Genomic DNA, 54,558 nt, shown 5'->3' on the forward strand with positions numbered 1-54,558 from the left:
CGCCATCCATCTGGCTGGCGGCAATATCATCGACGCGCGCATCCATACGACGCGCGATGGCGTGGCTATCGATAATTTCCTGGTGCAGGATCCGCTGGGCGGCGCCTTCCACAGTCCCGAGCAGTTGGCGCGGATCAAGGCAGCGATCGAGGATTCCCTGTCCAACCGCCACCGCATGATCACCAAGCTGGAAGCGCGCCCGCTGCCCCGCACCCGCGCCGAAGCCTTCCGCATCGAGCCCAATGTGCTGATCGACAACAAGGCGTCGAACCGCTTCACCGTGATCGAGGTCAATGCCCGCGATCGGCCGGCGCTGCTGTTCAGCCTGGCCAATGCCCTGTTCCAGTCGAAGGTCACGGTCCACAGCGCCCATGTCGCCACCTATGGCGAGCGCGCGGTCGACACCTTCTACGTCACCGACCTCTTGGGCGGGAAGATCGAGAGCAAGGCCCGGTTGCAGACTCTGGAGCGGCGGCTGCTGGAGGCGGCCGGCGGCGAAGTGGGCGAGGCACTGGAGCGCGCCTGATCGCTACTCAGGCAATGGTCATGACGTCGCCGGGTGACAGCAAAGGCAACAGGCGCAGCATGTCGTCGCGGTCGACCGCGACGCAGCCGGCGGTCGGGCGTCCTTCGGACAGATGGAAGAAGATGGCGCTGCCCATGCCCGGCACTGGCGGCGCGTCATTATGGCCCAGGATGACGATCACGTCATAAGCGTCGTCGCTGCGCTGCAGGCTTTCGGTCGAGAAGGGCCGGGGCAGGCGCACGGGACGGTTATAGGCGGGATCGGCCGGATCGTCCGACCAGCCATCCCCCGCATGGGTCCAGCGCCAGGGCAGGGCGATGCCGGTGGCGGAGACCTTGCCGGGACGCAGCAGCACTGCGCGGATCGGCCAACTGCCCAAAGGGGTGCAGCCATCGCCTTCGCGCTTGTCGGCGGCCGCGCAGGCGCCGCTGCGGCCGATGGTGCAGGCCATGTCGAGATCGCCGAAGCGCAGTCGCCCGGCGGCGACATCGACATGGATGACACTCATAGCTGGTGGCCGGTCCGGTCGCGCTTGGTGGCGAGATAGCGTTCATTATGCGGGTTGGCCGGCAGGATGATCGGCAGTCGTTCGACCACCTCGATCCCGGCCGCCTGCAAGCCGGCGACCTTCTGCGGATTGTTGGTGAGCAAGCGCACGCCGCCAATGCCGAGCAGGTCGAGCATCCGCGCCGCGACCGAGAAGTCGCGCGCATCGATCGCGAAGCCCAGCCGCACATTGGCGTCGACCGTGTCGAAGCCCTGATCCTGCAGCGCATAGGCGCGCAGCTTGTTGACGAGGCCGATGCCCCGGCCTTCCTGGCGCAGGTAGAGCAGCACACCCCATTGGGCGTCGGCGATCTGGTGCAGCGCCTGATGCAATTGCGGGCCGCAATCGCATTTCAGGCTGCCGAACACGTCGCCGGTCAGGCATTCGCTGTGGATGCGGATGACCGGGGGCGATGCGTCACGCTTGCCGACCACCAGCGCGACATGCTCGCGCGGCTCGTCGGGGCTGCGGAAGGCGATGATCTCCGCGCTCTCGCTCGCCGATACCGGCAGGCGGGCACGGGTGGCGATGGCGAGGTGAATGGCATCGTCATAATCGCCGACATCATCGGCGCTGACTTCCGCCTCGACCGCGCCGTCGCCTTCGGTCAGGAAATAGGCGGGCAGGATACCGGCCAGCCGGGCCAGGCGCAGCGCGGTCTTGGCCGCCTGTGGCGCCGGCAGCGCGCGCGCACGGAACGGCCCCTTGAGCGGCGAGGCGAGGTCCAGCACCGGATCGGAAATCGAGGTTGCGACATCCGCGTCGATCCACGGTGCCCGTTCGATCAGTACCGGCAGGTCCGGATCGGCCGCCGCCAGCTGGTTGGCGAGCTTCAGCGTCTCGGCGCGGGCGGCGGAAATCAGGATATCGGCCTGCCCCTGCGGATCGAAATCGGCCAGCGTCACCGCATCCGCGCCCTCGATCGCCATCAGCCGGATCGCGCCATCGGGCGCGGTCAGGCGGATCGCCCAGCCGCGACGCAGCGCATCGATGGCGCGGGCAGCATCCCGCCCGTTCATCAGAAGGCGAACTCGGTGATGATCGGGATATGGTCGGACGGCTTTTCCCAGCTGCGCGCGGGTTCGACGACACGGTGGGCGACCGCCTTGTCGGCGACATCCTTGGTCATCCACATATGGTCAAGGCGACGGCCGCGATCCGACGCCGCCCAATCCTTCGCGCGATAGCTCCACCAGGTGTAGAGACGCGCCGGCGCGGGATGGAAATGACGGCCGATATCGACCCAGTCGTTCGACGCCTGCAACCGGCCCAGCAGTTCGCATTCGACCGGCGTATGGCTGACCACATCGAGCAGCTGCTTGTGGCTCCAGACGTCGCATTCCAGCGGCGCGATGTTGAAGTCGCCGGTTAGGATGGTCGGCTTGTTGTCGAGCGCGCCGGACCACTCGATCATCCGCTCGATAAAGTCGAGCTTTTGGCCGAATTTCGGATTGACCGTGCGGTCGGCGACATCGCCGCCGGCGGGGACATAGACATTCTCGATCCGCACACCATTGTCGAGGCGGATGCCGACATGGCGCGCTTCGCCATTGGCCTGCCAGTCGAACCGGTCATCCTCGTGGATCGGCACCTTGCTCATGATCGCAACGCCATGATGCATGCGCTGGCCGTTCAGCACCTGATGGACATATCCCAGGCGCCTGAACATGTCGGTGGGGAAAATCTCGTTCACCACCTTGGTTTCCTGCAGGCAGAGAATGTCGGGCGCTTCTTCGGTCAGGAAGCGTTCGACGATGTCGATCCGGGCGCGGACGCTGTTGATGTTCCAGGATGCAATCGAAAGGGTATCGGCCATGAAAAGCACCTAGGGTGCCGCGCGCCCGCGCGCAAGCGCCGGACAAAGTAAGACCCCCGCTCCGGGGGCGTGGAACGGGGGTCTCGATCGCGCCCTTGAAGCGCTTTGCGACGGGAGCGGTGTGCCGGGTAACAGGGGGGAAATCCCGGTCTGCGTCTCTCGCCGTGATCTCTATCTAGGCGATCCGATATGAGCGGCAGATGAACGATGGCAGAAAGTTTTCAGCCCATCGTTCCTGCGGCCCGCCCTAGCCGTTCGGACGGCCGCGCGGACGCGGATCGGTCCAGCGGAAGGCGGAATCGGCGACCGGTACACCATATTGCTGGTTCGACAGACGCACCGCCGTCCGGTTGTTCTGTGCGTCGAGCGCGACCCAGCCATAAAGCTCCAGCCCGGCCGGTGACGCGGGCTTGCGCTTGAAGATCATGGTGATGGTGCCGAACTCGGGCCGCTTGGGATCCTTTGCCTGCACGCTCAGCACCGTCGGGTCGCCGGTGGGCACGACGGTGCCGAATTTCGACAGATCCTTGGTCGGGTCGATCAGCGCGGCCAGCGGCGAATTGCCGATCGGCCAGCGCTGCACCTGGCGCACTTCATAGTCGATCAGGGTCAGCGCCTTGCCGTCACCCACGATCAGCAGCGGCACGCCCTTTTCATATTGGAAGCGGATCTTGCCCGGCTGTTTCAGGGTCAGCTTGCCGGTCAGCACCTGACCATTGCGGTCGGTCTGGCTGAAATCGGCGGTCAGGGTGGTGACGGCGCGGATATAGGCATTGACCTGATTGAGGTCGGACGGTGCCGCCTGCTGGGCAAGGGCATAGCCCGCCGGCACCGCAACCAGCGCGGTGGCGAGGGACAGGGCGACAGGCGCGAGGATGCGCTTCATGCAATCATCTCCGGGTTGTTCGGAAAAGGGGGCATAGGGGGTGGGGCTTGAACCCGCTGTGAACCTTGCTGTTCCATCGCAGGGAAAGGATCGATCGGAAAGACCAGACGGGGGAGAGCGGCCGTGAAATGGCTGGCTCGATCCCCCGTGCTCCCGCCTCGCCATGCCGGTCTTACCGGCGGCACCGCTCCAATTATGTTTATCGGCGCGGCAGCAGCGACGCCTGCCTAGACCGATTCGCGGACAAAAAAAAGGCTGATCCGAAGATCAGCCTGAAAAGTTTTTAGGAGAGGATGCCTGAAAGGCCTGTTCCTAATGTCCCAAAGCCCCTGTCACGACAAATGCGAAGGCAGCAAGCATGGTTGCACGGAACGCAATCGCTCAAGGAAAACAGGCATTTCGTAGCGTCAGAGCGGATTGCCATTCTCGTCACGCAGCACTTCGCGGCGGCCGACATGGTTGGGCGGGCCGACCAGCCCTTCTTCCTCCATCCGTTCGATCAGGCGTGCGGCGCTGTTGTAGCCGACTCGCAGCTGGCGCTGCAGCCAGCTGGTCGAGGCCTTCTGATTCTCGAACACCAGCTGGCAGGCCTTGCGGAACAGCTGCGCGTCCGGGCTGTCATCGCCCAGGTCCACGCCGTCGAGCGCGAAGCTGCCTTCTTCCGGCTCTTCCGTGACCGCCTGGATATAATCGGGCGCCCCCTGCGCGCGCCAATGGTCGGCAACCACGCGCACCTCATCGTCCGAAACGAAGGGACCATGAACGCGCATCAGGCCCTTGCCGCCATGCATATAGAGCATGTCGCCCTTGCCCAGCAGCTGTTCGGCGCCCTGTTCGCCCAGGATGGTGCGGCTGTCGATCTTGCTGGTCACGAAGAAGCTGATGCGGGTCGGCAGGTTCGCCTTGATGACGCCGGTGATGACGTCGACCGAGGGACGCTGGGTCGCGAGGATCAGGTGGATGCCGGCGGCGCGCGCCTTCTGCGCCAGACGCTGGATCAGGAATTCGACTTCCTTGCCCGCCGTCATCATGAGGTCGGCCAGTTCGTCGACCACCACCACGATCTGCGGCAGCGGCTGGAAATCGAGCTGCTCTTCCTCATAGATCGGCTTGCCGCTCTCGGGGTCATAGCCGGTCTGGACACGGCGGCCGAGCGGCTTGCCCTTGGCCTTCGCGGCGCGAACCTTCTCGTTGTAATTGGCGAGGTTGCGGACCGAGATCGACGCCATCATGCGATAGCGATCCTCCATCTGCTCCACCGCCCATTTGAGCGCGCGGATCGCCTTGCTCGGCTCGGTCACGACCGGGGCGAGCAGATGCGGGATGTCGTCATAGGTCGACAGTTCCAGCATCTTGGGATCGATCATGATCAGGCGCAGCTGGTCCGGCGTCATGCGGTAGAGCAGCGACAGGATCATGGCGTTGAGGCCGACCGACTTACCCGAACCGGTGGTACCCGCGATCAGCAGATGCGGCATCGGCGCCAGATCGGCGATGATCGGCTCACCCGAGATATTCTTGCCCAGGATGATCGGCAGGGTCGCTTCCGCACCGAACTGCTCGCTGGTGATGAGTTCGCGGAAGGACACGCCCTCGCGATTGGTGTTGGGCAGCTCGATGCCGATGACGGTGCGGCCGGGAATGGTGGCGACGCGCGCCGACAGCGCCGACATGTTGCGGGCGATATCGTCGGCCAGCGCGATCACGCGGCTCGCCTTGATGCCCGGTGCCGGCTCCAGCTCATACATGGTGACGACGGGACCGGGGCGAACCTCGACGATATTGCCCTTCACATGGAAGTCGTCGAGAACGCTCTCCAGCAGGCGGGCGTTGCGTTCCAGCGCCGCCTTGTCGATCTTCTGGCCCTGATTGGCGGGGATGGGGTTGAGCAGGTCGGCCGACGGCAGCGAGCTGTGGCCGAACAGATCATCCTGCGACACCGGCGCGGTCGAGCGCTGCACCGGGGCGGGCTTGGGCGCCTGGATGGTGATCGGCGGCTTGGGCTCGTTCGACACCTGCTTGCGCGGCGCGATCACCCGTTCGACCGGGCCGTCATCATCCTCGTCCAGATCGGCCGCTCCCCCCTGTCCCGCGAAGGCGAGCGAGGGGCGCGGCAGGCTGAGCCGGGGCAGGGTCGGGCGGCGGATGGTGAAGATCGGCTTTTCCAGCGCCAGGCTGCGATACCAGACGAAGAGGCCTGCCAGCATGGCCACGACCACCAATATGCCGATGATCCAGCCCTGCGCGGCCGGCGCCTGGGCGGTCAGGCTCATCAACCCCTTGGCGGTGACAAGGCCGATCATGCCGCCCCAGCCGGAGGGCAGGCCGACCAGCGGATCGGGCTGGAACAGGGCCAGCGCGATGCCGATCAGGATGATGCCGACCAGGCATTTGCCGAACTGCGCTTTCCACCCGATCATCTCATGATCGCCCCACAGGCGACGGGCGGTAATCCCCATCAGCGGCAGCAGCAGCGCGATCGGCACGCCGAACAGCAGCAGCAGCATGTCGGCCACCATGGCGCCGGGCGCGCGCATGATATTGGCGACATGATCGCCCGCCACCGTGTTCATCGACGGGTCGCTGGGCTGATAGCTCAGCAGCGCCAGCGCCAGGAACAGGGTCGCCAGAAACAGCGAGATCGCCCCGATCAGCGCGCCGCTGCGCACGATGCTGCGCTTGAGCATTTCGCGCCATTCCGGCGCGCGCTTGGCTCCGCGGCTGACAGCCATGGTCAAATGTCCCCCAAATGTTCCGTTCCGGCACAATGCGCCGAGCCAGGAGTCCTCGTCAAGCCTGCGGCCCCTCGGCTCGTCCCGCCCCATCCGCAACATTGCGTATGTCGCGGGCCTGGGGCGCTGGCGCAAAATAGGCGGCGAAAGGAGATGTCGCCATGTTCGCCTCTTTCTATCCCGCCTTTGTCGTGATTGCCCTGAGCAGCTTTGCGATCGTGCTGCTGGGCGTCAGCCTGCAGGATGCGATGCGAGGGCGCTGAGCGCATCGCCATCGACGCGCTGCACGGTCCATTCGTCCATCGGCCGGGCGCCAAGCGCCCGGTAGAAGGCGATCGCCGGCGCGTTCCAGTCCAGCACCGACCATTCGAGCCGGGCGCAATCGCGCGCGATCGCCAATTGGGCGAGACGGGCGAGCAGCGCCTTGCCGGCGCCGAGCCCCCGCGCTTCGGGCAGGACGAACAGATCCTCCAGATAGAGGCCCGGACGCCCCTCGAAAGTCGAGAAATTGTGGAAGAAGAGGGCAAAGCCGATCGGCGCGCCATCATGCTCGGCGATCAGCACCTCCGCCATCGGCCGGGGACCGAACAGATAGCGGGCCAGCGTCTCGCGGTCGGCCTTCACTTCATGGGCCAACTTCTCATAGTCGGCAAGCGCCAGGATGAAATTCGCGATGGTATCGATATCCGTTGATTGCGCGTCCCTGATGATGACCTTGCTCATGCCGCTCCCGCTTCCACATGGGCGATATCCGCCCGTTTCGTGCGCGCGGCGATAAGGCAGCCGGCGACGATCAACAAGGCACCGGCAAGGGTTGTGAGCGTCAGTTGCTCGCCAAAGGCGAGCCAGCCGAAGATCGCGGCCCAGACGAAGGCGGTATATTCGACCGGGATCAGCCGCTGGGCTTCCGCACGCGCATAGGCCCAGGCGAGCGCCGCGAGAGAAGTGAAGGCCAGCATGGCGGCCAGCAGCACCAGCGGCACCGCCGCTCCGGTCGGCACGATCGCCCAGGCCGGCGCGCCGATGGCAAACACGCCCAGCATGACCAGATGCTGGAAGAAGGCGACCTCTATCGGCGAGGCAAGCTGGGCCTGCTGGCGCTGGAGGATCAGGTTCCAGGCGAACAGCATCGCCGAGAGCAGCACCGCGCCCGCCCCCATCAGCGCGTCGCCATCATAGTCGCCGCGCATCCGCCCCGACAGGATCACGCCGACCCCGACCAGGCCGAGCAGCGAGGCGCCGATCGCCTGCCGACCGATCCGTTCCTTGAGCAGTAAGGCCGCAAGATAGAGCGCGATCAGCGGAGCGATGAAGGAGAGGGCAATGGCTTCGGCCAGTGGCAGGCGCATGATCGCCCAGAAGAAGAAGCTGGCCATCAGCGCCACGACAACGCCACGCAGCAGATGCAGGCGCAGCACGGAGCGGTTTGGCCAGCGCTGACGGGTGGCGAGCATCAGGACCAGCCCGAGCAGGCTGCCGGTGATCGCGCGCCAGAGCAGCGCGTTATAAAGGCCGATCGAGAGGCTGAGCCCCTTCATCGCCGCGTCCATCACCGAAAAGAGCGCGACGCCAAGGCAGCAGATGAGGAAGGGCAGCAGCACGGACGGGCTGCGGGGAGAGGAAAGCGGACGATCCATCGACGGGTGACGGGATCAGTCGCGACCGGGGCCGACGATCCTGCCGATATGCAATTCGTCGATATGAAGCCGGGTGATCCGTGCCTTGCCGATGCGCAGGCGACCGATGGCCAGGGCGCCAACCGCTATTGCCCCCAATGCAACTGCGCCCAGGGCCAATGTCCCAATAGCGGACGCGCCGACCGCCTGCGCACCCGTGGCGCTTGCACCATGGGCGATGGCGGACCGGTCGGCGCTGTCCGTCATTCGGCCGCCTGGACCTGTCCCGCGTCGCTCGCCGCTGCCTCGATCTCAGCCGCCTTGGCCTCGACCAGCCTGACGATATGGTCGACCATATCGGCATCCTGGATCGTGTGATCGGTGACGCCCGACAGATAGACCATATGCTTGCCATTGCCGCCGCCGGTCAGGCCGATATCGGTTTCGCGCGCTTCGCCCGGACCGTTGACGACGCAGCCCAGCACCGACAGCGAGAGCGGCGTGTTGATATGCTGCAGCCGTTCCTCCAGCGCCTGGACGGTGCGGATCACGTCGAATCCCTGCCGCGCGCAGCTGGGGCAGGAGATGACCTTGACGCCGCGGGTGCGGATGCCGAGCGTCTTGAGCATCTCATAGCCGACCCGCACTTCCTCTTCCGGTTCGGCCGAGAGCGAGACGCGGATCGTGTCACCGATGCCGGCCCAGAGCAGGTTACCGATGCCGATCGCGCTCTTGACCGTGCCGCCGATCAGGCCGCCGGCTTCGGTGATGCCCAGATGCAGCGGGCAATCGACCGCATCGGCCAGTTGCATATAGGCCGCGACCGCCAGGAACACGTCGCTCGCCTTCACGGCGACCTTATATTCGTGGAAATCCTGGTCCTGCAGCAGCTTGATATGGTCGAGCGCGCTTTCGACCAGCGCTTCCGGGCAAGGCTCGCCATATTTTTCGAGCAGGTCGCGTTCCAGGCTGCCGGCGTTGACGCCGATGCGGATCGAGCAATTATTGGCCTTGGCGGCGTCCACCACTTCCTTCACCCGCGCGGCCGAACCGATATTGCCGGGATTGATGCGCAGGCAGGCAGCACCGGCATCGGCGGCTTCCAGCGCGCGCTTATAGTGGAAATGGATGTCGGCGACGATCGGCACGCGCGCGGCGCGGACGATCTGTTTGAGCGCCGCGGTCGATTCCTCGTCCGGGCAGGAGACGCGGATGATGTCGACGCCGGCATCCTCGCAGCGACGAATCTGGTCGATCGTCGCCTTGACGTCATGGGTCAGCGTGTTGGTCATGGTCTGCACCGTGACCGGCGCGCCGCCGCCCACGGGGACGTTGCCGACCATGATCTGCCGCGACTGCCGTCGGGCGATGTCGCGCCAGGGGCGCAGGCCGGGATTATGTTCGGACATGAAAAGGGGCTCCAGATCTCTGGAGCCCCCTATAAGCATTAACGCAGCTTTTTAGAAGCGCGCGGTCAGCGATGCGGCAACCTGGTCCGCATTGCCGCTGGTCTGTGCCAGGGTCGTGGCGGTGACGGTGGCCGGCGACGGGAAATAGCTGTCCGGGCGGATGATGTTCGCCTTTTCCACCCAGGTATGGGCGTAGGCAACGTTCAGCGCGAAGGCCGGCGAGATATTCCAGGTCGCGCCGCCCGTCAGCCACACGCGGTCGCCATCGGGCACGCGGGTGGTCAGATGCTGCGGATTGGTCGGCGAACGGTCGAACATGGTGCCGGCGCGCAGCGTGAAGGCGGGGCTGAAATCATATTCGCCGCCCAGGCTGACGCTGTAGCTGTCCTTGTAATCCAGTTCCTTGTTGGTGGTGCCGGTGGCCGAGGTGACCTCGATCCCCTTGAAGCTGGACCAGCCATACCATTTGCCGGTGATCATCGCGCGCAGGTTCGGCGTCAGCTTGTGCATGAAGGACACGGTGACGATATCGGGCAGGTCCAGCGGTGCGGAGGCATCAAACTCGCCATTGGCGGCGCTGAGCGGCGTCACCAGACCGGAAATGGTCTGGGTGCCCTTGAGCTTGTGGTTGATGCCCGACCGATAGTGGACGCCGACATTGGTGGTGCCGTTGGTGTAGAACAGGCCGGCGTTCCAGCCGACGGTCCAGTCGTCGCCCTTCAGCTTGGTGAAGCCGTCGGTGGTGACCAGCGGCGACACCTGCGGCAGCGCGTTGGTCAGGTTCGCCTTCACATATTGCACGTCGACGCCACCGCCGATCGAGAAATTGTCGTTCAGCTTGAACGCGGCAGACGGCTGGATGTTGTAGGTCTTCAGGTCGGTGTAGATCGAGTCATAGCGACCGAAGAAACCGTCATCATATTCCAGCTTCAGGCCGAAGGGCGCGTTGACGCCCAGACCCAGCCACAGCCGGTCGGTGACCTGCGCCGAGGCGTAGAAATTGGGGACCGGGATGACGCTTTCGAACGGCTGGCCACCGTCATTGCCAGTCACCGGCACGCGGGCGGTCGAACCGGGGACCGAGCGATAGCTGCCACGGTTGGTCTGGTGGGCGGAAGCCATCAGGGCGTTGACACCGGCCGAAACCTGGACGCCCGACAACTGGGTCATGGCGGCAGGGTTGAAATAGATCGTCGAGGGATCGTCACCTGCAGCGGCGCCGCCAGCCATGGCGCGGCCGGTTTCCACCGGCGACTGTTCCTGAAGATAGAAGCCACCGGCCAGCGCCGGCATCGGTGCGACAATCGCCCCGGTCAGCAGGATGGTGGGAAGAATGCGACGGCGAAGGGACATGGCGTTTCCTCTGCTAAAAACTCATTTGGCCATTTGGTGCGGGCGCTTAAACGCCTCATGCGACTTATGGAACCATGCGCATAACAGCTATCCCGACGATTTCTACAGGCGCCAATGACGGATTTCCGCGATTTTTCGCTCAATTGCCCGGATTTCGGCCGGCTGGACGCTACGGCAAGTGCCGCCCTGTTGCGTCAACGTCACAGGTCAAAAAAAAAGCCGCCCCAAGGGACGGCTATGAAGTTTTAGGAGAGGATGCCTGAAAGGCGAGTTCCTTTTGCGGCCAGGCGGCGTTCGTCGCAAATGCGAAACATGATGGCGCGATTGCGTTTCATGCAACCGGTGTCATAAATCCATGTTTCCCTAAGGGAAATTCCGCATGAAATAATGATAGCGATATCAATTTTGCGCGCTGCGATAGGCTATTTCGCCGCTTGCAATCGCTGATCGACGCCCGAATCACGCAAATGGGATTCGATTTCTGCCAACAGGCGCGCCAATCCCGCGGCATCCGACGCCTCCGCCCGCGCGGTCAGCGCATTCTGGGTGTTGGACGCGCGCAGCAGCCACCAGCCATCGATGGTGCGAACGCGTGCGCCATCGATCGATTCCACGATTGCGCCGGATGCAACCAGCCGGTCGCGCAGGTCTTCGATGATCGCGAACTTGCGGTCTTCCGGCACGGCAATGCGGATTTCCGGCGTGTTGACCATTTCGGCCATGTCACCGCGCAGGTCGGTGACGGTGCGGCGCAACCGGGCAGCCGCGCGGATCAGGCGAACGGCGGCATAGAGTCCATCATCAAAACCGTAGAAATCGTCGGCGAACATGATGTGGCCGGTCATCTCGCCACCCAACGGACTGCCAATCTGCTTCATTTTGGACTTGATATGGCTGTGCCCGGTCTTCCACAGCACCGGCTCACCGCCCAGCCGCGCAATCTCGTCGAACAGGGCCTGGCTGGCCTTCACATCCGCGACGATCGGGGCGCCGGGACGATCCTTCAGCACGACCTGCGCGAACAGGCCGAGCAGTTGGTCGCCCCAGATGATCCGGCCCAGGCCATCGACCACGCCGATCCGGTCGCCATCGCCATCGAAAGCCACGCCGAAATCGAGCTTCCTGGAGAGGACAAGGGAACGAAGATCGGCCAGATTCGCTTCTTCGGTAGGATCAGGATGATGGTTGGGAAAATTGCCGTCTACATCGGTGAAGAGCAGATGATGCTCACCCGGCAGGAGTTGCACCAGCTTCTCCACGACCGGCCCTGCGGCGCCGTTTCCCGCGTCCCAGCCAATCCGCCAGGCGGCGCCGTCAAAATCGCGCACCAGCCGTTCGATATAGGCCGGCATGATATCGACATCGCGCACCCGGCCTTCGCCCGCCAGCCAGTCGCCGGCCGCCGCCATCGCGCCGAGCTGCTGGATCGCCTCGCCATGAAAGGGCGCATGATCCAGGACCAGCTTGAAACCATTCTGATCTGCGGGATTATGGCTGCCGGTCACCTGGATGGCGCCCGCCACGTCCAGTTCGGCCTCGGCATAATAGAGCATCGGCGTGGGACCGAGACCGACACGCAGCACATCGACGCCGCTGTCGGTGAGGCCGCGCACCAGCGCGCCCTCCAGCATGGGCGAACTCAGCCGCCCGTCATAGCCGACCGCGACCGCTAATCCACCGGCGCGCCGCACCCAGGTCGCGAAACTGCGCCCCAGCGCATAGCCCTCCGCTTCCCCGAGCATCGGGCCGACAACGCCGCGCATGTCATATTCGCGCAGCAGGGTCGGGTGGAAGCGATGGGCCATATAGTCCTTTCTGGGGCAATCAGCCGGCGGACGGACGATCCCGCTCGGCAAGGTCAGCGAGCAACAGGTCGCGCGCGGCATTGATCTGGGCAGCCAGCGCTTCGGTTCCACCCTTGTCGGGATGGACCGAGGCGATCAGGCGGCGATGTGCGGCGCGGATATCGGTCGCGCGGGCATCCGCCGACAGACCGAGCAGGGCGCGGGCGCCCTCCACGTCGGCCCTGTCAGTCTGCACCGGCGGCGCAGCCTTGCGCCTGGCGCGGTTAGCGCCCTTCTTCGCCTTGCCCTGCGACGCGAAGAAGAGAGCCGCGCCCAGCAGGATCGGCGCGCCGAGCGCCGGCTTGCCCTTGGCCGCCAGCACCGCGCCGACCAGCGCCGCTCCCAATGCCATGCCATCCTTGGTCGACATGCGCTGCAATCTCCCGGTCCAGATGAGCCAGCCCGCCAGGCCGATCAGCACCAGCGCGATCAGCCCCATCAGGCGGCGCCGAGCATGTCCACGGACGCGGCATGATCGCCGGTCGGCAGGGCTAATCCGGCTACCATCTCGCGCAATTCCTGGCGCGCGGCGATATGGCTGATGCCCAGGTCGCCCAGATGCCCCTTGTCGAGCAGGGTCAGGCCCGAGGGGAAGAGTTCGCGGAAGATGACGCGCTCCGACAATCCGGGAATGACGCGGAAGCCGACCCGGCGCGACAATTCCATCAGCGCATCGCCGACGCGCTTCTTGTTGCGGGCGTCATGATGCTGGACGCGGTTGCGCAGCACCACCCAGTCGATCGACACGCCATCGGCCTTGGCGCGCGACTTGCGCGCTTCGAAGATGAGTTCGGAATAGAAGGACAGGCGGCGCACCCGGAAGGTTTCGGCATCGACCTGGCCGATCAGGTCGAAATCGACGAAACTGTCGTTCATCGGCGTGACCAGCGTGTTGGCGCGGGCCGCCATGTGCCGGGCGAAATCATCGTCGCGGCCGGGCGTGTCGACGATCAGGAAATCCTTGCCCTCGGCAACCGCCGCCGCCTGTTCGTCTAGCGCGGCGACATTGTCGCCCTGAAACACCGCAAAGTCCGGCGCCGACAGATCGATGCCGCGGCGGCGCGCGGTTTCGGCGCGGTTTTCCATATAGCGGGTGACGGTGCGCTGGCGCGGGTCGAGATCGATCAGGCCGACGCTATGGCCGAGCGCGGTCAGCGCGATCGCCGTGTGGACGGCGGTCGTCGACTTGCCGGTTCCGCCCTTTTCATTGGCGAAGACGATGAGGTGCGTTTGCGCGTTCGCCATCGGACCTTGATAACCCCGTGTTTGTCGCTCTAGATTCTTGACGGTCCCGTGGCGCGAAGCCTAGCAGGACGCCCCTGTGTCCCTGCCCTTATCGGAGCCCCTCGTCCCGTGCAAATTCTCCGTGACCTTCCCGCCCTGCGTGCCGCCGTTGCCGCGCTGAAGTCCGACGGAAAGAAACTGGCGCTGGTCCCCACCATGGGCGCGCTGCATGACGGCCATATGGCGCTGGTCGAGGAAGCCCGCCGCCATGGCCGCCATGTCGTGGTGTCGATCTTCGTCAATCCACGCCAGTTCGGCCCGAACGAGGATCTGGATGCCTATCCCCGGCGCGAGGCGAAGGACGCGCAGCTGCTGCAGGCCGCCGGCGTCGACATATTGTGGGCGCCGAGCGTCGAAGTCATGTATCCGGCCGGCTATGCCACCAATATCCGGGTGTCGGGGGTCAGCGAAGGGCTGGATGGCGCGGCGCGGCCGGGCCATTTCGATGGCGTCGCCACCGTCGTAACCAAGCTGTTCAACCAGGTCGCACCCGATGTCGCGATCTTTGGCGAGAAGGATTATCAGCAGCTCGCCGTGATCCGCCGGATGGTTGCCGACACCAATCTGGACATCGAGATCATCGGCATGCCGACCCAGCGGGCCGAGGATGGTTTGGCGCTGTCGTCGCGCAACGCTTATCTCAGCGAGCAGGAGCGCAAGGACGCGCTGGCGCTGCCGCGCGCTCTGGGTGAGGCGAAGCGGCAGATCGAGAAGGGCGAGCCGGTCGAGGCGGCACTGGCGAAGGCAATCGCCACGCTGGCGACCCATGGTTTCGACCCGATCGACTATGTGACCCTGTGCGACGCAGACAGCCTGGAGCCGATCGCAACGTTCGACCGTCCGGCACGGCTGCTGGGCGCTGCGAAGCTGGGCAAGACCCGGCTGATCGACAATATCGCGGTCGATCTGGTCTAAAGGCCCGGCCTGACCTCAGCTCAGACGCTTGAGCAGGACACAGCCGAGGACGAACAGGCCGACCACCGCCCAGCCCTCCCAGGTGCGGGGACCATAGCCCCAGCCGATACGCTTGGGGCCGAACCAGATGCGCGGGTCATTCATGGGCGCCTTCCGCTTAACTTCGCACATTTCCCGCACATTTTGACATTATGTTGCGCGGGGGCGATCCTATTCGCCTGTCACCCGATCGGCGACACTCCCGCTATAGCATGGTCATGGCGGCGTAGGACAGCAGCCCGAGGGACCGGGGCGAAGGCCCCGATCCCCCTGTCGATCAAAGTGCGCCAGCGGCCGGAGCAGCGGTGCCGGCTTCGACCGGAGCCGGGGTCGCGGCGATCGGCGCGGGCGTCACCGCCGCGCTGTCGACCGAGAAGGCCAGATCCTCGTCCAGGAAGGCGGGGATGATCGAGCCCGACGGGATGTTGGCGCTGGTGCCGGTGGTAAAGAAGCCGGCGACCGGGATCAGCGCGATCGCACCGACGACGCCGGCGGTGCCGGTCACGCCCTTGTCATTGAAGGTGCCGGTCAAGCGCACCTGCCGGCCCCCCAGCCGGACATAGAGCACGCGGCCCTCAATGAAGCCGGACTTGCCCCACATGCCCTTGTTCCGGACGCTGGTGATTTCCGCGATGCCGGGCGTGCCGGCGGGGATCACCACATTATTACCGACCATCACGGCTTCGGCGGTCTCGATATTGACGCGATCGCCGACCTTCACCGCCTTCTTCTTGGTGGTGAGTTCCACCAGCGTGCGAACGGGCACCTTGGCACCGGCGCGCAGGACATTGCCATCGACGGCAGGCGCGATGGTGACGGCAGGCTGCTGCGCAGCCGCCATCGGCGCGGCCAACGCGGCCGCGCAGAAAAACAGACGAATCATGATACCCCCACAGAAAGTCCGCAGGATGCGGACCGGCGGAGGCAAAGCATAGTCCGAAGACTTGCGCCATAGGCCAAGTAAAGCGCCCGATCTTTTCGGACGCTTTACGCTACGACCGTCAGAAGGGGCGGACGATCACCATGATGACGATCACCGCCGCGGCAATGCCGGGCACTTCGTTCAGCATGCGCAACTGCTTGTCGGCCAGGCTGCGCTGACCGCGCGCAAGCTTCTTTGCATAGCTGGCGATCCAGCCATGATAGCCCGACAGCGCCAGGACGAAGAGCAGCTTCAGGTGGAACCAGCCGAAATGCCAGGCGCCGATTTCCACCATCAGCATCAGGCCGAAGACCCAGGTGAGGATCAGCGACGGGTTGAGGATGATCTTGAGCAGGCGCGTCTCACGCTCGATCCAGCGCTGGTCCTCCGCCGAGCCCGGCACGGTTTCCTGATGATAGACGAAGAAGCGCGGCATCATGAACAGCCCCGCCATCAGGAAGATGACGAAGATGACATGGGCGGCCTTCACCCACAGATAGGCAGCGCCGAGATAGGGCATCAGCGTGTCTCCGTTCCGCGCACATAGGCGATCAGCGCCTCGACATGGGCGATCGGCGTGTCGGGCAATATGCCATGGCCCAGGTTGAAGATATGGGGCCGGCCGGCAAAGGCGGCGCGCAAGTTATCCACAGCCTGTTCCACCGCCTGACCGCCGGCAATCAGCGCCAGCGGATCGAGATTGCCCTGCACCGGAAGCCCGGCGGGCAGCGCCTGGTTCGCCCAATGCGGGTCGACCGTTTCATCCACACCCACCGCATCGACCCCGGTGCCGATCGCATAGGCCGGCAGTTTCGCGCCGGCACCCTTGGGAAAGCCGATCACCGGAATGTCGGGATGGAGCGCCTTCAATTTGCGGACGATCGCGGCATTGGGCTCTATCACCCAGCGTTCGAACTGGAGCGGGGCGAGGCTGCCGGCCCAGCTGTCGAACAATTGCACCGCTTCCACGCCGGCCTCGATCTGGCCGGAGAGATAGATGACGGTGGCATCGACGATCGCGTCGATCAGCGCGGCGAAGCGATCGGGCTGTTGATAAGCTATGCGACGCGCAGCGCCCTGGTCCTTGCTGCCCTGTCCCGCGACCATATAGGTGGCGATCGTCCAGGGACTGCCTGCAAAGCCCAGGAAGGTCACCGACGGGTCGAGAGCAGCCTTCACCTGCCGCACCGTTTCATACACAGCCTCATAGCGGCTGAAATCGGGTTTCAGCGCCGACAGGTCGGTCTCCGCCAGGATCGGGGCGAGACGCGGGCCTTCACCGGCTTCGAACCAGAGATCCTGTCCCATCGCATAGGGGACGATCAGGATGTCGGAAAAGAGGATGGCGCCGTCGAAGCCGAAGCGGCGCAGCGGCTGGAGCGTGACCTCTGCCGCGGCGGCGCTGTCATAGACCAGTTCGAGGAAACCGCCCTTGTCGGCCCGGAGTGCGCGATATTCCGGCAGATAGCGGCCAGCCTGGCGCATGAGCCACATTGGCGGGACGGGCGGCACCGCGCCGCGCAATACGGAAAGGAGCGGCTTGGCGCTGACTGCGCCGGCGTGAGCGTCGGGACCCGTCATGAACTCTCTACTTTATAAAGATATTTAAAAAGGAATGTTGAGGTTGTTGGGCTGTTGGTTCGGGGGTTTATGCGCTGTCCCCGCTTTTGCCAACAGCTTGACTCCTGGAGTCACGCGATTCCGCGGCGAGTCATCTGAATCATCCCCATTACCCACAGGCTGTGGATAAGATTCCGGCCCTGTTGAGAGGCTGTGGATAAGATTCCGCTTTCTGGGGACGAAATGGGGCTGCAAAGTTATCCACAACTCTATCCCTTGCTTTATCCACAGGGGACTCACAGAGATATGCCTGTGTCACGTATCCATCTTCACCTGCTTTCGGACTCCACCGGCGAGACGCTGGAGAATATCGCCAAGGCGGCGATCGGCCTGTTCGAAAATGTCGAGGCGATCCGCCATTTCTGGCCGATGGTCCGATCCGAAGTGCATCTCGACCGGATCATGGAGGAGATATCCGCCCATCCCGGCCTGGTGCTGTTCACGCTCACCAACCATGTGCTGCGGCGGCGGCTGGAAACGCGCTGCCGCGCGCTCGGCCTGCCCCATGTCGCTGCGCTCGATAGCGTGGCCGATGCCCTGTCCAACATATTGGGGCAGGAAACCCGGACCCGGCCGGGCCGCAAGCATATCCTCGACGAAGCCTATTTCGCCCGGATTGAGGCGATCCAGTTCACCATCGCCCATGATGATGGCGTGGGGCATGAGAATTGGGAGGAGGCCGATATCGTCCTGGCGGGCGTGTCGCGCGCGTCGAAGACGCCGACCTCCATCTACCTCGCCAATCGCGGCTACAAGACCGCCAATATCCCGCTGGTGCCGGAATCGCCGCCGCCGCGCAGCCTTTATGGCCTGAAGCATCCGATGGTGGTGGGCCTCACCATCAGTCCCGAGCGGCTGATCCAGATACGGCGCAACCGGTTGCTGTCGCTCAACCAGGCGCCCGAGACCGCCTATGTGGATAGCGACAAGGTGCAGGAGGAACTGGCCTTTGCGCGGCGCATGTTCGCCGACAATGGCTGGCCGGTGATCGACATGACCCGCCGGTCGATCGAGGAAGCGGCCGCCGCCATCATCAACCTGTTCAACGACCGCGAACTGGCGGAAGGAAATGAAGCATGATCGTCCTAGCCTCGCAGAGTGCCAGCCGGCGCGCCATGCTGAGCGCGGCCGGCGTGCCGTTCGAGGCGCTGTCGCCCGGTGTGGATGAAGAGGCCGCCAAGGAAGCATTGCGCGCCGACGGCCATGACGGCCGCGCGCTGGCCGATGCGCTGGCGGAGCTGAAGGCGCTCAAGGTGTCGCGCCGCGTGCCGGGGGCGCTGGTGCTGGGCTGCGATCAGACCCTGACTCTCGACGACGGGACGATGATCGACAAGGCGATCGACAAGGAGGATGCCGCGCGCATCCTGGGCCTGCTGTCGGGCCGGGTGCATCATCTCCACAGCGCAGCGGTGATCGTGCTCAACAATGAACCGATCTGGCGCCATGTCGAGCGGGTGCGGATGACGGTGCGGATCCTGTCCGACGGATTCATCGACTCCTATCTGGAGGGCGACTGGGACGAATGCCAATGGTGCGTCGGCTGCTACCGGATCGAGGGGCCGGGCGCGCAATTGTTCGCCAGGGTGGAAGGCAGCCAGTTCGGCATCCAGGGCCTGCCGCTGCTGCCGCTGCTTGACTTCCTGCGCATAAGGGGCGTTCTGGCGTCATGACCGACAAGCTCCCTTATGCCGAGGTGATCGGCGATCCGATCGACCACAGCAAGTCGCCCCTTATCCACAATTTCTGGCTGCAGGCGCTGGATATCGAGGCGGAGTATAAGAAGACTCATGTGACGCCCGAGGGGCTGTCCGCCTATTTCCTGCAGCGCCGGGCCGATCCCGACTGGCTGGGCTGCAATGTCACCATTCCCCACAAGATCGCGGTGATGGACTATACCGACGATCCGGGTGGAGTGCGCGACCGGATCGGCGCGATGAACACCATCGCCAGCGAGACCGCCGGGCCGCTGATCGGCACCAACACCGATGCCGGCGGGTTTCTGCAGCCGCTGCTGCGCGACAAGTGGAAGGGGCGCCATGCGGTGCTGATCGGCGCGGGCGGCGCGGCGCGGGCGATCCTGTTCGCGCTCACCAGCCTGGGCGTGCCGGACATCACGATCATGGCGCGAGACCCGGCCAAGGGACAGGCGCTGCTCGACCGGGCCGGGGTGAAGGGCAAGGTGATCGGCATGACCGATGCGCTGCCGGCCGCCGACCTGTTGGTCAACAGCACGTCGCTGGGCATGGTCGGCCAGCCGGCGCTGGATCTGGACCTGTCGCCGCTGCCGGCCAGCGCGACCGTCTATGACATCGTCTATGCGCCGCTGGAGACGGGCTTGCTGAAGGCGGCGCGTGACCGGGGCCTCAAGACGCTGGACGGGCTGGAAATGCTGATCGGCCAGGCGGCGCTGGCGTTCGACATCTTCTTCGATGCGGAGGCACCGCGCGAACTGGACGCGGAACTGCGCGCGCTGCTGCTGGCGGCGGACTGAACGGCGACGGGGTGAAGATTTACGGCCTCACCGGCTCGATCGGCATGGGCAAGTCGGCGGTCGCGGCGATGTTTCGCCGCGAGGGCGTGCCGGTGTTCGATGCCGATGCCGAGGTGCATCGGCTGCAGGGGCCGGGCGGCCGGCTGATCCCGGCGATCGAGGCGCGCTTTCCCGGCACCACCGGGCCGCAGGGCGTCGACCGGGCGAAGCTGGGCGCGGCGGTGTTCGGTCATCCCGCCGAATTGAAGGCGCTGGAGGCGATCGTCCATCCCGCCGTGGGCGAGTCGCGTCGGCGATTCCTCAAACGCCATCGGTCGCGCCAATTCGTGATCCTGGACGTGCCCTTGCTGTTCGAGACGGGCGGCCACCGGCGCATGGCGGGCATCATCGTCGTCAGTGCGCCCGCCTGGAAACAGCGGCGGCGGGTGCTGGCCCGGCCGGGCATGACGGTAGCAAAATTTCGTAGAATCCTGCACTTGCAGCTGCCCGATGCTGAAAAGCGGCTAAGGGCGGACTATATCATCAACACGGGTACGACATTTGCCGCAACCCGGGCACAGGTCAGGCGTCTGGTCGCTTGCCTTGGCGCCCGGACAGGCAGATAAGTAGAGTCATAGAGAGTCGGTTCAAAAGGGCGATGCGCGAGATCATTTTCGACACCGAAACGACGGGATTTGATCCGGCATCCGGCGATCGGCTGGTCGAAATCGGGTGCATAGAGCTTATCAATCGCGTGCCGACCGGCCGCACCTTCCACGCCTATTATAATCCACAGCGCGACATGCCCTCCGCCGCCGAGGCGGTGCATGGCCTGTCGAGCCAGTTCCTGTCGGACAAGCCTTTGTTCCGCGAGGGCGTGGCCGAACTGATGGATTTCCTGGAGGACAGCCCGCTGGTCGCGCATAATGCGCGCTTCGACTTCGGATTCCTCAATCACGAATTGAAGCTGTGCGCGCGCGACGCCGTGTCGATGGACCGGATGATCGACACGGTCGCAATCGCCCGCACCCTGCATCCCGGCGCCAAGCACAGCCTGGACGCGCTCTGCACCCGGTACGGCATCGACCGCAGCCACCGCGTCAAGCATGGCGCGCTGCTCGACGCCGAACTGCTGGCGCAGCTCTATGTCGAATTGACCGGCGGTCGTCAGATCGGCCTGGGTCTTGCACAGGAGGAAGAGAAAGAGATCGTCAGGGTGGAACTGACGGAAACCGCCGTTGTTCGCCCTGTTCGTCCCGCGCGCGTCTTCACGGCGAGCGCGGAGGAGCTGGAGAGGCATGCTGCTTTCGTCGCGAAGCTGGATAAGCCGCTCTGGCTCGAGGAGGCGCCGCCGGCCTGAACCTGCCGGCGTTTGCCACGTGCCAACCGGGCCGCTGATCCGGCGTCCCGGCAAGAATAAGGAGAAGGCATATGGATATCCGTGTTTCCGGGCATCAGGTCGAGACGGGCGAGGCGCTCAAGCAGCACGTCAGCGACCGGCTGGAAGCGATAGCCGAGAAATATTTCTCCCGCACGATTTCCGCCCAGGTGACCTTCCGACCGGCCCCGCATGGCGCCTTCCATTGTGATATCGTCTGCCATGTGATGACCGGCCTGATCCTGAAGGGCGCCGGCGAGGCGCAGGAGGCGCATCCCGCCTTCGACCAGGCATCGGACCGGATCGAGAAGCAACTGCGCCGCTATATGCGCCGCCTGAAGGACCGCAGCATCCAGGCCGCCGCTGCCGAGGCGCAGCGCGCCAATGGCTATAGCGTCGATGATATCGACGGCGCGGGCTATACCATCTTCGCCGGTGCCGCCGACGAGGAGGCCGAAGTGGCCGACGCGCCCCTGATCGTCGCCGAAACACGGGTCGACATTCCCGAGGCCAGCGTGTCCGATGCGGTGATGATGCTGGACCTGCGCAACACCAATGCGCTGCTGTTCCTCAATGCCGGCACGTCGGCCTATAATATGGTCTATCGCCGTCAGGACGGCACGATCGGCTGGGTCGAGCCGCGCGGCTGACCCCCTGCCAAGCCGGGCCGCCTGTTGACCTCCGGGTGCAGGCGGCCTATGGGGCCGGGCTTTAGTTTCTCCGAGCAACGCGCATTTTTTTCGACAGGCTGGGCGCGCCTCGGCTGCCCCCGGAAGTAAAATGGTGCATTTCAACGATATTGTCTCGCCGGACGCGCTGGCCACCGAGGTGACGGTGAACGGCAAGAAGATGCTGTTCCAGAAGATCGCGGCTCTGGCGGCGCAATCCTATGGAGTGGATGCCGAAGCGGCCGCCGATGCGTTGCTGGAGCGCGAGCGTCTGGGCTCTACCGGCTTCGGTGGCGGCGTTGCCATTCCCCATGCCAAGCTGCCGGGCCTCGATCGCATGTGCGGCGTGGTCGTGCTGCTCGATCCGCCGGCGCCGTTCGACGCGGTTGATGATGCGCCGGTCGATGTCGTGTTCGCGCTGCTGTCGCCGCAGGACAGCGGTGCCGAGCATTTGAAGACGCTGGCGCGTGTATCCCGCTATCTGCGCGACGAGGCGCAGGTGACGCGCCTGCGCGGTGCCAAGTCGGCCGAGGCGCTGCATGCGCTGCTGGCCGGTGGTGAGGCGCGTGACGCCGCCTGAGGCCGCCGCGCTCGCCAGTGGCGAGGCGGCGCATTTTCGCGCGCTGGAGCATCTCTACAACAGCGCGCCGATCAACGACCTGTTCCTGTCGACCCTGCGCGTGCCGGAACCCGGCCGGTCGGTGATCGATTTCGAGGTCGACGAGCGGCATTTCCATGCCGCCGGCGCGGTGCATGGCACCGTCTATTTCAAGATGCTGGACGATGCGGCCTTTTATGCCGCCAACAGTCTGGTCAGCGATCGTTTCCTGCTGACCACCGCCTTCAACCTGCTGTTCACCCGGCCGATCGGTCCCGGAAAGCTGCGCGCCGAGGGGCGCTGGATCAGCGGCAAGCGCCGCGTCTATGTCGCCGAGGCGAGCATCCTCGATTCGGACGGGGAAGAGGTGGGCCGGGGCACCGGCACCTTCATGCGATCGCAGATTCCGCTGTCATCGCTGCCGGGATATCATGGCTGAGGACAGCCCGGCCGCGCGGCTGACCAGCGCGATGCTGGTCGGCGCGCTGGTGAAGCGGGTGAATGCCGCCGGCGGCTTTGCCATGATATTGGCCAAGGGCGATCAGATGAGCGGTGTCATCCTGGTCCAGGTGATGGACAAGGGGCGGGAATCCGCAATTTTCGAACGGGTATCGAACTTTCGCGGCGGCCATGCATTGATGCGCTGTGGACCCCCTGCGGAAGAGGGGCCGGAGGCGTTCGCCGCCTATGCCGAACGCCGGCGCAGATCGGACCCCGACCTGTGGCTAGTGGAGCTTGATATCGCGGATGCGGAACGGTTCGCCGCTGAAACGATCTGCTGATCGTTGACTCCTTGCACGCGCGCGGGCAATGGCGGCCGACGCTGAACGCGCAGGTTGCCTGCATTCGTCCATGGGGGGCGGGCCGGTAAACACGCAGACGGGGGGCGGCCGAACGTCACAGAATATCGGTTACAATCGACGTTTCTGGCCAATAACCGCACGATTTTGAGCAATAATGAGTTTTCGTCTGAAGGCCGCGATCATCGCGGCATTTACGCTGTCGGCCGCTGCGGCTGTTACGGCGTCGGACATGTCGAGTGCCAGCGAGGCCTCCCTGTCCACGGTTTCTCTTCCGGAAACCGCCGCGCTGACTAGCGCACCCACGGTCGGCACCAAGCCCGCCGTCGTTTTTGCTGCGCCGCAAGAAGTCGCGCAGTCGCTGGATTCCGGCTCCAAGGCTGGCAGCAATTTTTCGACCGATATCGAGCCCAAGGCCGAGACCCTGGCAGCCCTGGTTGATGCGCAAGGCGCTCCCGAGGATGTCGAAGGCGACATGAAGTGCCTGGCCGGTGCAGTCTATTTCGAATCCAAGGGTGAAACGCTGGAGGGCCAGCTGGCCGTTGCCCGCGTCATCATCAACCGCGCCAAGTCGGGCCGCTTCGCCAGCAGCCTGTGCGGCGTCATCTATCAGCCGAGCCAGTTCAGCTTCGTGCGTGGTCACGGCATGCCGCCGATCAACATCGCCAGCGATTCCTGGCGCGAGGCCGTCGCGATCGCGCAGATCGCCCTGGACGACAGCTGGGACAGCCAGGCCGAAGGCGCACTGTTCTTCCATGCCCGCCGCGTGTCGCCGGGCTGGGGCAAGACCAAGCTGGCGTCGATCGACAATCACGTCTTCTATCGCTGATCCGCGCTCACCGCGCGACAGTGACGCCCTTTTGAAGGCCGGTTCGGACCCCATGTCCGAATCGGTCTTTTCTTTTGTTCCCTTCCTGTTCTAGTTTGGTGCCATGACCATCCAAGACGCCGCCCAAGACGCCGATCGCTGTTCACCGCTGACCGACGGGACCGCGCTGGCAGTTGCGCGCGGCACGCTGCGCCTGTTCCACCGCCATGACATGAACGGCATATTGGAAGTGCCGCTGCCCAATGGCCGGCGGGCCGACATCATGGCGATCGACACTGCCGGGCGCCTGACCATCGTCGAGATCAAGTGCAGCCGGGCGGATCTGCTGGGCGACATGAAATGGCCGGATTATTTCGACTATTGCGACCGCTATTTCTGGGCGGTGCCATCGGGCTTCGACACCAGCCTGTTCGACAGCGAGGCGCTGTGGCCGGCCCGCACCGGCCTGATCGTCGCGGACCAATATGATGCCGAACTGGTGCGCGCCGCGCCGTTCGAGCCGCTGGCCGCCGCCCGGCGCAAGGCAGAGACGCTGCGCTTCGCCCGCCGCGCGGCCCGCCGCCTGTCGGCGCTGGCGGACCCGGATTATGCGGCGGAACTGGGCTGGTAATATCAGAAAAGGATGGTAGATGCGCTCGCATCTGGAATTTCGATCGGCAGTTTATGCAGACGATGGGGCGGCCATTGCCCAGGTTCTGGCCGAACACCTGCCTCATTATGGCTTTCAAGCCCAGCCGATCATTCAGGAGGATTGGGGCTGGTGCGTTCCGATCGCGCATGAGGCCTTCTCACTGTGGATCGGATGCGGCCACTATCTGGAATATCCTGACGGTGTGCTTTGTTTCATCGAACCTTCACGGCCCTTTGTGAGACGTTGGTTTCGTCGCATAAGCACCATTGAGCCGGTGGAAAGGCTGGCTGATGCCCTAGAGGCGATTGTCGAAGCCAGTGGCGAAGCGAAGCATATCCGCTGGTGGACTGATGAGGAAGTGGCCGCGGGCTAAGCACGGCCACCCAATGTTTCAGAAAACCGGACCCTGGACCGGGCCCTTGGGCGCTGCGGCGTTGGCCTTGGCGGAATCGAGCGCTTCGACCAGGCCGGGGGTGCGGCTGTCGCGCTCGGCATAGTCGCGGGCAGACATGCCGGCGATGGTGTCGCGCTTGTCCGCATTGGCGCCCTGCGCCACCAGCAGGCGGACCAGGCCGATGTCGCGCAGTTGCACCGCGCGGATCAATGCGGTCTCGCCGCTGCCATTGGTCTTGTCGACCTGGGCACCGCGGGCGAGCAGCAGGCGCACGCCTTCCTCGTACCGGTTCTGCACGGCGAGCAGCAGCGGCGTGGTGCCATTATTGTCGGCAAGGTTCGGATTGGCGCCCTTCGACAGCATGAAGTTGAGCCATGTCGTGTCGCGGCGGCCGATGACGATGTGCAGCGCGGTTTCGCCGGTGGTGACGTCACGGCTGTTGATGACGGTCGAACCGGGCTTCTGCAGCAGTTCGGTCGCCTTGTCGCCGTCAGCGTCCTTCACCGCCTTGAGGAAGTTGTAATTGTTGGAAAACTGGGCCTGGGCCGCAACCGGGGCCATCAGTGCCAGGGTGATGGCGGCAGGCCGCGCCAGAAACAGCCAGGTGGAAAGTCCGCTCTTCATCCCAATCTTCATCGTCGCGCGCCCCGTTCGATTTGCAAATCGGCCCATAGCAAGGCATGGCAGGCGACACCATGAACAAAGCGCTGATCTCGCTCGCCCTGCCGCTTCTGGCCTTGCTGACGGCATGCAATATGGGGGCTGGTGGCAACGCATCAAGCGGCGAGAGCGAACAGGGCAATCTGGTCGGTGCGCGCATCGGCGCGCCCTTCACCCTGACCGACCAGGACGGCAAGACCGTGCATTGGGACGATTATAAGGGCCAGTATCGGATCGTCTATTTCGGCTACACCTATTGCCCGGATGTCTGCCCGGTCGATCTGCAGCGGATCATGCAGGCGTTCAGCGCCTTCGAGAAGGCAGCACCCGCCCGCGCCGCGAAGGTGCAGCCGATCTTCATCAGCGTCGATCCCAAGCGGGACACGCCGGCGGTACTGAAAACCTATGTCGCGGCCTTCCACCCGCGCCTCGTCGGCCTGACCGGCACGCCGGAGCAGATCGCGAAGGTGGCCAAGGACTTCGTCGTCCTCTACAATGCGGAAAAGCCGGAAGGGGCGAGCGACTATCTGGTCAGCCATAGCCGCACGCCCTATCTGTTCGGGCCGGACGGCAAGCCGATCGCACTGGTGCCGGTGGATGATCCGGGCACGCCGGACGTGGACGAGGGCGCACCCGATATCGTGCGCGCCTTTCTCGAAAAATGGGTCAAGTGACATTTGGACTTCTGGGACAAGCCCCTCGACAAGCTGAACCGCGCCGAATGGGAAGCGCTGTGCGACGGTTGCGGCAAATGCTGCCTGCACAAGGCGGAAGATGAGGACACGGGCCGCATCTATCCGACCAATGTCGCCTGTCGCCTGCTCGACCGGCATAGCGGCCAATGCACCAACTATCCCGACCGGCGGCGGTTCGTGCCCGATTGTGTGCGACTGACCCCGGCCAAGGTGAAGCAGATCAACTGGCTGCCGCGCACCTGCGCCTATCGGCTGCGCGAGGCCGGCCTGCCGCTACCCGACTGGCATTATCTGGTCTGCGGCGATCGCGAGGCGGTGCATCGGGCCAAGGAATCTGTGCGCGGCTGGACCGTGGCGGAGGCCGATGCCGGCGATTGGGAACATCATCTTGTCGACCGAGAGCTCTGAGGCAGAAATACTGATCGATGGCGTCGCCATGCCGGTGCGGGTGCGCCGGTCGGCGCGGGCGCGCGCCTACAAGCTGACGATCGACGGGCTGCGCGGTGAATTGCGGCTGTCGCTGCCGGCGCGGGCGAACCTCAAGCGCGCGCTGGGTTGGGCGCAGGGGCATGAGGATTGGGTCCGGGCGCAGATGGCGGTGACGCCGGCGGTGACGCTGCTGGGTGACGGCGCGACCTTCCCGCTGGAGGGGCGCGAGGTGCGCATCTGCTGGCTTGCAGGGGCGACCCGCACGATCCGGCTGGAGGACGACCGGCTGATCCTGGGCGGGGCGGCGGAATCGGTCGGTGCGCGGGTGCTGCGCTGGCTGAGGACACGGGCCAAGGCGGTCCTGGAGGCGGAGACGCTGGCGATGGCGCAGGATCATGGCCTGATCGTCGCCTCGGTCGGCACCGGCGACACGCGCAGCCGTTGGGGCAGTTGCACATCGACCGGGGCGATCCGCTATAGCTGGCGGCTGATCCTGGCGCCGGCCTGGGTGCGGCGATCGACCGTGGCGCATGAACTGGCGCATCTGCTGCACATGGACCATAGCCCGGCCTTCCACGCGGCCCATGCCCGCATCTATGGCGAGGATCCGCGCCCGGCGCGTGCCTGGCTGAAGGCGCATGGGGCGGGCCTGCACCGCTATCAGGCCTGAACCGATGGCGCGCCGGAAACGCTATCTGACCGCCACCATGCCGGACGGCTATGTGAAGAAGATCGGGCCGACCGCCGACCCCTTCACCCATTATTGGCGGATCGTCGCCATACTGGAAAATGGCAAGACCGAAGTGTTCTGGGGCCACACCCGTTCGCTGGCCGAGGCGAAGAAGAAGCGCGCCGCCGCGCCCGATGGCGCGCGGATGCGAGGATGGACATCCTATCAGTTCGAGATGGTCGAACTGGTGGAAAGCGCGGATTAGCCCCGATGCGGCCAGGCGCCGTCGGCGTCGCCGCCGGGGCAGTCATGGTCGGTATCACGCGGATAGGGCAGGCCGCAGGCGCTGCAGGTGGCATAATGGCCCTGTTTCAGGCCATGGCCGACCGCGACCCGCTCGTCGAAGACATAGCAGTCGCCCTGCCAGCGGCTCTGCGCTTGCGGCATTTCCTCCAGATAGCGCAGGATGCCGCCCTTGAGGTGATAGACCTCGTCAAAGCCGCGCGCCTTGACCAGCGCGGTCGATTTTTCGCAGCGAATGCCGCCGGTGCAGAACATCGCGATCTTGGGGCTGCGGCCTTCATCGCGCAGCTTGGCGGCGAAATCGTCGAACCAGGCGGGAAATTCGCGGAAGGAGCGGGTGGCCGGGTCGATCGCATTCTCGAACGTGCCGACTGCCACCTCATAGGCGTTGCGGGTGTCGATGATGACGGTGTCGGGATCGGCGATCAGCGCGTTCCAGTCCGCGGGATCGAGATGCACGCCGGCTTGATGGGCGGGGTCCAGGTCGCCCGCGCCCAGGGTCACGATCTCCGCCTTCACCTTGACCTTCATCTTGCCGAAGGGCGCGCTGTCGGCGGTCGCATATTTGACGTCGACGTCGGCGCAGCCGGGCAGGGCGCGGATATGGGCGACCAGCCGCTCGATCGCGTCGGCCGTGCCCGCGACCGTGCCATTAATGCCCTCGCGCGCCAGGATCAGCGTGCCGCAGGTGCCAAGATCGGCGCACAGCGCGCGCAGGTCGGCAGCAGTTGCCTGCGGGTCGGCGAAGGTGGCGAAACGGTAGAGGGCTGCGACGGTGAACATGGGAGCCCTATAGGCGCTGGCGCGCATACTTGAAAGCCGGGCGAAGAGGGCGCATAGCCGGGTGATGGTTCCCCTTTCGTTCGCAGGTCATGATTTCCTGGCTTTGCCGGAGGCGGCTTTGTTCTGGCCGGCGCAGGGCGCGCTGCTGGTGGCCGACCTGCATTTCGAGAAGGCGAGCTGGTATGCGCGCTTCGGCCAGTTCCTGCCGCCGCACGACAGCGCGGCGACGCTGGACATGATCGAGGCGCTGGTGGCGCGCACCGGCGCGCGGGCGATCTGGTCGCTGGGTGACAGTTTCCACGATGCCGATGGCGCGGCGCGGCTGGACCCGCGGGCGCGGGCGCGATTGCAGGCGCTGACCGAACGGCTCGACTGGCTGTGGATAACTGGCAATCATGACGTCGGCGTGGCGCAGATGCCGGGCGGACGCCGCGCGGTCGAGGCGGAGGTGGACGGCGTCTGGCTGCGACATGAAGCCGACCCGGCCGACCCCCGGCCGGAGATATCGGGCCATTTCCACCCCAAGCTGCGCCTGTCGCTGCGCGGCCGGCATGTATCGCGCCGCTGCTTCGTCGGATCGCCGACCAAGCTGATCCTGCCGGCGCTCGGCGCGCTGACCGGTGGGCTGGATGCGGGCCATGGCGAGATACAAAAGGCCGTCGGACCGGGTGCAATGGCGTTGATACCCGTTTCCAACCGATTGCTGCGCTTTCCGCTGACGTAAGCAAACGCTACGGAAACCGGGCGTTAAATTGTTGCTGCTAGGCAACAGGGTCATGCTGCCATCATCACGCAACTGCGGAAAAAGCCCGGAATCACGCGATATATTGCGTTATTCCGACTGTGGCAGCATAATCGCGCATAGTCCCGACCCGGCAAAAAGCCAGGCGGGCCAGGAGAGGATGCACATCATGATGCACAAGAGCCTTTGGCTGCTGTCCGCCGGTGCCGTCGCGCTGGTGGGCGCCATGCCGCTTGCCCATGCCCAGGATGCCGCGCCGCAGGCGGCAGTGGACACCGAAAGCGTCGACATCATCGTTACCGCGACCCGCCGCGCCAGCCCGTTGTCCGACGTGCCGATCGCGGTATCGGCGGTCGGCCAGCAGGCGATGCAGAATAGCGGCGCCAATGATATTCGCGCGCTCAATCAGCTGGCGCCGTCCCTGCTGGTATCCTCGACCGGGACCGAGGCCAATGGTTCGGCCCGCATTCGCGGCATCGGCACGGTCGGCGACAATCCTGGCCTGGAAAGCTCGGTCGCGGTGTTCATCGACGGCGTCTATCGTTCGCGCACCGGCGCGGGCCTCAATGATCTGGGCGAGATCGAGCGGGTCGAGGTGCTGCGCGGGCCGCAGGGCACGTTGTTCGGCCGCAACGCGTCGGCCGGCCTGATCAACATCGTCAGCAAGGCGCCGGAATTCACCCTGGGCGGCATGGCCGAGGCGACCTACGGCAATTATGATTATTGGCGCCTGGCCGGGCGCATCACCGGCCCGATCGCCAAGGGGATCGCGCTGAGCCTGGACGGCGTCTGGTCGAAGCGCGACGGTTTCTACGATCTGGTCGATGCCAGCGGCAACAAGGTTGGCGATACCAATGACCGCGACCGTTATTTCCTGCGTGGTCAGGCACTGATCGAACCCAGCGATGCCCTGTCGATCCGGCTGATCGGCGATTATACCAATCGCGACGAAAGCTGTTGCGGCGCGGCCTATGTCGAGACGCGCGAACGGCGGCCGGCGACCGGCGGCGGCTATAGCACGGCGCCGTTCAACCGCATCGGCGCGATCCTGGCCGGGCAGGGCAGCGTCTTCCCCGCCGATCCCTATGATCGCGAGCTGACCATCACCGAAGGGCGCGACTATGTCAGCAAGCTCAAGGATTGGGGCGTGTCGGGCGAGATCAACTATGATCTGGGCGGCGCGAAACTGACCAGCATCACCGCCTATCGCGACTATAAATCCCGCGACTATGGCGATTATGACTATTCGGGCGCCGACCTTCTCTATCGCGATCCCAACACCTATCGCCAGTTCAAGACCTTCACCCAGGAATTGCGGGCGCAGGGTTCGGCCTTCAACGAGGCGCTCGACTGGCTGGTGGGTGGCTATTACGCCAATGAGAAGCTGACGCTGGAGGATAATATCCGCTTTGGCGCCGACTATGGCCGCTTTGCTGCCTGCCGCCTGATGGCGGGCGCGGGCGTCAACAGCAACTTCACAGCGGCGCAACTGGCGGCCTGCGGCAGCGGTCTTGCCACTTCGGCGCTGATCGGCGGCACGCAGGCGAACCTCAATGCCGGCCTGACCGCCGCGCTGATCAATGCCGGGTTGCCGGCCGGCGTTGCGGCGGCGCAGGCGGGGGCGATCTCCACCGGCCTCGGCAATGGCCTGCGCGCGCTGGCGGCAATCCCGGAAGGCACCGGCGACGTTGCCTCCATCTATCGCCAGAAGAGCGAGAATTGGGCGCTCTTCACCCATAATATCATCCACATCACCAAGCGGCTCGATCTGACCCTGGGCCTGCGCTACACGCATGAATCGAAGAAATTTTCTTCGGATTTCAATAACAACAACGCGACCTGCGCGGCGTTGCAGGCCTCTTCGCTGCCGACGCTGGCGACCAATGCGTCGCTGGGCAGCGCGGCGGCGCTGGCGGGCGGCATCCTGACGCTCGGCTGCCTTGGCAATGGCTCGACCACGCTCAATGCGCTCGACCTCAACGACAAGATCAGCGACGGCGAGTTCAGCGGCACGGCGGTGCTGTCGTGGAAGCCGATCGACGAGATGCTGGTCTATGGCAGCTATTCCAAGGGCTATAAGGCGGGCGGCTTCAACCTCGACCGCTTCCAGCTGGGATCGACCGGCCTGAACACGGTGCCGGCGGTCTATGCGCCGCGCACCAATGCCGATGTGACGAGCCTGCGCTTTGCCGCAGAGAAGGTCGATGCCTTTGAAATCGGCTTCAAATATACCCAGCCGAAATGGAGCGCGAACATCGCGGCCTTCCGTCAGGAGTTCAAGAATTTCCAGCTGAACACCTTCAACGGAACTAGCTTCGTCGTGCAGAATATCAATGGCTGTGACAGTGCCCTGTCGGCGGCGCGGACCTGCGATTCCGGCGATGTCGGACCGGGGCTGATTAGCCAGGGCGTGGAACTGGAACTGACCGCTTCACCGGTGCGCCATTTCCGCCTGACCGGTGGCCTGACCTACGCACGGGCGAAATTCGCCAAGCGACTGGTCGGCAGCGGCGATGGCAGCGTGCCGCTCGATCCGGCGCTGTTCCTGTTGCCGGGATCGATCAACAGCAATGCGCCGCAGCTGGTGACGACCGCGAGCATGGCCTGGACCCCCGATATCGGGTCGAACGGCCTGTCCGCGCTCTTCTACATCGATGGCCGCATGATGAGCGACTATAATACCGGGTCCGACCTGTTCCCGGAAAAGGCGCAGGACGGCTTTGCGGTGTTCAATGCGCGCGTCGGCCTGCGGGGCAAGGATCAGCGCTGGGCGGTCGAATTCTGGGGCCAGAATATCTTCAACCAGGATTATACCCAGGTCGCCTTCAGCAGCCCGCTCCAGTCGAGCAGCCCGGCGACATCGACCACCGGTCAGTTCGTGCAGGGCGCGCCGATGGCGAACCAGCTCATCTCCGCCTATCTGGCCGAACCCCGCACCTATGGCATTACCTTGCGGGGGCGTTTCTGATCATCCCCAGGCCGCTCCGGGGGACGGGGCGGCTGACGGGGGCACGTTCGCCGAACAGGGCGGTGCCGACGCGAATGTCGGTGGCGCCCAGCATCAGGGCGGTTTCGAAATCGCCCGACATGCCCATCGACAGGCGCGGGAGGCCCTCTTCCCGCGCCATTTTCGCGAGCAGGGCGAAATAGGGGGCGGGTTCGACATCGGCCGGGGGCACGCACATCAGGCCGAGCAAGGGGATGTCGGCGTCGCGCGCGGCGGCAATCAGAGCCGGCACATCGGCGATCGGGCAGCCGCCCTTCTGTTCCTCGGCGCCGATATTCACCTGGATGAAGCAGGGCAGGCGCTTGCCCGCGGCGTCCATTGCCTTGGCGAGCGCGGTCAGCAGCGAGAGGCGATCGAGCGAATGGATGACGTCGAACAGGGCGACGGCATCGGCGGCCTTGTTCGACTGCAACTGGCCGACCAGATGCAGGGTCAGATCCGAGAATTGTTCGCGCAGGGCCGGCCATTTGTCCTGGCTTTCCTGGACGCGGTTTTCGCCGAAGACGCGCTGGCCGGCGTGGATCAGCGGAAGGATCGCTTCGGCTGGCTGGGTCTTGGACACGGCGATCAGATTGATGTCGTCGGCACTGCGCTGGGTCAGGCGGGCGGCGCGGTCGATCTGGTCGCGCAGGGTGGCGAGGCGGGCCGCAGCTTCGGGGATGTCGGTGGTCATGGCGGCTGCTATAGGCGATGGCCATGCACGCCCGCCACCGCAAAAAGCTGCCCGGCCTATGGCTGATGACCGATGAGCGGGTGGAGGATGCGTCGTTGCTGGCGGCGGCGGCGCGCCTGCCACGCGGGCGGGCGGGAATCGTCTTTCGCCATTATCGTACCGAAGCGGTGAAACGGCGCGCGCTGTTCGAGGCATTGCGGGCGATTGCGCGGCGCCGGCGACTGGTGCTGATGCTGGCGGGGGACACGCGGACGGCCGCCGCCTGGCGCGCGGATGGCTGGCATGGGCGGGATGGGGTGAAAAATTTCCACAGACTTATCCACAGCCAGGCGGCGCATGACCGGCGGGAGGTCGCAGCGGCACGGTCGGCTGACCTGGTCTTCCTTTCGCCGCTGTTCCTGACCCGGTCGCATCCTGGTGCCGGGGCGCTGGGGCGGATCGGCTTTGCGGCGCTTGCGCGGCAGGCGAAGGCGCCGGTGATGGCGCTGGGCGGGGTCAGGGCAAAGCACCGGCATATGCTGCGCGGAATCGGCGCGGTGGGCTGGGCGGCGATCGACGGACTGACCGACCATATATGAATTGGGGTCATGGGGCCTAGCGCGGATGCGGGCCTAATAGCCTGTGGATAAGTCGGCTAGGCTTGGGCGACGCCGTCCATTTTGCGGAGACCCGACATGACCGAACCCACTGACGCGCGCCGATCCTTTGGCGATCTGGCGCCTCATCTGGCGGAAATGACCGACAAGACCCTGTTCGGCGAAGTCTGGGCCGATCCGGCACTGACGCCGCGCGACCGCAGCCTGATCACCATCACCAGCCTCATCTCGCTCTATCGCGGCAATGAGCTGCCCTTTCACCTGCAGCGGGCACTGGACAATGGGTTGACGCGCGAGGAGATCATCGCGACCATCACCCATCTGGCCTTCTATGCCGGCTGGCCGCCGGCGATGACGGCGCTGGGGATCGCCCGCAAGCTGTTCGACGATGCGCAGGACTAAGGCGGCGATGGGCGCATTGACGCTGGCCGCCTTCATGCTGGGCGTCGGGGCCGGGCGACAGGCCAAGGCGCAGGCCGCGCCGGACAAGCCGATCGTGCGGATCGCGGAGCTGGAGATCGATCCGGCGCACATCGAGGACTATAAGGCCTATCTGCGCGAGGAGATTGCCGCATCGGTGGCGCAGGAGCCGGGCGTGCTGTCGCTGTCGGCGGTGGCGATCGCCGGAAAGCCGGCCAGCATCCGCCTGCTGGAAGTCTATGCCAGCGACGCGGCCTATCAGGCGCATCTCAAGACACCGCATTTCCTGAAATATAAGCAGGGCACCGCCGACATGGTGCAGTCATTGCGCCTGATAGAGACGGAGCCGGTCATGCTCTGCGCCAAGGGTGGCGGCAGCTATTGCTGACGCGTTGAAGCGATCGGCATCAGGCGATGCCGATCATGCGTATCCCTGCCTTTTCAGGCGATCAGAATTTGAAGATGGTGCCCAGATAGACGGCCTGGTTGTCCTGACGCTCGTCGGTCATCGGGGTCAGGCGGCCGGCAACGCTGTTGTTGTAGCGGATGCCCGCCGTCACGTTCAGGTTGCGGGTCAGCGAATAGGAGCTGGCCAGATCCAGCGAATAATCCTTGTCCGCACTCGGGTTGCGGACGGTCGCCGTCGGCTCGCGGCGGCTTTCCAGCAGCACCTTGGTGCTGAAGCGATCCTTCTTGCCGTCATCCAGCGAGAAATTCTTCGCATCGACCATGGTTTCGACCGGAACCGGGTCCAGCGCCTTGCGGCCGGTATTTTCCGGCAGGGCGAACTTGCGCCAGCCATGCTCGCCGTTCAGGCTGAAGCTGACGGGTGCGATGTTGACCGGGACCACCGAGCGGTTGGCGGCAACGCGATCGACGTCGCTGGCGCGCACCATGACGGTGATCGACCGCTGGCCGCTGAGCGAACCGCTGGTCGGCGTGAAACGGAAATTCTGGCGACCGGCCGAGGCGGCGATCTTCGCATAGGCCGCAGCCAGACGCGAATCCTTGGTCGTGGGGGTGAAGGAGGAAATGCTGCCCAGCGCGCCAAGCGACACAGGAGCTTCTTCACGCATGCGGACGAGATCGGTTGCGGCGCCAAAAGCGGGCGACAGCATGAAGCCAGCGACGGCGATCGCCGAGCCTGCCAATGCCAAATGTCCCCGTTTCACGCGCATGATTCGAATCTCTTCCCCACCGGTTATTTTTCAAGACGCATTAGACACCAAAAAGCGCCATTGACCAGAGGCGCTATCCGCTTTTTGTCTGAGCTGTTGCACAGAGCACACAGACTCCGAGGACGGGTTGCGACGATCCGTGGCGTGTCGGACCCGCGCGCCCCCTTGCCCAATGGCGCGCGTCGACTATAGAAGCGGGGCGTTTTTCGTCTTTTTCAAGCTAGGACATGCCTGATGGTCCGTCGCCTTCCCGTTACCCTTTCCTCCGGTCTTCTGCTGGCTGCGCTCCTGCCGCTTGCCGCATGCGGGGGCGGCGCGAAGGAACGGCCCAAGGCCGATCTGGCCGCGTCGAAGGTCACCACCATCGGCGTCAACGCCTATCTGTGGCGCGCCAGCCTGGACACGCTGTCCTTCATGCCGATGGTGCAGACCGATTCCAACGGCGGCGTCATCGTCACCGACTGGTATACCAATCCCAACACGCCGAGTGAACGGATGAAGGTCACCGTGTCGATCCTGGACCAGGATCTGCGCGCCGACGCGCTGCGCGTGGCCGCCAGCCGCCAGGTCAACCAGAATGGCCAGTGGGTCGATGCCCCGGTGCAGGCCGCGACGGTGCAGAAGCTGGAAGAGATCATCCTGACCAAGGCGCGCGACCTGCGCCGCATGGCGATCGGCTGAACCACCCCTTTCGGGCGCGACTGATACGGTAACGCCCTGTTTTCAAACCATCGGGGCTGGGCTTTTACAGAGCCCAGCCCGCTTGCATTTGTAAGGACATGACATGCAAAGGCGCTTCAACCCGCTGGAGGCCGACGCCCGCTGGCAGGCCGTCTGGGACGAGAAGCAGAGCTTCAAGGCGGACGATGCCTCGACGAAGCCGCGCAGCTACGTGCTGGAGATGTTCCCCTATCCGTCGGGGCGCATCCATATCGGTCATGTCCGCAACTACTCGATGGGCGACGTGCTGGCGCGCTTCCGCCGGATGACCGGCCATGAAGTGCTGCATCCGATGGGCTGGGACGCGTTCGGCATGCCGGCCGAAAATGCGGCGATGGAAAAGAAGGTGCATCCGGGCGAATGGACCCGGTCCAACATCGCCAATATGCGCGCGCAGCTGAAGAAGCTGGGTTTCGCGATCGACTGGAGCCGCGAACTCGCGACCTGCGAGCCGGACTATTATGGCCATGAACAGGCGCTGTTCCTGGATATGCTGGAATCCGGCCTGCTCTATCGCAAGGAAAGCCAGGTCAACTGGGATCCGGTCGACATGACCGTGCTGGCGAACGAGCAGGTGATCGATGGGCGCGGCTGGCGTTCGGGCGCGCTGGTCGAGAAGCGCAAGCTCAACCAGTGGTTCCTCAAGATCACGCAGTTCGCCGATGATCTGTTGGGGGGCCTCCAGACGCTCGACCAGTGGCCCGACAAGGTGCGGCTGATGCAGGAAAACTGGATCGGCAAGTCAGTCGGCCTGCAGTTCAGCTTCAAGCCGGTCGCGCCGTTCGACAGCGAAATCGAAGTCTATTCGACCCGTCCCGACACCATCTTCGGCGCCAGCTTCGTCGCGATCGCGGCCGACCATCCGGTCGCGCAGGCCGTCGCCGCGAACAACCCCGACGCGGTTGCCTTCATCGAGAAGTGCAAGGAAGGCGGCACCACCGCCGCCGAGCTGGAAACGGCGGAGAAGCTGGGCTTCGACACCGGCCTGACGGTCGCGCATCCGTTCGATCCCGATTGGCACCTGCCCGTCTTCATCGCCAATTTCGTGCTGATGGACTATGGCACCGGCGCCGTCATGGGCGTGCCCGCACATGACCAGCGCGACCTCGACTTCGCGCGCAAATATATGCTGCCGGTCGAGCGCGTCGTCGCATTGGACGGCGAAGCCGACAAGCCGATCCATGACGAGGCCTATACCGGCCCCGGCAATCTGGTGAACTCGCGCTTCCTGGATGGCATGGCAGTCGAAGCCGCCAAGGCCGCCGTCATCGCCCGCGCCGAGGGCGAAGGCTGGGGGGCGGGCAAGACCGTGTTCCGTCTGCGCGACTGGGGCGTGTCGCGCCAGCGTTACTGGGGCACCCCGATCCCGGTCATCCATTGCGATGATTGTGGTGTGGTGGGCGTGCCCAAGGACCAGCTGCCGGTGAAGCTGCCTGAGGATGTGACCTTCGACATTCCCGGCAATCCGCTGGATCGTCACCCGAGCTGGAAGCATGTCGATTGCCCGTCCTGCGGCAAGGCGGCGCGGCGCGAGACCGACACGCTCGACACCTTCGCGGATTCGAGCTGGTATTTCATCCGCTTCGCCAGCCAGCCCGACGACAAGCCGTTCGATCGTGCGACCGTCGAGCAGTGGCTGCCGGTCGGCCAATATATTGGTGGCGTGGAACATGCGATCCTGCATCTTCTCTATGCCCGTTTCTGGACCCGCGCGCTGCAGCATATGGGCCAGCTGGGCTTTGCCGAGCCCTTCACCGGCCTGTTCACCCAGGGCATGGTGACGCATGAGACCTACAAGGCTGGCGATGGCAGCTGGCTGTCGCCGCAGGAAATCAAGAAGTCCGGCGACGACTATATCCATATCGAGAGCGGGGCGCCGGTCACGGTCGGCCGCGTCGAGAAGATGTCCAAGTCGAAGAAGAATGTCGTCGATCCCGATGACATCATCGAACAATATGGTGCCGACGCCGTGCGCTGGTTCATGCTGTCGGACAGCCCGCCCGAGCGCGACCTGCCCTGGACCGAGGCCGGCATCGAGGGCAGCTGGCGCTTCGTCAACCGCGTCTGGCGCCTGTTCGGCGAAGCCGATGCGGCGGCGGAAGGCCAGGACAAGGCGCTCGACCGCAAGCTGCACCAGACGATCGACGGTGTCGCCAAGGATATCGAGGCGCTGGGCTTCAACAAGGCCGTCGCCAAGATCTATGAGTTGGTGAACGCGATCGAGAAGGCCAAGCCGTCGGCCAGCCGCACCGCGGCGATCCGCGCGCTGGCGCTGCTGGTCGCGCCGATGACCCCGCATCTGGCCGAAGAGGGCTGGGCCGAGATGGCGCAGCCGGGCCTGATCGCCGAAGCCGCCTGGCCGGCGGTCGATCCGGCACTGCTGGTCGAGGATGAAGTGACCATCGCCTGCCAGGTGATGGGCAAGCTGCGCGACACCATCACCGTCCCCAAGGGCACGCCGAAGGACGAGCTGGAAAAGCTGGCGCTGGCCGCGCCGAACGTCGTTCGCACGCTGGATGGCGCCACCCCCAAGAAGGTGATCGTGGTGCCCGATCGTCTGGTCAATCTGGTCATCTGACCTGTGCCCGTCACCCCGACCTTTGGTTCGACAAGGGCGGGGTGACGGGATAAGGATCATGCCCATGAAGCGCATCCTTCCCCTCGTCGCCCTGACTCTTCTCACCGCACCTCTTCTCACCGCCTGTGGGCTGCGCCCGGTCTATGGCGGCGGCAGCCATGGCGCGGTGGCGCAGGGGCTGGGCCATGTCGAGGTGCAGGATATTGCGGGCAAGGGCGGCTGGCTGATGCGCAACGCCCTCAACGACCGGCTTGGCGCGATCAGCAATGGTTCCGGCCCCAGCTACAAGCTGGTGGTGAAGCTGGACGACCAGATCAGCGGTTTCGGTCTGCGGTCCGACGCGGCCATCACCCGTGAGCGGCGCACGCTGCGGGCGCGCTATCAGCTGATCGATGAAGCGACCGGTGCGCAGGTGCTGGACGACAGCGCCGGGTCGGACGCCGGCATCAACGCGACGTCGAGCGAATATGCGACGATCGCGGCCGAAGACACGGCGCTGGAGCGGCTGTCGGAGATCGTCGCCGACCAGATTGTCACCCGCCTGGCGCTGTATGCGACGCGCAAGGAAGGTGCCCAGGCGGCGCCATCGACAGCCCCATCGTCGGCGGCGTCGACCGGCCAGTGAAAGCCAATCGCGGCCAGATAGAAAAGGCGCTCGACGCGCCGCCGTCGGATATCCGCTTCTTCCTGCTCTACGGTCCTGACGAGGCGGGCAGCACCGCGCTTGCCAGGCGGCTGGAGCGGGCGATGGGGCCGGGGGCCGAGCGGGTTGATCTGGACGTGGCCACGCTGCGCGAGGATCCGGCACGGCTGGCGGACGAAGCGGCATCCTTCTCCATGTTCGGCGACAAGCGCTGGGTGCGGATCAACGGCATGGGCGACGAATCGTTGCCGGCGGTGACGGCGTTGCTGGAGGCGGAGGCGGCGGGCAATCCGGTGATCGCGATCGCCGGCGCGCTTAAGGCGACGTCGAAGCTGGTCAAGCTGGCGCTCGACCACAAGGGCTGCATGGCCTTCATCTCCTATCAGCCCGATGCCCGCGAGGCGGAGCAGATCGCCATGGCGACCGCGCGCGAGAACGGCCTGCGTCTGCCGCAGGAACTGGCGCGCCGCATCGTCGACCTGGCCAATGGCGACCGGGCGCTGATGGGAATCGAGATCGAGAAACTGGTCCTCTATCTCGACGCCGCGCCGGAACAGCCGCGCGAGGCGACGGCGGAGGCGCTGGACGCGCTGTCGGCCGACAATCCCGATTCCGACGCGGCGCCGCTGGTCAATGCGGTGTTGGGCGGCGACCTTCGGGCGATGCACAAGGAACTCAATAATCTGGCGGAGATCGGCGCGGCCATGGCGTCGGTGATCCGGCCGCTGCTGACCCGTGCCATGCTGATCGCCAATATCCGCGCGGATTTTGACAGCAGCGGGCGGCTGGAGGCGGCGGTGGAATCGGCCGGCAAGGCGGTCTTCTGGAAGGAGAAGGGGCTGGTCACCCGCCAGGTGCGGCTGTGGGACGCGACCGGCATCGCCCGCGTCATCCAGCGCCTGGCCCAGGCCGAACGGTCCAGCCGCGGCGGCAAGGGGCTGGGCGATCTGCTGGTGCGGCACGAGCTGCTGGCGATCGCCCGACAGGCGGCGCGCGAGCGGGCCTGATCGCGGACTTGATAAGGGCTTCGGCGGACGCCATATTGCGGCCATGGAAAAGCTGGACCTGAGCGAAGCCGAATGGCGTGCGCGCCTTTCCCCCGAACAATATCATGTGCTGCGCGAAGCGGGCACCGAACGGGCCTTCACCGGCAAATATAACAGCAACAAGGCGGATGGCGTCTATTATTGCGCCGGTTGCGGCGCGGAGCTGTTCGATGCCGAGGAAAAATATGACAGCGGGTCGGGCTGGCCCAGCTTCACCGCGCCGGTCGATATCGACGCGGTCGAGGAAATTCGCGACGCCAGCCATGGCATGATCCGCACCGAGGTGCGTTGTGCCACATGCGAGGGGCATCTGGGCCATGTCTTCCCTGACGGCCCCGGCGTCAACGGCCTGCGTTACTGCATGAACAGCGCGTCGCTGGATTTCAAATCGCGCGACGACGCGGAATAAGAGCGTCATAGGGACGGACTGGTGCGGGGCGGGGGCAGCATGTCCTGCCCGCCCCGGCTTGTTCGGACCTCCACCGATATATTCATCGCGGGTAAAGCCGCATCATCCTTACAGACCGGGGAGTTTTCCGGACGAGCGCCCTGATTTGCGCTGGTCCGGGCCGGTAATAGCGCGTATCCGGGGCGGCAAATGGCACGATCTGACAAGAGCAAGAAGGCGCCGGGCAAGGCGAAGAAATGGCTGGTGCGCGGGCTAAAGATCGGTCTGGTCGGCGCCTTTGCCGGTCTGGTCGCGATCGGCGTGGCCGTGTTCATCGCGATGCAGTCGCTACCCGACTATAACAGCCTCAAATCCTCCCCCAATGGCCAGATGATCCGCGTCCATGCGGCGGACGGATCGGTCATCGTCTCCCTGGGGCCGAGCTTCGGCCGCTGGCTGAGCTATGACCAGATTCCCTCGGTCATGGTCGATGCGATGGTATCGACCGAGGATCGCCGTTTCTACATGCACCCCGGCGTCGATCCGGTCGGCATGGCACGCGCGGCCTGGGTCGCGCTGGAACGGCGCGGCAGCGGCCGGCGCTGGCAGGGTGCCTCGACCATCACCCAGCAGGTCGCGCGCAACATCTTCCTCAACAACAGCTATAGCTGGGGCCGCAAGGTCCGCGAGATGGTGCTGGCGATGGCGCTGGAGCGCAAATTCTCCAAGCAGCAGATCCTGGAACTCTATCTCAACAAGGTCTATTTCGGCGGCGGGGCCTATGGCATCGACGCCGCCAGCCGCAAATTTTTCGGCCATCCCGCGCAGAGCCTGGACCTGCCCGAGGCGGCGATCATCGCCGGCCTGGTGAAGGCGCCGTCCAGCTATTCCCCCACCGCCGATGCCGAGGCCGCGATCGGCCGCGCCGGCGTGGTGCTCGACCTGATGCAGGAAAATGGCAAGATCAGCGCTGCCGATCATGCCAATGCCAATCTGGCTGGCGTGCGCATGGCGCCCGAGCCGCCGCAGAACAGCGTGCGCTATTTCACCGACTGGGCGCTGCCGCAGCTCGATACGCTGATCGACGAGCCCAATGAGCCGCTGGAAGTCTATACCACCATCGATCTTGGCATGCAGAATGCCGCGACCGCCGCGGTGAAGGCAAACGTGTCGAACGGCATGCAGGGCGCTCTGGTCAGCCTGGATCGCGACGGCGCGGTGCGCGCCATGGTCGGCGGGCTCGACTATGTGACGTCCAACTATAATCGCGCGACGACCGCCGTGCGCCAGCCCGGCTCGGCCTGGAAGATCTTCGTGTACATGGCGGCGCTGGAGGCAGGCTATACGCCCGATACCGGCGTTACCGATGAGCCGGTGACGATCAATGGCTGGAGCCCGCGCAACAGCAATGGCCGCTTTGCCGGTGCGATCGATATCCGCACCGCCTTTGCCTATTCGATCAACACGGTCGCGGCGAAGCTGGGCGTGGAGGTCGGTTTCCCGACCGTCGCCGACATGGCGCGCCGCTTCGGCATCACCACGCCGATCAACACCCACCCCTCGATGGTGCTGGGCACGTCGGACGTACGGCTGATCGACATGACCCGCGCCTTCGCCTCGATCGCGCGCAAGGGCGTGGCGGTCACCCCCTATGGCATCACCAAGGTGACGACCGCCGACGGGCGGATGCTCTACCAGCATCAGGATGACACCAGCCGCGTGCTGGTGGCGCCCTGGGTCGCGGCGGGCATGACCGACCTGATGCAGACCGCGGTCAGCACCGGCACCGGCAAGGCGGCACAGATCGGACGCCCGGTCGCGGGCAAGACTGGCACCACCAACAGCGGCAAGGATGGCTGGTTCCTGGGCTTTTCCAGCGGCATCACCACCGGCGTCTGGGTCGGCCGGGATGACGCCAAGGCGGTGCCATCGCTCTATGGCGGTCGCGCGCCGGCCCACGCCTTTGCCGATTATATGAAGGTCGCCGTCGCCAAGCGGCCGGTGGAGCAGTTCGAGACCCAGGTCACCCTGCCCGAATGGCAGCTGGAGCCGGACGAGGAGGCCTATTACGGCCAGCCGGATAACGGCATGGAAGGCGGCATGATGGTCGATGAAAATGGCCTGCCGATCGACCGTGCTCGGCCGGCCGGCAGCGAGGCGGAGGATGGCGAGGATATGGCTCAGCCCGATCCGGCCGATCGCCCGGCGCCGCCGCGCCTGGACCAGCAATGGATCGACAATGTGCTGGGCCGCACGCCGCGCCAGCGCCAGCCGGCCCAGCAGCAGCGCCCCGACAATCCCTGACCCTGTGCCTCAGCGTCCCTGACGGGGCGCTGAGGCCGCCAGCCGGACCGGATCGAGCGCACCGGTATCGGGCAGCAGGAAGTCCACCTTGCCCCGGCCGAAGTCGATCGCCACTCGGTCGAACAGCCGCAGCGCATTCATCCCCAGCATCAGCGCCGGCTTGTCGGCCAGGCCCAGCTCGGCAAAGGGGCTGGCCTCGGCGAACAGCACCGGCACACCGGTCAGCTTGACCCGGCCCATGCGCACGAAATCCAGCCGCCCGACATCGCCGGTCAGCGTGTCGCCGGTCACGCTGATGAGGCTGGCCTGCAGCAGTTCGGGGGCGCGCTTCTTGCGCACCAGCTTGTCGCGCAGCGCCAGATTGCCGACGCTGAAATTGGCGCCGGTATCCAGGATGATGTTCACCTTCATCCCGTTGACGTCGGAATCGAGCAGGATCAGCTGTCCCTTGCGCCGGCGCGCCTCGACGATGATCGCATCGGGATCGCGCGGGGGCAGACGGCGGCTTTCGCTGATTTCCATCCGGCCGGTGCGGAAATTGAGCAGCACCCGCTTGGCATGCAGGCTGTCGAGGCCGAGCAGGCCGGCAGCGCCCAGATGCTCGCCGTTCAGCACCGGTGCCTCTATATCGTCCACCGTGGTCGCGCCGAAACCGAGCCGGGGCACGGCGACGGTCGGCACCTCCGCCTTGCCGGTCATGCTGAGGATGGTGACGATCCGCCGATTGGGCAGGGCGAGCCGGTCGGCCAGGTCGCGGGCGATGACCGTGCGCTGCGAGCCGGTGTCGATCACGAAGTTCCACGGCCCCTTGCCGTCGATATTGATGGGAATGGTGACGCGGTCGTCGAGCGAGGGGCCGGTGCGGACGACGGTGGGGGGTATGTCGGGATCGAGCGGGGGGCTATCCTGCGCGGCGAGTGGCAGCGCGGTGAGCGCGCCCGTGGCGATCGCCATCAGGGCACGGAAATAACGCATTTCCTCATCCTTCCGATATTTTATGTCTCATCATATCATGGGGCAGGATATGTCGTCCATCGCCGCAGATGGGGCACCACCTGTCGAAAATCCCCGGATCGCCCATGATTTCAGGCGGAATAGGGAAATGTCCTCGCTTGACTTGAGGGCCGGGCGCTCGCTAAACGCCGACTATTCCCCTCGCCCGTCCGGCGCGAGGCTTTCCCGAGACATCGACCGGGCAAAATCTCCTTTCTTACCCGGCTATTCTATCCCTCACTCCATCGGACCGACTCGCAATGCATCTCAAGGACCTCAAGAAGACAGTTCCCGCCGACCTCGTCACCATGGCGGAAGAACTGGGCGTCGAGGGCGCATCGACCCTGCGTAAGCAGGATCTGATGTTCGCCATCCTGAAGGCCGAGGCCGAAAATGGCGCGCAGATCATGGGTGAGGGCACGATCGAGGTGCTGCCGGACGGCTTCGGCTTCCTGCGCAGCCCTGAGGCGAATTTCCTGGCCGGTCCCGACGACATCTATGTCTCGCCGAACCAGGTCCGTCGCTTCGGCCTGCGCACCGGCGACACGGTCGAGGGCGAGATCCGCGCGCCCAAGGATGGCGAGCGCTATTTCGCGCTGACCAAGCTGCTGTCGGTCAATTTCGATGATCCGGACGTCGTCCGCCATCGCGTCAATTTCGACAACCTGACCCCGCTCTATCCCGAGCAGAAGCTGCGCCTCGACACGCTGGACCCGACCATCAAGGACAAGTCGGCCCGCGTCATCGACATCGTCTCGCCGCAGGGCAAGGGCCAGCGCACGCTGATCGTCGCGCCGCCGCGCGTCGGCAAGACGGTGATGCTGCAGAACATCGCCAAGGCCATCACCGACAATCATCCCGAAGTCTTCCTGATCGTCCTGCTGATCGACGAGCGTCCGGAAGAAGTCACCGACATGCAGCGCAGCGTGAAGGGCGAGGTCGTTTCCTCGACCTTCGACGAGCCTGCCACCCGCCACGTCCAGGTCGCCGAAATGGTGATCGAGAAGGCCAAGCGCCTGGTCGAGCACAAGAAGGATGTCGTCATCCTGCTCGACTCGATCACCCGCCTCGGCCGCGCCTACAACACTGTCGTGCCCTCGTCGGGCAAGGTGCTGACCGGCGGCGTCGACGCCAACGCGCTGCAACGCCCGAAGCGCTTCTTCGGCGCCGCGCGCAACATCGAGGAGGGCGGCTCGCTCTCGATCATCGCGACCGCGCTGATCGACACCGGCAGCCGCATGGACGAAGTCATCTTCGAAGAGTTCAAGGGCACCGGTAACTCGGAAATCGTGCTGGACCGCAAGGTTGCGGACAAGCGTATCTTCCCGGCGCTGGACGTCGGCAAGTCCGGCACCCGCAAGGAAGAGCTGCTGGTCGAGAAGCCGACGCTCAGCAAGATGTGGGTGCTGCGCCGCATCCTCATGCAGATGGGCACGGTCGACGCGATGGAATTCCTGCTCGACAAGATGAAGGATTCCAAGACCAACGAGGATTTCTTCGCGACCATGAACCAGTAAGCGCGGCGGCGGCTGCGCGGTTGTGCGGCCACCCTGCCATATATTTTGCGGTGAGAGCCGGGCCATGTATATGGTCCGGCTTTCTTCATTTTCACATACAGGGACGTTAGGCCGTCATGCTCGACCTTATCGCCACCGCCGCTTCGGCCGCCCAGGGGCTCGGTTCCCCGGCGGATATCTGGCAGCATATCGTCAACGACTTCAGCAATATCGGGACGCCCAGCGCCCTGGCCGCTTTTGGCCAGGTGTTGATGATCGATATCCTGCTGGCGGGCGACAATGCGATCGTCGTCGGCGCGCTGGCCGCCGGCCTGCCGCCCAAGCAGCGCCAGCAGGTCATCCTGATCGGCATCATCGCCGCGCTGGTGCTGCGCATCGGCTTTGCGCTGGTGGTCAGCCAGATGATGCAGATTGTCGGCCTGATCCTGGCCGGCGGCCTGCTGCTGCTGTGGGTCAGCTGGAAGATGTGGCGCGAGCTGCGGCCCAACGCCGGCGCGCATACGCCCGACGATCCGAGCGACGATGATGTATCGGGCGTGCGCCCGGCCAAGAGCTTTGCCGCCGCCGCCTGGTCGGTGGCGATCGCCGACGTCAGCATGAGCCTGGACAATGTGCTGGCCGTGGCCGGCGCGGCTCGCGATCATCCCGGCATCCTGATCATCGGCCTGATCCTGTCGGTGGCGATGATGGGCATCGCGGCGAACATCATCGCCAAATATATCGAGCGCTTCCGCTGGCTGGCCTATATTGGCCTGGCGGTGATCGTTTATGTTGCCTGCTCGATGATCTATGACGGCATCATGGATCGGTCGGTCGGCATATTGACACTATTCTGATCGATCTGATCGACGCTATCGCAATCGGCCCGCCCACGCTCAGTCGTCGGCGGGCCTTTTCATGCCTGCGGGGCGCCAGGGATGGCCTATCCAGCGTGCCACGGCATCGCGCAGGCCCCAGCGCAGGTTGATGCGCCGTTCGGTGATTCCGGGCAGGCTCCAAATGTCGAGCCCCACTAGCGGCCGGAAGGGGTTGCGCCGGCCGTAGGCCCAGAGTTCGACGCGGGTGGAACGCTGCGCCGCTTCGCCCCGCGCATGGAAGCCGAAAGTGTCGGCGATCACCAATGTGTTGGCAGGGACCGGAAACTGGCGCGGCGGCGGCAGGCCAAGACCGGCCAGTTCCGCTTCGTCGATCCGCAGCGAGCCGCGCGCCGACAGGCGGCAATCGCCATCGCGTGCTGTCAGGCTGCGCTGCTTCTCCCACGCTGCGCGCGCGGGGGTCAAGCGATGCGATCCGGGGACATAGGTGAAGGGGCCGCCTTCGGCCGGGACGTCTTCCAGGAACAGCCAAGCCTTCATCGCGGGGTGAAAGGTGTCGGCGTGTAATTGGGTCTGGGGATCGGGCGCACCGTCCCGCCGATGGGTGAGAATGGTCTGGATGTAGATCAGCGGCTCGACGTTGAAGCCGGCGGCATAGCGCGCCAGCGCGCGCCAGCGGGGATGATCGAGAAAGCGGGCCACCGCGGGCATTGCGCGCCGGGCGGCGCCGTCCAGTGCGTAACGGCGGGTGATGGTATGGCCCTGTGCCATTTCACGTGGAACAGCCTGATAGGCTGCAATCTGCTCGCGCAGGGCGGCAAACTGTTCCGGCGGCAGGAAGTCGCGAATCTCGATGAAACCGTCGCGATCAAAGGCATGACGATCGGCTGCGGAAAGATTTGCGGCGAGACGCGAGCGACGACGGGCTGTCATCCATTGGGCGAGCCTGACGCGCCCGACATGGAGGCCCAGCGCATTGAGCCGGGACGAACCGATCAGCGGATTGTCGAGAAAGGACTTGGCCCCAGTCGCCAACTGCAGGGTCCACCATGGCAACAGGATCCACTGGGCCAATCGGGGCATGTTCTTGTTCTTCCGGGACGGCTGCATCTCCTGTCGGATACTGCAAATGACGATCAATAGGGAAGGGCGGGCAGACTGTCTGCACAAAAAAAGGGACGGCATGTGTCATGCCGCCCCTGATGAGATTATGAAGATCAGCCAGAGGCTTAGGGGATCAGGATGGTACTGCCGGTCGTCTGGCGCCCTTCCAGTGCGCGATGGGCGTCCGCGGCGTCGGCGAGAGCGAAGCTCTGGCCGATCTGGGCCGATATGATGCCGCGTGCCATACGGTCGAACAGGCGTTCGGCGGTGTTGGCCAGATCCTCGGCCGTCGCGACATAGTCGAACAGGGTCGGGCGGCTGACATAGAGCGATCCATTGCGACTGAGATCGAGCAGGCTGATCGGCGGCACCGCGCCCGATGCATTGCCATAGCTGACCAGCAGGCCGCGGCGGCGGAGGCTGGCGAGCGATGCGGCCCAGCTATCCTTGCCGACGCCATCATAGGCAACGGCGACACCCTTGCCGTCGGTCAGGTCGCGCACCTGCGCCGCCAGATCGTCGAGCGGGCCGGACAGGCTGTGGTCGGCATCGACCCTGGCCGCCTTTTCGGGCGATCCGCTATGGGCGATCACGACCACGCCCTTTTCGCGCAGCCAGGGCACCAGCACCGATCCCACGCCGCCGGCGGCGGCATGGACCAAGGCGACATCGCCGGGCAGCAGGTCGATCATGTCCTCGGCCAGATAACAGGCGGTCATGCCCTTGAGCATCATTGCAGCGGCATCGCGCGTGCTGACCGCATCGGGGATGCGCACGACCCGGTCGGCCGGGACGATGCGATGGGTGGCATAGGCGCCCAGGCCGGCGGCGCAGCCGACCTTGTCACCCACGGCAATGCCACTGACGCCCGCACCCACCGCAACGACATGGCCCGCACCCTCCGACCCCAGCGTCAGGGGCAGGGGGGCGGGGTAGAGGCCGGTGCGATAATAGGTGTCGATGAAATTGAGGCCGATCGCATCCTGCGCGATCAGCACCTCGCCCTCACCGGGCGCGCCCGGATCGAAACGCTCGCGCTCGATCGCCTCGGGGCCGCCATGGGCCCGGACGATCATCCGCCATGCATCACCCGACATCAGGCGAGCGCCTGCGCGAAGAAGTCGGCGGTGCGACGGTCGGCCAGCTGGGCGGCTTCCTCGACCCGGCGGTCGCCCATCTCGGCAGCGAAACCATGATCCAGCCCTTCATAGTCATGCAGGGTAACGTGGCGGTTGTCCTTCAGCCCATCATGCATCTTGGCCTGAACGTCGGCGGGGACGAAGCCGTCATTGGTCGGGATATGCAGCATGGTCGGCTTGCCGATGGCATGTTGTTCGCCCAGCAGCCCGTCGATGCCCACGCCATAATAGCCGACAAAGGCATCGCCATCGGTGCGGCAGGCGGTCATGAAGGCAACGCGACCGCCCAGGCAATAGCCGACGACGCCGACCTTGGCCGGGCCTTCCAGCATCGCGCGCGCGGCGCGGATGGTCGCCTCGATATCGCGGACGCCCTGATCCAGGTTGAAACGGGGGATATAGTCGAGCGCCTGCTGCATCTGTTCGGGGATGTCAGCGTCCAGCTCGATATGCGGATCGATGCGCCAGAACAGGTCGGGCGCGATCGCCAGATAACCGGCGCGGGCCCAGCTGTCGCATTTGCGGCGGATGCCCTCATTGACGCCGAAAATCTCCTGGATGACGATGATCGCCGCCTTGGGGGCGCTGTCGGGCGTGGCGACATAGGCGTCGAACTGGCCGTCGCCTTCCAGCGTCTTGATCGGAATATAGTCTGCCATGGGATATCCTTCCGCCTTGGGAGTCTGTTAGGTCGAGGCGCATATTGGCGCCTTGGGCGAGGGGTGCAAGCGCGCTGTCGCGCCCAAAAAATTTGCCATCGCCGGCCTGTTTGCGGCATGAGATGGAGCGACAGGCGGATGACCGCGACAGGGAAGGGCAGCAGATGAAAGTGACCGTCGACGTGGATTGCACCCCGGCCGAGGCGCGCGCCTTTCTGGGCCTGCCGGACGTCAGCCCCATCCACGACAAATATATCAAGACCATGTTGGACAGCATGGACGGCATTGGCAGCGTCGAGCAGATGGAGACGCTGTTCAAGAGCTTCTCGCCGATGGGCGATGCGGGCGTGCGGCTGTTCAAGCAGATGATGGATATCGGCCTGTCCGGCATGGCGGGCAAGAATGGCGACAAGAAGGATTAAGTGAGCGAGACGATCTTCGCCCTGTCGAGCGGCGCGCCGCCGGCGGGGATTGGCGTGGTGCGCGTCAGCGGCCCGATGGCGGGCGCGGCGTTGCAGGCGCTGGCCGGGCGACTGCCCAGCCCCCGCATGGCGAGCCTGGCGCTGCTGAGCGATCCGCGTGACGGTACGCCGCTCGACCGGGCGCTGCTCTTGTGGTTGCCGGGGCCGCGCACGGTGACGGGCGAGGATATGGCCGAGTTGCATTGCCATGGTGGCCGCGCGGTGATTGCTGCGGTCGAGGCGGCGCTGGGCGCGATGCCAGAGTTGCGCCGCGCGACTGCGGGGGAGTTCACCCGCCGCGCCTTTGCCCATGGCCGCATGGACCTGAACGAGGTCGAGGGATTGGCGGACCTGCTGGCGGCCGAGACGCAGCAACAGCGGCGCGCGGCACTGGCGATGATGGAGGGCCATTTCTCGCAGCGGATCGACGGCTGGCGCATGCGGCTGCTCGACCTGTCGGCGATGGCCGAGGCCGCGCTCGACTTCTCCGACGAGGATGATGTGCCCGACGCCGATATCGAGGCGCGGATCGGGCAGGGGGTGATGGCCCTGGCGGATGATGTCGGCGCGCTGCTTTCGGCGCCTTCTGCCGAGCGGCTGCGCGATGGCATTCGGGTGGTGCTGGCCGGGCCGCCCAATGCCGGCAAGTCGACCTTGCTCAACCGGTTGGTGGGACGCGAGGCGGCGATCGTGTCCGATATTGCCGGCACCACCCGCGACCGGATCGAAGTGCCCGCCGCGATTGGCGGCACCGCCTTCCTGTTCACCGACACGGCTGGACTACGCGACGAGACCGGCGACGCGATCGAGGCGATCGGCATCGACCGCGCACGCGCCGCGCTGGAGGCGGCGGACATCATCCTGTGGCTGGGCGATCCGGCCGAGGCACCACGCGAGGATGCGCTGCTGATCGCGGCGCAGAGCGATGTCGCGCTATATGGTTCCGACCGGCCCGGCCTGCGTCTGTCGGCGCGGACGGGGGAGGGGATGGACGCGCTGGTGGCGATGCTGCTCGATCGGGCGGCGACGCTGCTGCCGGGCGAGGGCGACTATGCCCTGCATGCGCGGCAACGGGAGGGCGTGCGCCAACTGCACGACCATCTGCTCGCCGCAGGCGCGGCCCGCGACCTGCTGGTGCTGGCGGAGGAGTTGCGCCTGGGGCGGCGAACCATTGATGCGCTGACCGGACAGGCGGGGACCGAGGATATGCTCGACCGTCTCTTCTCGGGATTCTGTATCGGGAAGTGAGCGAAATTTCCGCGTGTGATGGCTGATAGTGCGATGTTCCACGTGGAACGCTTTTGACCGCAGGCCCCTGAATCTGATATGGGGCCGCCATGCGAACAAGCTATGATGTGATCGTGGTCGGTGGTGGCCATGCCGGCTGCGAGGCGGCCGCTGCGGCAGCGCGCAAGGGCGCAGCGGTGGCGCTGCTCACCTTCGAGCGGGCGACCGTGGGTGCCATGTCCTGTAACCCGGCGATCGGCGGTCTGGGCAAGGGCCATCTGGTCCGTGAAGTGGATGCGCTTGACGGGTTGATCGGCCGGGCTGCCGACGCCGGCGCGATCCATTATCGCATGCTCAACAGCAGCAAGGGCGCCGCCGTCCAGGGACCGCGCGTGCAGGCCGACCGCAAGCGCTACAGGGCGGCAATCCACCAGATGCTCGACGCCCAGGCGGGCCTTGATATTGTCGAGGGTGAGGCAGTGGGCCTGATCGTCCGCGACGGCGCGGTGGCGGGTCTGGCGCTGGCTGATGGCCGGACGCTGGAGGCACCCTCGGTCGTGCTGGCGACCGGCACCTTCCTTGGCGGCAAGCTGTTCCGGGGTGAGGATGTGGATGTCGGGGGTCGCACTGGCGAGCGGGCGGCAACCGCGCTGGGGGTGCAGTTGCGCGAGATCGGCCTGCCGATCGGCCGGCTGAAGACCGGGACGCCGCCGCGCATCGACGGCCGCACCATCGACTGGGCGGTGCTGGAGGAGCAGGCGTCGGACGGCGAGGGCTGGACCATGTCGCCGCTGTCGGATCATCGGCCGCTGCCGCAACTGGCCTGTGCCATCACCCGCACCAATGAGCGGACCCATGCGATCATCCGCGAAGGGCTGGGGCGATCGCCCCTGTTCAGTGGCGCGATCGAGGGGCGGGGGCCGCGCTATTGCCCGTCGATCGAGGATAAGGTGATCCGCTTCGGCGATCGCGACGGCCATCAGATTTTCCTGGAGCCGGAAGGGCTGGACGATGCGCTGGTCTATCCCAATGGCATCAGCACCTCGCTGCCGGCCGATGTGCAGCTGGCCATGATCCGGTCGATGCGCGGGCTGGAGCAGGCGGAGATCGTCGTGCCGGGCTACGCGGTGGAGTATGACCATATCGATCCGCGTGCTCTGGATGCCAGCCTGGAAGTGCGGGCGCTGCCCGGCCTCTTCTGCGCGGGGCAGATCAATGGCACGACCGGCTATGAGGAGGCGGCGGCCCAGGGGCTGGTGGCCGGCACCAATGCCGCGGCGCGGGCACAGAGCGAGGCGCCGATGATCCTCGACCGGGCCAGTTCCTATATCGGCGTGATGATCGATGATCTGGTGCTGCAGGGCGTGACCGAACCCTATCGCATGCTGACCGCGCGCGCCGAATATCGGCTGCGGCTGCGCGCCGACAATGCCGAGACGCGGTTGGGGGGTATCGGCCTGACCCATGGCATCATTGGTCCGGATCGGGCGGCGCGCTTCGCCGCACGGGCCACCGCACGGGCCGCGATCGAAGCGGAACTGGCGCGACCCTATACCGCGACCGAGATGGCGCGGGCAGGGGCGACCGTGCGGCAGGATGGCGCACGGCGCAGCCTGTTCGAATGGGCGCGCTTCCCGGAAGTACAAGCGGAGCTGCTGGTGACGCTGGCGCCGAGCCTGGCAGAGGCGCCGGCGGACTTGCGGGCCGAGATTTTGGAGGACGCCCATTATGCGCCCTATCTCGAACGACAGGATGCGGAGATCGCCGCCCTGCGTCGGGACGAGCGCGTGGCCATTCCGGCGGACTTCGACTTTGCCAATGTCGGCGGCCTGTCGACCGAGATGATCGAGCGGCTGGACGGGGCTCGTCCCGACACGCTGGCCGCCGCGGGCCGTATCCGCGGCATCACCCCGGCGGCGCTGGCCGCCATCCTTGTCCATGTGCGGCGGAAGGCAGCATGACCGAAGACGAAGCGCGGGCCTGGCTCGACGCGCATTTTGATGTTCCACGTGAAACATGGGATCGGCTGGAGCGCTATGTGTCGCTTTTGCTGTCCGCGATGGACGAACAGAATCTGATCGCCGAATCGACCCGGCCCCATGTCTGGGCGCGGCATATCGTCGACTCGGCCCAGCTGCTTCTGCATGCTAAGGATGCGGGCGAGGGGCCTTGGATGGACCTCGGCTCGGGCGCCGGCTTGCCCGGCATTGTCGTCGCCAGCATGTCCGACCGGCCGCTGATCATGGTCGAATCGCGCCGCAAGCGGATCGACTTCCTCAATGATGTGATCGCGGAGCTGGGACTGACCAACGCCTCCGTCTTTGGCGGGCGGGTCGAGGTCGCGCCGCCGACCAAGTCCGCCGTTATCAGCGCCCGCGCCTATGCGCCGCTGCCCAAATTGCTCCAGTCGGCCCAGCATCTGTCCGATGAAAAGACGATTTGGGTGCTGCCCAAGGGACGAAATGCGCAGAATGAACTGGAGACCGCGCGTCCGGCATGGCAAGGTGCGTTTCATGTGGAACGCAGCGTGACCGACGCCGACAGCGCCATCATCGTCGCGCGATCCGTCAAACCTGTCAAAAAGAAGGGTCGAGGATGATTTGTATCGCCATCGCCAATCAGAAGGGCGGAGTCGGCAAGACCACCACGGCTATCAATCTGGCGACCGGCCTGGCCGCGACGGGGCTGCGGGTGCTGCTGGTCGATCTCGATCCGCAAGGCAATGCCTCGACCGGGCTAGGCGTCAATCATGCCGATCGCGAACGCTCGAGCTATGACCTGCTGGTCGGCAATTGCGAACTGGACGAGGCAGTTGTCACCACCCGCGTGCCCAAGCTGGACCTGATCCCGGCGACCCAGGATCTGTCCGGCGCCGAGATCGAGCTGATCGACTATGAGCAGCGCACCCACCGGCTGGAACGGGTGCTGTCCGAGGCACCGGCCGGGCGCTGGGACATCTGCCTGATCGACTGTCCGCCGTCGCTTGGCCTGCTGACGGTCAATGCGATGGTTGCGGCGCAATCGCTGCTGGTGCCGTTGCAGTGCGAATTCTTCGCGCTGGAAGGGCTGTCGCAGCTGTTGCAGACAGTTGAGCGCATCCGCAGCCGGTTCAACACTGGCCTGTCGATCCTGGGCGTGGCGCTGACCATGTATGATCGCCGCAACCGGCTGACCGATCAGGTCGCCGACGATGTGCGCGCCGTGCTGGGCGACCTCGTCTTCACCACCGTCATTCCGCGCAATGTGCGCCTGTCCGAGGCGCCGAGCCATGGCGTGCCGGCGCTCATCTATGATTTCCGCTGTTCGGGGTCGGAAGCCTATATGCGTCTGGCGCGCGAATTGATCGCGCGTCTTCCCCGACAGGAGGTAGCGGCTTGAGCGACGAGATTGGGGAAAAGCAGAAGCCGGTAAAGCGGCCGCACGGTCTGGGCCGCGGCCTGTCGGCGCTGCTGGGCGATGTCAGCCGGGAAGAGCCGGTGGCGGCGAGCGCCAACAGCGCCGCGCCGTCGAGCAAGGCGGTGCAGAATATCG

General features: G+C 65.3%; 62 protein-coding genes (2 of these 62 cut by a window edge). 37 read left to right on the forward strand and 25 right to left on the reverse strand.

Annotated features, from left to right (window positions below):
- Positions 1-526 carry the 3' end of a [protein-PII] uridylyltransferase gene (locus AC0KVN_RS20070; protein ID WP_017499419.1) on the forward strand. Its footprint begins 2,237 nt before the window's first position, so only the last 526 of its 2,763 coding nucleotides appear in the window; its start codon lies off the left edge, out of view; it ends in the stop codon at positions 524-526.
- Positions 527-533: 7 nt separating this feature from the next.
- Here AC0KVN_RS20070 and AC0KVN_RS20075 read toward each other — a convergent pair whose 3' ends face one another.
- The 13 genes from AC0KVN_RS20075 to AC0KVN_RS20135 all read right to left on the reverse strand — a co-directional run bounded on the left by AC0KVN_RS20075 (position 534) and on the right by AC0KVN_RS20135 (position 13,974).
- Positions 534-1,034, reverse strand: a complete 501-nt coding sequence (locus AC0KVN_RS20075; RefSeq protein ID WP_435567880.1) for a L,D-transpeptidase family protein — start codon at positions 1,032-1,034, stop codon at positions 534-536.
- Positions 1,031-2,092, reverse strand: coding sequence for a GTP cyclohydrolase II (gene ribA / locus AC0KVN_RS20080; RefSeq protein WP_435567879.1), 1,062 nt, complete (start codon positions 2,090-2,092; stop codon positions 1,031-1,033). The genes AC0KVN_RS20075 and ribA overlap by 4 nt, the downstream gene beginning before the upstream one ends.
- Positions 2,092-2,889, reverse strand: coding sequence for an exodeoxyribonuclease III (xth, locus tag AC0KVN_RS20085; protein ID WP_097384944.1), 798 nt, complete (start codon positions 2,887-2,889; stop codon positions 2,092-2,094). Before xth ends, ribA begins: the two co-directional genes overlap by 1 nt.
- A gap of 247 nt (positions 2,890-3,136) precedes the next feature.
- Complete coding sequence (locus tag AC0KVN_RS20090) at positions 3,137-3,775, reverse strand: LolA family protein (RefSeq protein WP_004209221.1); 639 nt, start codon at positions 3,773-3,775, stop codon at positions 3,137-3,139.
- Positions 3,776-4,182: 407 nt separating this feature from the next.
- Positions 4,183-6,507 carry an FtsK/SpoIIIE family DNA translocase gene (locus AC0KVN_RS20095; protein ID WP_435567878.1) on the reverse strand — a complete coding sequence of 775 codons (2,325 nt, stop codon included), beginning with the start codon at positions 6,505-6,507 and terminating at the stop codon, positions 4,183-4,185.
- 231 nt (positions 6,508-6,738) lie between these two features.
- Positions 6,739-7,230 carry a GNAT family N-acetyltransferase gene (locus AC0KVN_RS20100; RefSeq protein WP_069338965.1) on the reverse strand — a complete coding sequence of 164 codons (492 nt, stop codon included), beginning with the start codon at positions 7,228-7,230 and terminating at the stop codon, positions 6,739-6,741.
- Positions 7,227-8,144: a DMT family transporter gene (locus AC0KVN_RS20105; RefSeq protein WP_051886717.1), complete on the reverse strand. Its 918-nt coding sequence runs from the start codon at positions 8,142-8,144 to the stop codon at positions 7,227-7,229. Before AC0KVN_RS20105 ends, AC0KVN_RS20100 begins: the two co-directional genes overlap by 4 nt.
- 15 nt (positions 8,145-8,159) lie before the next feature.
- On the reverse strand, positions 8,160-8,390 hold the full coding sequence (locus AC0KVN_RS20110) for a hypothetical protein (RefSeq protein WP_435567877.1): 231 nt from the start codon (positions 8,388-8,390) through the stop codon (positions 8,160-8,162).
- Positions 8,387-9,532, reverse strand: coding sequence for a flavodoxin-dependent (E)-4-hydroxy-3-methylbut-2-enyl-diphosphate synthase (gene ispG / locus AC0KVN_RS20115; RefSeq protein WP_004209214.1), 1,146 nt, complete (start codon positions 9,530-9,532; stop codon positions 8,387-8,389). Before ispG ends, AC0KVN_RS20110 begins: the two co-directional genes overlap by 4 nt.
- A gap of 51 nt (positions 9,533-9,583) precedes the next feature.
- Positions 9,584-10,885, reverse strand: coding sequence for an OmpP1/FadL family transporter (locus tag AC0KVN_RS20120; protein ID WP_004209213.1), 1,302 nt, complete (start codon positions 10,883-10,885; stop codon positions 9,584-9,586).
- A gap of 422 nt (positions 10,886-11,307) precedes the next feature.
- Positions 11,308-12,690, reverse strand: a complete 1,383-nt coding sequence (pgmG, locus tag AC0KVN_RS20125; protein ID WP_435567876.1) for a phosphoglucomutase/phosphomannomutase PgmG — start codon at positions 12,688-12,690, stop codon at positions 11,308-11,310.
- Between the two features lie 19 nt (positions 12,691-12,709).
- Positions 12,710-13,168: a J domain-containing protein gene (locus AC0KVN_RS20130; RefSeq protein ID WP_004209210.1), complete on the reverse strand. Its 459-nt coding sequence runs from the start codon at positions 13,166-13,168 to the stop codon at positions 12,710-12,712.
- Positions 13,168-13,974, reverse strand: a complete 807-nt coding sequence (locus AC0KVN_RS20135) for a division plane positioning ATPase MipZ (protein WP_004209209.1) — start codon at positions 13,972-13,974, stop codon at positions 13,168-13,170. The genes AC0KVN_RS20130 and AC0KVN_RS20135 overlap by 1 nt, the downstream gene beginning before the upstream one ends.
- 108 nt (positions 13,975-14,082) lie before the next feature.
- Between AC0KVN_RS20135 and panC the strand changes: the two genes are divergently transcribed.
- Positions 14,083-14,928 carry a pantoate--beta-alanine ligase gene (panC, locus tag AC0KVN_RS20140; RefSeq protein ID WP_435567875.1) on the forward strand — a complete coding sequence of 282 codons (846 nt, stop codon included), beginning with the start codon at positions 14,083-14,085 and terminating at the stop codon, positions 14,926-14,928.
- Between the two features lie 15 nt (positions 14,929-14,943).
- Here panC and AC0KVN_RS20145 read toward each other — a convergent pair whose 3' ends face one another.
- From AC0KVN_RS20145 to hemE, 4 genes are all read right to left on the reverse strand, one after another.
- Entirely contained in the window at positions 14,944-15,072 is a 129-nt protein-coding gene (locus tag AC0KVN_RS20145) for a hypothetical protein (protein WP_268746425.1), read from the reverse strand.
- A 172-nt stretch (positions 15,073-15,244) separates the two neighbouring features.
- Entirely contained in the window at positions 15,245-15,850 is a 606-nt protein-coding gene (locus AC0KVN_RS20150; RefSeq protein WP_435567874.1) for a hypothetical protein, read from the reverse strand.
- Between the two features lie 118 nt (positions 15,851-15,968).
- On the reverse strand, positions 15,969-16,409 hold the full coding sequence (locus AC0KVN_RS20155; RefSeq protein ID WP_010335790.1) for a CopD family protein: 441 nt from the start codon (positions 16,407-16,409) through the stop codon (positions 15,969-15,971).
- Positions 16,409-17,470: a uroporphyrinogen decarboxylase gene (hemE, locus tag AC0KVN_RS20160; RefSeq protein WP_435567873.1), complete on the reverse strand. Its 1,062-nt coding sequence runs from the start codon at positions 17,468-17,470 to the stop codon at positions 16,409-16,411. Before hemE ends, AC0KVN_RS20155 begins: the two co-directional genes overlap by 1 nt.
- 291 nt (positions 17,471-17,761) lie before the next feature.
- Between hemE and AC0KVN_RS20165 the strand changes: the two genes are divergently transcribed.
- The 12 genes from AC0KVN_RS20165 (at position 17,762) to AC0KVN_RS20220 (ending at position 25,256) form a co-directional block, all read left to right on the forward strand.
- On the forward strand, positions 17,762-18,589 hold the full coding sequence (locus AC0KVN_RS20165; RefSeq protein WP_026108809.1) for a pyruvate, water dikinase regulatory protein: 828 nt from the start codon (positions 17,762-17,764) through the stop codon (positions 18,587-18,589).
- Positions 18,586-19,179, forward strand: a complete 594-nt coding sequence (locus AC0KVN_RS20170) for a Maf family protein (protein WP_435567872.1) — start codon at positions 18,586-18,588, stop codon at positions 19,177-19,179. The genes AC0KVN_RS20165 and AC0KVN_RS20170 overlap by 4 nt, the downstream gene beginning before the upstream one ends.
- Complete coding sequence (aroE, locus tag AC0KVN_RS20175) at positions 19,176-20,000, forward strand: shikimate dehydrogenase (RefSeq protein ID WP_435567871.1); 825 nt, start codon at positions 19,176-19,178, stop codon at positions 19,998-20,000. Before AC0KVN_RS20170 ends, aroE begins: the two co-directional genes overlap by 4 nt.
- Before the next feature lie 11 nt (positions 20,001-20,011).
- Entirely contained in the window at positions 20,012-20,605 is a 594-nt protein-coding gene (gene coaE / locus AC0KVN_RS20180) for a dephospho-CoA kinase (protein ID WP_037508908.1), read from the forward strand.
- A 32-nt stretch (positions 20,606-20,637) separates the two neighbouring features.
- A complete protein-coding gene (dnaQ, locus tag AC0KVN_RS20185) occupies positions 20,638-21,339 on the forward strand; it encodes a DNA polymerase III subunit epsilon (RefSeq protein WP_004209199.1) in 702 nt (233 codons plus the stop codon).
- 71 nt (positions 21,340-21,410) lie between these two features.
- Complete coding sequence (gene hpf / locus AC0KVN_RS20190) at positions 21,411-22,007, forward strand: ribosome hibernation-promoting factor, HPF/YfiA family (protein WP_004209198.1); 597 nt, start codon at positions 21,411-21,413, stop codon at positions 22,005-22,007.
- 130 nt (positions 22,008-22,137) lie between these two features.
- Positions 22,138-22,605, forward strand: a complete 468-nt coding sequence (locus AC0KVN_RS20195) for a PTS sugar transporter subunit IIA (RefSeq protein ID WP_010335784.1) — start codon at positions 22,138-22,140, stop codon at positions 22,603-22,605.
- Positions 22,565-23,062 carry a PaaI family thioesterase gene (locus tag AC0KVN_RS20200; RefSeq protein ID WP_004209196.1) on the forward strand — a complete coding sequence of 166 codons (498 nt, stop codon included), beginning with the start codon at positions 22,565-22,567 and terminating at the stop codon, positions 23,060-23,062. Before AC0KVN_RS20195 ends, AC0KVN_RS20200 begins: the two co-directional genes overlap by 41 nt.
- Positions 23,055-23,405, forward strand: coding sequence for a DUF1491 family protein (locus AC0KVN_RS20205; RefSeq protein ID WP_037508905.1), 351 nt, complete (start codon positions 23,055-23,057; stop codon positions 23,403-23,405). Before AC0KVN_RS20200 ends, AC0KVN_RS20205 begins: the two co-directional genes overlap by 8 nt.
- Before the next feature lie 175 nt (positions 23,406-23,580).
- A complete protein-coding gene (locus tag AC0KVN_RS20210; protein ID WP_435567870.1) occupies positions 23,581-24,252 on the forward strand; it encodes a cell wall hydrolase in 672 nt (223 codons plus the stop codon).
- Between the two features lie 103 nt (positions 24,253-24,355).
- Positions 24,356-24,862, forward strand: coding sequence for an MmcB family DNA repair protein (locus AC0KVN_RS20215; protein ID WP_435567869.1), 507 nt, complete (start codon positions 24,356-24,358; stop codon positions 24,860-24,862).
- A 19-nt stretch (positions 24,863-24,881) separates the two neighbouring features.
- A complete protein-coding gene (locus tag AC0KVN_RS20220) occupies positions 24,882-25,256 on the forward strand; it encodes a hypothetical protein (protein ID WP_270091771.1) in 375 nt (124 codons plus the stop codon).
- Positions 25,257-25,274: 18 nt separating this feature from the next.
- On the opposite strand, the gene AC0KVN_RS20225 is transcribed toward AC0KVN_RS20220, so the two are convergent.
- Complete coding sequence (locus tag AC0KVN_RS20225) at positions 25,275-25,913, reverse strand: ankyrin repeat domain-containing protein (protein WP_037519366.1); 639 nt, start codon at positions 25,911-25,913, stop codon at positions 25,275-25,277.
- A 44-nt stretch (positions 25,914-25,957) separates the two neighbouring features.
- Between AC0KVN_RS20225 and AC0KVN_RS20230 the strand changes: the two genes are divergently transcribed.
- From AC0KVN_RS20230 to AC0KVN_RS20245, 4 genes are read left to right on the forward strand one after another with little or no spacing between them, the layout of a single operon-like run.
- Positions 25,958-26,611 (forward strand): SCO family protein, encoded by a 654-nt coding sequence (locus AC0KVN_RS20230; protein WP_278394512.1) that lies wholly within the window; start codon positions 25,958-25,960, stop codon positions 26,609-26,611.
- Between the two features lie 3 nt (positions 26,612-26,614).
- Positions 26,615-27,040, forward strand: a complete 426-nt coding sequence (locus AC0KVN_RS20235) for a YcgN family cysteine cluster protein (protein WP_435567868.1) — start codon at positions 26,615-26,617, stop codon at positions 27,038-27,040.
- A complete protein-coding gene (locus AC0KVN_RS20240) occupies positions 26,997-27,731 on the forward strand; it encodes a M48 family metallopeptidase (protein WP_416341362.1) in 735 nt (244 codons plus the stop codon). Before AC0KVN_RS20235 ends, AC0KVN_RS20240 begins: the two co-directional genes overlap by 44 nt.
- Before the next feature lie 4 nt (positions 27,732-27,735).
- Complete coding sequence (locus AC0KVN_RS20245; protein ID WP_004209188.1) at positions 27,736-27,996, forward strand: hypothetical protein; 261 nt, start codon at positions 27,736-27,738, stop codon at positions 27,994-27,996.
- On the opposite strand, the gene trhO is transcribed toward AC0KVN_RS20245, so the two are convergent.
- Positions 27,993-28,817 (reverse strand): oxygen-dependent tRNA uridine(34) hydroxylase TrhO, encoded by an 825-nt coding sequence (gene trhO / locus AC0KVN_RS20250; protein ID WP_313228626.1) that lies wholly within the window; start codon positions 28,815-28,817, stop codon positions 27,993-27,995. The genes AC0KVN_RS20245 and trhO overlap by 4 nt on opposite strands.
- Before the next feature lie 64 nt (positions 28,818-28,881).
- On the opposite strand from trhO, the gene pdeM reads away from it, so the two are divergent.
- Together pdeM and AC0KVN_RS20260 are read left to right on the forward strand one after the other, a co-directional pair.
- Complete coding sequence (gene pdeM / locus AC0KVN_RS20255; protein ID WP_435567906.1) at positions 28,882-29,541, forward strand: ligase-associated DNA damage response endonuclease PdeM; 660 nt, start codon at positions 28,882-28,884, stop codon at positions 29,539-29,541.
- Positions 29,542-29,731: 190 nt separating this feature from the next.
- Entirely contained in the window at positions 29,732-32,527 is a 2,796-nt protein-coding gene (locus AC0KVN_RS20260; protein ID WP_169863386.1) for a TonB-dependent receptor, read from the forward strand.
- On the opposite strand, the gene AC0KVN_RS20265 is transcribed toward AC0KVN_RS20260, so the two are convergent.
- Positions 32,505-33,239 (reverse strand): YggS family pyridoxal phosphate-dependent enzyme, encoded by a 735-nt coding sequence (locus AC0KVN_RS20265; protein ID WP_125986557.1) that lies wholly within the window; start codon positions 33,237-33,239, stop codon positions 32,505-32,507. The two genes, AC0KVN_RS20260 and AC0KVN_RS20265, sit on opposite strands and share 23 nt — an antisense overlap.
- Positions 33,240-33,262: 23 nt before the next feature.
- Here AC0KVN_RS20265 and AC0KVN_RS20270 point away from each other — a divergent pair, with 23 nt between their 5' ends.
- The 3 genes from AC0KVN_RS20270 (at position 33,263) to AC0KVN_RS20280 (ending at position 34,643) form a co-directional block, all read left to right on the forward strand.
- Positions 33,263-33,817 (forward strand): thiamine phosphate synthase, encoded by a 555-nt coding sequence (locus AC0KVN_RS20270; protein ID WP_435567867.1) that lies wholly within the window; start codon positions 33,263-33,265, stop codon positions 33,815-33,817.
- 96 nt (positions 33,818-33,913) lie between these two features.
- Positions 33,914-34,237 (forward strand): carboxymuconolactone decarboxylase family protein, encoded by a 324-nt coding sequence (locus AC0KVN_RS20275; protein ID WP_367349648.1) that lies wholly within the window; start codon positions 33,914-33,916, stop codon positions 34,235-34,237.
- Positions 34,224-34,643: a putative quinol monooxygenase gene (locus tag AC0KVN_RS20280; RefSeq protein ID WP_435567866.1), complete on the forward strand. Its 420-nt coding sequence runs from the start codon at positions 34,224-34,226 to the stop codon at positions 34,641-34,643. Before AC0KVN_RS20275 ends, AC0KVN_RS20280 begins: the two co-directional genes overlap by 14 nt.
- Before the next feature lie 61 nt (positions 34,644-34,704).
- Here the strand turns inward: AC0KVN_RS20280 and AC0KVN_RS20285 are convergent, their stop codons facing one another.
- A complete protein-coding gene (locus AC0KVN_RS20285) occupies positions 34,705-35,433 on the reverse strand; it encodes a hypothetical protein (RefSeq protein ID WP_004209179.1) in 729 nt (242 codons plus the stop codon).
- 234 nt (positions 35,434-35,667) lie between these two features.
- On the opposite strand from AC0KVN_RS20285, the gene AC0KVN_RS20290 reads away from it, so the two are divergent.
- The 6 genes from AC0KVN_RS20290 to AC0KVN_RS20315 all read left to right on the forward strand — a co-directional run bounded on the left by AC0KVN_RS20290 (position 35,668) and on the right by AC0KVN_RS20315 (position 43,112).
- Positions 35,668-36,114 (forward strand): DUF3576 domain-containing protein, encoded by a 447-nt coding sequence (locus AC0KVN_RS20290; protein WP_004209178.1) that lies wholly within the window; start codon positions 35,668-35,670, stop codon positions 36,112-36,114.
- A gap of 103 nt (positions 36,115-36,217) precedes the next feature.
- Entirely contained in the window at positions 36,218-38,731 is a 2,514-nt protein-coding gene (gene leuS / locus AC0KVN_RS20295) for a leucine--tRNA ligase (RefSeq protein ID WP_435567865.1), read from the forward strand.
- A 64-nt stretch (positions 38,732-38,795) separates the two neighbouring features.
- Complete coding sequence (gene lptE, locus AC0KVN_RS20300; RefSeq protein ID WP_435567864.1) at positions 38,796-39,356, forward strand: LPS assembly lipoprotein LptE; 561 nt, start codon at positions 38,796-38,798, stop codon at positions 39,354-39,356.
- Entirely contained in the window at positions 39,353-40,381 is a 1,029-nt protein-coding gene (gene holA, locus AC0KVN_RS20305) for a DNA polymerase III subunit delta (protein WP_004209175.1), read from the forward strand. Before lptE ends, holA begins: the two co-directional genes overlap by 4 nt.
- A gap of 43 nt (positions 40,382-40,424) precedes the next feature.
- Positions 40,425-40,829, forward strand: a complete 405-nt coding sequence (msrB, locus tag AC0KVN_RS20310) for a peptide-methionine (R)-S-oxide reductase MsrB (RefSeq protein WP_004209174.1) — start codon at positions 40,425-40,427, stop codon at positions 40,827-40,829.
- Between the two features lie 189 nt (positions 40,830-41,018).
- On the forward strand, positions 41,019-43,112 hold the full coding sequence (locus AC0KVN_RS20315; protein ID WP_037519233.1) for a transglycosylase domain-containing protein: 2,094 nt from the start codon (positions 41,019-41,021) through the stop codon (positions 43,110-43,112).
- Positions 43,113-43,121: 9 nt separating this feature from the next.
- Here AC0KVN_RS20315 and AC0KVN_RS20320 read toward each other — a convergent pair whose 3' ends face one another.
- The gene (locus AC0KVN_RS20320; RefSeq protein WP_048938030.1) at positions 43,122-44,087 is read right to left on the reverse strand and encodes a retroviral-like aspartic protease family protein; all 966 of its coding nucleotides are present in this window, start codon (positions 44,085-44,087) and stop codon (positions 43,122-43,124) included.
- Between the two features lie 278 nt (positions 44,088-44,365).
- Here AC0KVN_RS20320 and rho point away from each other — a divergent pair, with 278 nt between their 5' ends.
- Together rho and AC0KVN_RS20330 are read left to right on the forward strand one after the other, a co-directional pair.
- Positions 44,366-45,622 (forward strand): transcription termination factor Rho, encoded by a 1,257-nt coding sequence (gene rho / locus AC0KVN_RS20325; RefSeq protein WP_004209171.1) that lies wholly within the window; start codon positions 44,366-44,368, stop codon positions 45,620-45,622.
- Positions 45,623-45,738: 116 nt separating this feature from the next.
- Entirely contained in the window at positions 45,739-46,458 is a 720-nt protein-coding gene (locus AC0KVN_RS20330) for a YjbE family putative metal transport protein (RefSeq protein WP_435567863.1), read from the forward strand.
- 39 nt (positions 46,459-46,497) lie between these two features.
- On the opposite strand, the gene AC0KVN_RS20335 is transcribed toward AC0KVN_RS20330, so the two are convergent.
- The 3 genes from AC0KVN_RS20335 to AC0KVN_RS20345 all read right to left on the reverse strand — a co-directional run bounded on the left by AC0KVN_RS20335 (position 46,498) and on the right by AC0KVN_RS20345 (position 49,339).
- Positions 46,498-47,520, reverse strand: a complete 1,023-nt coding sequence (locus AC0KVN_RS20335) for a phytanoyl-CoA dioxygenase family protein (protein WP_435567862.1) — start codon at positions 47,518-47,520, stop codon at positions 46,498-46,500.
- 146 nt (positions 47,521-47,666) lie between these two features.
- Positions 47,667-48,638, reverse strand: a complete 972-nt coding sequence (locus AC0KVN_RS20340; RefSeq protein ID WP_435567861.1) for a quinone oxidoreductase family protein — start codon at positions 48,636-48,638, stop codon at positions 47,667-47,669.
- Positions 48,638-49,339 carry a dienelactone hydrolase family protein gene (locus AC0KVN_RS20345; protein WP_435567860.1) on the reverse strand — a complete coding sequence of 234 codons (702 nt, stop codon included), beginning with the start codon at positions 49,337-49,339 and terminating at the stop codon, positions 48,638-48,640. The genes AC0KVN_RS20340 and AC0KVN_RS20345 overlap by 1 nt, the downstream gene beginning before the upstream one ends.
- A gap of 164 nt (positions 49,340-49,503) precedes the next feature.
- On the opposite strand from AC0KVN_RS20345, the gene AC0KVN_RS20350 reads away from it, so the two are divergent.
- The 6 genes from AC0KVN_RS20350 to AC0KVN_RS20375 form a co-directional block, all read left to right on the forward strand.
- Positions 49,504-49,761, forward strand: coding sequence for a DUF6489 family protein (locus tag AC0KVN_RS20350; RefSeq protein ID WP_004209166.1), 258 nt, complete (start codon positions 49,504-49,506; stop codon positions 49,759-49,761).
- Complete coding sequence (gene mnmE, locus AC0KVN_RS20355; protein WP_435567859.1) at positions 49,762-51,048, forward strand: tRNA uridine-5-carboxymethylaminomethyl(34) synthesis GTPase MnmE; 1,287 nt, start codon at positions 49,762-49,764, stop codon at positions 51,046-51,048.
- Between the two features lie 89 nt (positions 51,049-51,137).
- Complete coding sequence (gene mnmG, locus AC0KVN_RS20360; protein WP_435567858.1) at positions 51,138-52,988, forward strand: tRNA uridine-5-carboxymethylaminomethyl(34) synthesis enzyme MnmG; 1,851 nt, start codon at positions 51,138-51,140, stop codon at positions 52,986-52,988.
- Entirely contained in the window at positions 52,985-53,626 is a 642-nt protein-coding gene (gene rsmG / locus AC0KVN_RS20365; protein ID WP_313393476.1) for a 16S rRNA (guanine(527)-N(7))-methyltransferase RsmG, read from the forward strand. The genes mnmG and rsmG overlap by 4 nt, the downstream gene beginning before the upstream one ends.
- Positions 53,623-54,405 carry a ParA family protein gene (locus AC0KVN_RS20370; RefSeq protein ID WP_037508856.1) on the forward strand — a complete coding sequence of 261 codons (783 nt, stop codon included), beginning with the start codon at positions 53,623-53,625 and terminating at the stop codon, positions 54,403-54,405. The genes rsmG and AC0KVN_RS20370 overlap by 4 nt, the downstream gene beginning before the upstream one ends.
- Positions 54,402-54,558 carry the beginning of a ParB/RepB/Spo0J family partition protein gene (locus AC0KVN_RS20375; RefSeq protein ID WP_483656363.1) on the forward strand. Its footprint extends 773 nt past the window's final position, so 157 of the gene's 930 nt are visible here — the first part of the coding sequence; the start codon lies at positions 54,402-54,404; the stop codon falls past the right edge of the window. Before AC0KVN_RS20370 ends, AC0KVN_RS20375 begins: the two co-directional genes overlap by 4 nt.

The organism is Sphingobium sp. SG1 (assembly GCF_057063145.1).

Bases quoted from the DNA above. Each gene is read 5' to 3' on its own strand.
- AC0KVN_RS20285 (WP_004209179.1), bottom strand. From the start codon at position 35,433: ATGCGCGTGAAACGGGGACATTTGGCATTGGCAGGCTCGGCGATCGCC.
- AC0KVN_RS20200 (WP_004209196.1), top strand. From the start codon at position 22,565: ATGCGCTGCTGGCCGGTGGTGAGGCGCGTGACGCCGCCTGAGGCCGCC.
- AC0KVN_RS20135 (WP_004209209.1), bottom strand. From the start codon at position 13,974: ATGGCGAACGCGCAAACGCACCTCATCGTCTTCGCCAATGAAAAGGGC.
- AC0KVN_RS20320 (WP_048938030.1), bottom strand. From the start codon at position 44,087: ATGCGTTATTTCCGTGCCCTGATGGCGATCGCCACGGGCGCGCTCACC.
- lptE (WP_435567864.1), top strand. From the start codon at position 38,796: ATGAAGCGCATCCTTCCCCTCGTCGCCCTGACTCTTCTCACCGCACCT.
- ribA (WP_435567879.1), bottom strand. From the start codon at position 2,092: ATGAACGGGCGGGATGCTGCCCGCGCCATCGATGCGCTGCGTCGCGGC.
- ispG (WP_004209214.1), bottom strand. From the start codon at position 9,532: ATGTCCGAACATAATCCCGGCCTGCGCCCCTGGCGCGACATCGCCCGA.
- AC0KVN_RS20260 (WP_169863386.1), top strand. From the start codon at position 29,732: ATGCACAAGAGCCTTTGGCTGCTGTCCGCCGGTGCCGTCGCGCTGGTG.
- AC0KVN_RS20225 (WP_037519366.1), bottom strand. From the start codon at position 25,913: ATGAAGATTGGGATGAAGAGCGGACTTTCCACCTGGCTGTTTCTGGCG.
- AC0KVN_RS20370 (WP_037508856.1), top strand. From the start codon at position 53,623: ATGATTTGTATCGCCATCGCCAATCAGAAGGGCGGAGTCGGCAAGACC.
- AC0KVN_RS20155 (WP_010335790.1), bottom strand. From the start codon at position 16,409: ATGCCCTATCTCGGCGCTGCCTATCTGTGGGTGAAGGCCGCCCATGTC.
- AC0KVN_RS20290 (WP_004209178.1), top strand. From the start codon at position 35,668: ATGGTCCGTCGCCTTCCCGTTACCCTTTCCTCCGGTCTTCTGCTGGCT.
- pdeM (WP_435567906.1), top strand. From the start codon at position 28,882: ATGGTTCCCCTTTCGTTCGCAGGTCATGATTTCCTGGCTTTGCCGGAG.
- pgmG (WP_435567876.1), bottom strand. From the start codon at position 12,690: ATGGCCCATCGCTTCCACCCGACCCTGCTGCGCGAATATGACATGCGC.
- hpf (WP_004209198.1), top strand. From the start codon at position 21,411: ATGGATATCCGTGTTTCCGGGCATCAGGTCGAGACGGGCGAGGCGCTC.
- leuS (WP_435567865.1), top strand. From the start codon at position 36,218: ATGCAAAGGCGCTTCAACCCGCTGGAGGCCGACGCCCGCTGGCAGGCC.
- AC0KVN_RS20110 (WP_435567877.1), bottom strand. From the start codon at position 8,390: ATGACGGACAGCGCCGACCGGTCCGCCATCGCCCATGGTGCAAGCGCC.
- AC0KVN_RS20130 (WP_004209210.1), bottom strand. From the start codon at position 13,168: ATGGGGCTGATCGCGCTGGTGCTGATCGGCCTGGCGGGCTGGCTCATC.
- AC0KVN_RS20100 (WP_069338965.1), bottom strand. From the start codon at position 7,230: ATGAGCAAGGTCATCATCAGGGACGCGCAATCAACGGATATCGATACC.
- AC0KVN_RS20315 (WP_037519233.1), top strand. From the start codon at position 41,019: ATGGCACGATCTGACAAGAGCAAGAAGGCGCCGGGCAAGGCGAAGAAA.
- AC0KVN_RS20330 (WP_435567863.1), top strand. From the start codon at position 45,739: ATGCTCGACCTTATCGCCACCGCCGCTTCGGCCGCCCAGGGGCTCGGT.
- AC0KVN_RS20075 (WP_435567880.1), bottom strand. From the start codon at position 1,034: ATGAGTGTCATCCATGTCGATGTCGCCGCCGGGCGACTGCGCTTCGGC.
- AC0KVN_RS20195 (WP_010335784.1), top strand. From the start codon at position 22,138: ATGGTGCATTTCAACGATATTGTCTCGCCGGACGCGCTGGCCACCGAG.
- AC0KVN_RS20090 (WP_004209221.1), bottom strand. From the start codon at position 3,775: ATGAAGCGCATCCTCGCGCCTGTCGCCCTGTCCCTCGCCACCGCGCTG.
- AC0KVN_RS20230 (WP_278394512.1), top strand. From the start codon at position 25,958: ATGGCAGGCGACACCATGAACAAAGCGCTGATCTCGCTCGCCCTGCCG.
- AC0KVN_RS20345 (WP_435567860.1), bottom strand. From the start codon at position 49,339: ATGGCAGACTATATTCCGATCAAGACGCTGGAAGGCGACGGCCAGTTC.
- AC0KVN_RS20340 (WP_435567861.1), bottom strand. From the start codon at position 48,638: ATGTCGGGTGATGCATGGCGGATGATCGTCCGGGCCCATGGCGGCCCC.
- AC0KVN_RS20150 (WP_435567874.1), bottom strand. From the start codon at position 15,850: ATGATTCGTCTGTTTTTCTGCGCGGCCGCGTTGGCCGCGCCGATGGCG.
- AC0KVN_RS20220 (WP_270091771.1), top strand. From the start codon at position 24,882: ATGCGCTCGCATCTGGAATTTCGATCGGCAGTTTATGCAGACGATGGG.
- AC0KVN_RS20170 (WP_435567872.1), top strand. From the start codon at position 18,586: ATGATCGTCCTAGCCTCGCAGAGTGCCAGCCGGCGCGCCATGCTGAGC.
- AC0KVN_RS20270 (WP_435567867.1), top strand. From the start codon at position 33,263: ATGCACGCCCGCCACCGCAAAAAGCTGCCCGGCCTATGGCTGATGACC.
- AC0KVN_RS20105 (WP_051886717.1), bottom strand. From the start codon at position 8,144: ATGGATCGTCCGCTTTCCTCTCCCCGCAGCCCGTCCGTGCTGCTGCCC.
- AC0KVN_RS20280 (WP_435567866.1), top strand. From the start codon at position 34,224: ATGCGCAGGACTAAGGCGGCGATGGGCGCATTGACGCTGGCCGCCTTC.
- xth (WP_097384944.1), bottom strand. From the start codon at position 2,889: ATGGCCGATACCCTTTCGATTGCATCCTGGAACATCAACAGCGTCCGC.
- AC0KVN_RS20265 (WP_125986557.1), bottom strand. From the start codon at position 33,239: ATGACCACCGACATCCCCGAAGCTGCGGCCCGCCTCGCCACCCTGCGC.
- AC0KVN_RS20215 (WP_435567869.1), top strand. From the start codon at position 24,356: ATGACCATCCAAGACGCCGCCCAAGACGCCGATCGCTGTTCACCGCTG.
- AC0KVN_RS20120 (WP_004209213.1), bottom strand. From the start codon at position 10,885: ATGTCCCTTCGCCGTCGCATTCTTCCCACCATCCTGCTGACCGGGGCG.
- trhO (WP_313228626.1), bottom strand. From the start codon at position 28,817: ATGTTCACCGTCGCAGCCCTCTACCGTTTCGCCACCTTCGCCGACCCG.
- rsmG (WP_313393476.1), top strand. From the start codon at position 52,985: ATGACCGAAGACGAAGCGCGGGCCTGGCTCGACGCGCATTTTGATGTT.
- msrB (WP_004209174.1), top strand. From the start codon at position 40,425: ATGGAAAAGCTGGACCTGAGCGAAGCCGAATGGCGTGCGCGCCTTTCC.
- AC0KVN_RS20245 (WP_004209188.1), top strand. From the start codon at position 27,736: ATGGCGCGCCGGAAACGCTATCTGACCGCCACCATGCCGGACGGCTAT.
- rho (WP_004209171.1), top strand. From the start codon at position 44,366: ATGCATCTCAAGGACCTCAAGAAGACAGTTCCCGCCGACCTCGTCACC.
- dnaQ (WP_004209199.1), top strand. From the start codon at position 20,638: ATGCGCGAGATCATTTTCGACACCGAAACGACGGGATTTGATCCGGCA.
- aroE (WP_435567871.1), top strand. From the start codon at position 19,176: ATGACCGACAAGCTCCCTTATGCCGAGGTGATCGGCGATCCGATCGAC.
- AC0KVN_RS20210 (WP_435567870.1), top strand. From the start codon at position 23,581: ATGAGTTTTCGTCTGAAGGCCGCGATCATCGCGGCATTTACGCTGTCG.
- AC0KVN_RS20335 (WP_435567862.1), bottom strand. From the start codon at position 47,520: ATGCCCCGATTGGCCCAGTGGATCCTGTTGCCATGGTGGACCCTGCAG.
- AC0KVN_RS20145 (WP_268746425.1), bottom strand. From the start codon at position 15,072: ATGAATGACCCGCGCATCTGGTTCGGCCCCAAGCGTATCGGCTGGGGC.
- AC0KVN_RS20350 (WP_004209166.1), top strand. From the start codon at position 49,504: ATGAAAGTGACCGTCGACGTGGATTGCACCCCGGCCGAGGCGCGCGCC.
- AC0KVN_RS20205 (WP_037508905.1), top strand. From the start codon at position 23,055: ATGGCTGAGGACAGCCCGGCCGCGCGGCTGACCAGCGCGATGCTGGTC.
- hemE (WP_435567873.1), bottom strand. From the start codon at position 17,470: ATGACGGGTCCCGACGCTCACGCCGGCGCAGTCAGCGCCAAGCCGCTC.
- mnmG (WP_435567858.1), top strand. From the start codon at position 51,138: ATGCGAACAAGCTATGATGTGATCGTGGTCGGTGGTGGCCATGCCGGC.
- AC0KVN_RS20275 (WP_367349648.1), top strand. From the start codon at position 33,914: ATGACCGAACCCACTGACGCGCGCCGATCCTTTGGCGATCTGGCGCCT.
- AC0KVN_RS20240 (WP_416341362.1), top strand. From the start codon at position 26,997: ATGCCGGCGATTGGGAACATCATCTTGTCGACCGAGAGCTCTGAGGCA.
- AC0KVN_RS20095 (WP_435567878.1), bottom strand. From the start codon at position 6,507: ATGGCTGTCAGCCGCGGAGCCAAGCGCGCGCCGGAATGGCGCGAAATG.